56 protein-coding genes and 1 tRNA gene are annotated in these 54,871 nt (G+C 65.5%); 32 read left to right on the top strand and 25 right to left on the bottom strand.

What is annotated here, in order from left to right:
• From plsX to VNQ78_RS05130, 3 genes are all read right to left on the bottom strand, one after another.
• On the bottom strand, positions 1–1,066 hold a 1,066-nt coding region (gene plsX / locus VNQ78_RS05120), incomplete at its 3' end, for a phosphate acyltransferase PlsX (protein ID WP_325687274.1).
• A gap of 17 nt (positions 1,067–1,083) precedes the next feature.
• Positions 1,084–1,290 (bottom strand): 50S ribosomal protein L32, encoded by a 207-nt coding sequence (gene rpmF / locus VNQ78_RS05125; RefSeq protein WP_311760788.1) that lies wholly within the window; start codon positions 1,288–1,290, stop codon positions 1,084–1,086.
• Between the two features lie 228 nt (positions 1,291–1,518).
• On the bottom strand, positions 1,519–2,337 hold the full coding sequence (locus VNQ78_RS05130; protein ID WP_325687279.1) for a sulfotransferase family protein: 819 nt from the start codon (positions 2,335–2,337) through the stop codon (positions 1,519–1,521).
• 136 nt (positions 2,338–2,473) lie between these two features.
• Here VNQ78_RS05130 and VNQ78_RS05135 point away from each other — a divergent pair, with 136 nt between their 5' ends.
• The gene (locus tag VNQ78_RS05135) at positions 2,474–4,051 is read left to right on the top strand and encodes a DUF5928 domain-containing protein (RefSeq protein WP_325687281.1); all 1,578 of its coding nucleotides are present in this window, start codon (positions 2,474–2,476) and stop codon (positions 4,049–4,051) included.
• Between the two features lie 16 nt (positions 4,052–4,067).
• Positions 4,068–4,442 carry an HIT domain-containing protein gene (locus VNQ78_RS05140; protein ID WP_325687283.1) on the top strand — a complete coding sequence of 125 codons (375 nt, stop codon included), beginning with the start codon at positions 4,068–4,070 and terminating at the stop codon, positions 4,440–4,442.
• A 7-nt stretch (positions 4,443–4,449) separates the two neighbouring features.
• Here VNQ78_RS05140 and VNQ78_RS05145 read toward each other — a convergent pair whose 3' ends face one another.
• Positions 4,450–5,403: an ABC transporter ATP-binding protein gene (locus VNQ78_RS05145; protein WP_325687285.1), complete on the bottom strand. Its 954-nt coding sequence runs from the start codon at positions 5,401–5,403 to the stop codon at positions 4,450–4,452.
• A gap of 69 nt (positions 5,404–5,472) precedes the next feature.
• On the opposite strand from VNQ78_RS05145, the gene VNQ78_RS05150 reads away from it, so the two are divergent.
• The 3 genes from VNQ78_RS05150 (at position 5,473) to VNQ78_RS05160 (ending at position 9,507) form a co-directional block, all read left to right on the top strand.
• The gene (locus tag VNQ78_RS05150) at positions 5,473–5,661 is read left to right on the top strand and encodes a zinc-finger domain-containing protein (RefSeq protein WP_325687287.1); all 189 of its coding nucleotides are present in this window, start codon (positions 5,473–5,475) and stop codon (positions 5,659–5,661) included.
• Positions 5,662–5,749: 88 nt separating this feature from the next.
• Positions 5,750–8,551: a DNA polymerase I gene (gene polA, locus VNQ78_RS05155; protein WP_325687289.1), complete on the top strand. Its 2,802-nt coding sequence runs from the start codon at positions 5,750–5,752 to the stop codon at positions 8,549–8,551.
• A 17-nt stretch (positions 8,552–8,568) separates the two neighbouring features.
• Positions 8,569–9,507: a cation diffusion facilitator family transporter gene (locus VNQ78_RS05160; protein ID WP_325687291.1), complete on the top strand. Its 939-nt coding sequence runs from the start codon at positions 8,569–8,571 to the stop codon at positions 9,505–9,507.
• Here the strand turns inward: VNQ78_RS05160 and hemN are convergent.
• A complete protein-coding gene (gene hemN / locus VNQ78_RS05165) occupies positions 9,504–10,859 on the bottom strand; it encodes an oxygen-independent coproporphyrinogen III oxidase (RefSeq protein ID WP_325687293.1) in 1,356 nt (451 codons plus the stop codon). The genes VNQ78_RS05160 and hemN overlap by 4 nt on opposite strands.
• Positions 10,860–10,907: 48 nt before the next feature.
• Here hemN and fnrL point away from each other — a divergent pair, with 48 nt between their 5' ends.
• Positions 10,908–11,651, top strand: coding sequence for a transcriptional regulator FnrL (gene fnrL / locus VNQ78_RS05170; protein ID WP_325687384.1), 744 nt, complete (start codon positions 10,908–10,910; stop codon positions 11,649–11,651).
• Here fnrL and VNQ78_RS05175 read toward each other — a convergent pair.
• The 3 genes from VNQ78_RS05175 to VNQ78_RS05185 form a co-directional block, all read right to left on the bottom strand.
• Positions 11,648–12,481: a universal stress protein gene (locus VNQ78_RS05175; RefSeq protein ID WP_325687295.1), complete on the bottom strand. Its 834-nt coding sequence runs from the start codon at positions 12,479–12,481 to the stop codon at positions 11,648–11,650. The genes fnrL and VNQ78_RS05175 overlap by 4 nt on opposite strands.
• Before the next feature lie 225 nt (positions 12,482–12,706).
• The gene (gene chrA, locus VNQ78_RS05180; RefSeq protein ID WP_325687296.1) at positions 12,707–13,921 is read right to left on the bottom strand and encodes a chromate efflux transporter; all 1,215 of its coding nucleotides are present in this window, start codon (positions 13,919–13,921) and stop codon (positions 12,707–12,709) included.
• A gap of 178 nt (positions 13,922–14,099) precedes the next feature.
• Positions 14,100–15,704: a D-alanyl-D-alanine carboxypeptidase family protein gene (locus tag VNQ78_RS05185; RefSeq protein ID WP_325687298.1), complete on the bottom strand. Its 1,605-nt coding sequence runs from the start codon at positions 15,702–15,704 to the stop codon at positions 14,100–14,102.
• Positions 15,705–16,000: 296 nt separating this feature from the next.
• Here VNQ78_RS05185 and clpS point away from each other — a divergent pair, with 296 nt between their 5' ends.
• From clpS to VNQ78_RS05200, 3 genes are read left to right on the top strand one after another with little or no spacing between them, the layout of a single operon-like run.
• Positions 16,001–16,318, top strand: a complete 318-nt coding sequence (gene clpS / locus VNQ78_RS05190; RefSeq protein WP_325687300.1) for an ATP-dependent Clp protease adapter ClpS — start codon at positions 16,001–16,003, stop codon at positions 16,316–16,318.
• A gap of 5 nt (positions 16,319–16,323) precedes the next feature.
• Positions 16,324–17,343 carry a class I SAM-dependent methyltransferase gene (locus VNQ78_RS05195; RefSeq protein WP_414694044.1) on the top strand — a complete coding sequence of 340 codons (1,020 nt, stop codon included), beginning with the start codon at positions 16,324–16,326 and terminating at the stop codon, positions 17,341–17,343.
• A complete protein-coding gene (locus VNQ78_RS05200) occupies positions 17,340–18,158 on the top strand; it encodes an SDR family NAD(P)-dependent oxidoreductase (protein WP_325687304.1) in 819 nt (272 codons plus the stop codon). Before VNQ78_RS05195 ends, VNQ78_RS05200 begins: the two co-directional genes overlap by 4 nt.
• Here the strand turns inward: VNQ78_RS05200 and VNQ78_RS05205 are convergent.
• Complete coding sequence (locus VNQ78_RS05205; RefSeq protein WP_325687306.1) at positions 18,155–18,571, bottom strand: hypothetical protein; 417 nt, start codon at positions 18,569–18,571, stop codon at positions 18,155–18,157. The two genes, VNQ78_RS05200 and VNQ78_RS05205, sit on opposite strands and share 4 nt — an antisense overlap.
• An 80-nt stretch (positions 18,572–18,651) precedes the next feature.
• Here VNQ78_RS05205 and hemF point away from each other — a divergent pair, with 80 nt between their 5' ends.
• Together hemF and VNQ78_RS05215 are read left to right on the top strand one after the other, a co-directional pair.
• Positions 18,652–19,512 (top strand): oxygen-dependent coproporphyrinogen oxidase, encoded by an 861-nt coding sequence (gene hemF / locus VNQ78_RS05210; protein WP_325687308.1) that lies wholly within the window; start codon positions 18,652–18,654, stop codon positions 19,510–19,512.
• Entirely contained in the window at positions 19,503–20,072 is a 570-nt protein-coding gene (locus tag VNQ78_RS05215) for a histidine phosphatase family protein (RefSeq protein ID WP_325687310.1), read from the top strand. Before hemF ends, VNQ78_RS05215 begins: the two co-directional genes overlap by 10 nt.
• Here VNQ78_RS05215 and VNQ78_RS05220 read toward each other — a convergent pair.
• The 4 genes from VNQ78_RS05220 to VNQ78_RS05235 all read right to left on the bottom strand — a co-directional run bounded on the left by VNQ78_RS05220 (position 20,066) and on the right by VNQ78_RS05235 (position 23,743).
• The gene (locus VNQ78_RS05220) at positions 20,066–20,614 is read right to left on the bottom strand and encodes a sugar O-acetyltransferase (protein WP_325687312.1); all 549 of its coding nucleotides are present in this window, start codon (positions 20,612–20,614) and stop codon (positions 20,066–20,068) included. The two genes, VNQ78_RS05215 and VNQ78_RS05220, sit on opposite strands and share 7 nt — an antisense overlap.
• Positions 20,611–20,970, bottom strand: a complete 360-nt coding sequence (locus VNQ78_RS05225; RefSeq protein ID WP_325687314.1) for an SUF system Fe-S cluster assembly protein — start codon at positions 20,968–20,970, stop codon at positions 20,611–20,613. Before VNQ78_RS05225 ends, VNQ78_RS05220 begins: the two co-directional genes overlap by 4 nt.
• A 75-nt stretch (positions 20,971–21,045) precedes the next feature.
• Positions 21,046–21,792 (bottom strand): MipA/OmpV family protein, encoded by a 747-nt coding sequence (locus VNQ78_RS05230; RefSeq protein ID WP_325687316.1) that lies wholly within the window; start codon positions 21,790–21,792, stop codon positions 21,046–21,048.
• Between the two features lie 103 nt (positions 21,793–21,895).
• Positions 21,896–23,743 carry an ABC-F family ATP-binding cassette domain-containing protein gene (locus VNQ78_RS05235; protein WP_325687318.1) on the bottom strand — a complete coding sequence of 616 codons (1,848 nt, stop codon included), beginning with the start codon at positions 23,741–23,743 and terminating at the stop codon, positions 21,896–21,898.
• Positions 23,744–23,872: 129 nt separating this feature from the next.
• Here VNQ78_RS05235 and ndk point away from each other — a divergent pair, with 129 nt between their 5' ends.
• The gene (gene ndk, locus VNQ78_RS05240) at positions 23,873–24,295 is read left to right on the top strand and encodes a nucleoside-diphosphate kinase (RefSeq protein ID WP_325687320.1); all 423 of its coding nucleotides are present in this window, start codon (positions 23,873–23,875) and stop codon (positions 24,293–24,295) included.
• Between the two features lie 77 nt (positions 24,296–24,372).
• On the opposite strand, the gene VNQ78_RS05245 is transcribed toward ndk, so the two are convergent.
• The 5 genes from VNQ78_RS05245 to VNQ78_RS05265 all read right to left on the bottom strand — a co-directional run bounded on the left by VNQ78_RS05245 (position 24,373) and on the right by VNQ78_RS05265 (position 28,557).
• The gene (locus tag VNQ78_RS05245) at positions 24,373–25,569 is read right to left on the bottom strand and encodes a cytochrome b/b6 domain-containing protein (protein ID WP_325687322.1); all 1,197 of its coding nucleotides are present in this window, start codon (positions 25,567–25,569) and stop codon (positions 24,373–24,375) included.
• A complete protein-coding gene (locus VNQ78_RS05250) occupies positions 25,553–26,143 on the bottom strand; it encodes a thymidine kinase (protein WP_325687324.1) in 591 nt (196 codons plus the stop codon). The genes VNQ78_RS05245 and VNQ78_RS05250 overlap by 17 nt, the downstream gene beginning before the upstream one ends.
• A gap of 73 nt (positions 26,144–26,216) precedes the next feature.
• Positions 26,217–27,692, bottom strand: a complete 1,476-nt coding sequence (locus VNQ78_RS05255) for a DEAD/DEAH box helicase (RefSeq protein ID WP_414694045.1) — start codon at positions 27,690–27,692, stop codon at positions 26,217–26,219.
• 189 nt (positions 27,693–27,881) lie between these two features.
• The gene (gene dtd, locus VNQ78_RS05260) at positions 27,882–28,331 is read right to left on the bottom strand and encodes a D-aminoacyl-tRNA deacylase (protein ID WP_325687327.1); all 450 of its coding nucleotides are present in this window, start codon (positions 28,329–28,331) and stop codon (positions 27,882–27,884) included.
• A 1-nt stretch (position 28,332) separates the two neighbouring features.
• Positions 28,333–28,557: a hypothetical protein gene (locus VNQ78_RS05265; protein ID WP_325687329.1), complete on the bottom strand. Its 225-nt coding sequence runs from the start codon at positions 28,555–28,557 to the stop codon at positions 28,333–28,335.
• Positions 28,558–28,652: 95 nt separating this feature from the next.
• Between VNQ78_RS05265 and VNQ78_RS05270 the strand changes: the two genes are divergently transcribed.
• Positions 28,653–28,904 carry a DUF2312 domain-containing protein gene (locus VNQ78_RS05270; protein WP_325687331.1) on the top strand — a complete coding sequence of 84 codons (252 nt, stop codon included), beginning with the start codon at positions 28,653–28,655 and terminating at the stop codon, positions 28,902–28,904.
• Between the two features lie 28 nt (positions 28,905–28,932).
• Here VNQ78_RS05270 and VNQ78_RS05275 read toward each other — a convergent pair whose 3' ends face one another.
• The gene (locus tag VNQ78_RS05275) at positions 28,933–29,808 is read right to left on the bottom strand and encodes a hypothetical protein (protein ID WP_325687333.1); all 876 of its coding nucleotides are present in this window, start codon (positions 29,806–29,808) and stop codon (positions 28,933–28,935) included.
• Positions 29,809–30,350: 542 nt separating this feature from the next.
• On the opposite strand from VNQ78_RS05275, the gene VNQ78_RS05280 reads away from it, so the two are divergent.
• Positions 30,351–30,983 (top strand): TetR-like C-terminal domain-containing protein, encoded by a 633-nt coding sequence (locus VNQ78_RS05280; protein WP_325687335.1) that lies wholly within the window; start codon positions 30,351–30,353, stop codon positions 30,981–30,983.
• A gap of 17 nt (positions 30,984–31,000) precedes the next feature.
• On the opposite strand, the gene VNQ78_RS05285 is transcribed toward VNQ78_RS05280, so the two are convergent.
• Positions 31,001–31,075: transfer RNA gene (locus VNQ78_RS05285), tRNA-Thr, on the bottom strand.
• Positions 31,076–31,375: 300 nt separating this feature from the next.
• Here VNQ78_RS05285 and rpsB point away from each other — a divergent pair.
• The 10 genes from rpsB (at position 31,376) to trpB (ending at position 40,130) form a co-directional block, all read left to right on the top strand.
• On the top strand, positions 31,376–32,164 hold the full coding sequence (gene rpsB, locus VNQ78_RS05290; RefSeq protein WP_325687337.1) for a 30S ribosomal protein S2: 789 nt from the start codon (positions 31,376–31,378) through the stop codon (positions 32,162–32,164).
• 121 nt (positions 32,165–32,285) lie between these two features.
• Positions 32,286–33,197, top strand: coding sequence for a translation elongation factor Ts (gene tsf / locus VNQ78_RS05295; protein ID WP_325687339.1), 912 nt, complete (start codon positions 32,286–32,288; stop codon positions 33,195–33,197).
• Between the two features lie 141 nt (positions 33,198–33,338).
• Positions 33,339–33,923 (top strand): d(CMP) kinase, encoded by a 585-nt coding sequence (locus tag VNQ78_RS05300; protein ID WP_325687341.1) that lies wholly within the window; start codon positions 33,339–33,341, stop codon positions 33,921–33,923.
• Positions 33,920–34,963, top strand: coding sequence for a nitronate monooxygenase (locus VNQ78_RS05305; protein WP_325687343.1), 1,044 nt, complete (start codon positions 33,920–33,922; stop codon positions 34,961–34,963). Before VNQ78_RS05300 ends, VNQ78_RS05305 begins: the two co-directional genes overlap by 4 nt.
• Before the next feature lie 190 nt (positions 34,964–35,153).
• Positions 35,154–36,833, top strand: coding sequence for a 30S ribosomal protein S1 (rpsA, locus tag VNQ78_RS05310; protein WP_325687345.1), 1,680 nt, complete (start codon positions 35,154–35,156; stop codon positions 36,831–36,833).
• Positions 36,834–37,037: 204 nt separating this feature from the next.
• The gene (gene ihfB / locus VNQ78_RS05315) at positions 37,038–37,325 is read left to right on the top strand and encodes an integration host factor subunit beta (protein WP_325687347.1); all 288 of its coding nucleotides are present in this window, start codon (positions 37,038–37,040) and stop codon (positions 37,323–37,325) included.
• 35 nt (positions 37,326–37,360) lie between these two features.
• Positions 37,361–37,750, top strand: coding sequence for a LapA family protein (locus tag VNQ78_RS05320; protein ID WP_325687349.1), 390 nt, complete (start codon positions 37,361–37,363; stop codon positions 37,748–37,750).
• Positions 37,751–37,754: 4 nt separating this feature from the next.
• Positions 37,755–38,402, top strand: coding sequence for a phosphoribosylanthranilate isomerase (locus VNQ78_RS05325; RefSeq protein WP_325687351.1), 648 nt, complete (start codon positions 37,755–37,757; stop codon positions 38,400–38,402).
• Positions 38,399–38,845, top strand: a complete 447-nt coding sequence (locus VNQ78_RS05330; RefSeq protein ID WP_325687353.1) for a GNAT family N-acetyltransferase — start codon at positions 38,399–38,401, stop codon at positions 38,843–38,845. The genes VNQ78_RS05325 and VNQ78_RS05330 overlap by 4 nt, the downstream gene beginning before the upstream one ends.
• A 52-nt stretch (positions 38,846–38,897) precedes the next feature.
• Positions 38,898–40,130 (top strand): tryptophan synthase subunit beta, encoded by a 1,233-nt coding sequence (gene trpB, locus VNQ78_RS05335; protein ID WP_325687355.1) that lies wholly within the window; start codon positions 38,898–38,900, stop codon positions 40,128–40,130.
• A gap of 103 nt (positions 40,131–40,233) precedes the next feature.
• Here trpB and VNQ78_RS05340 read toward each other — a convergent pair whose 3' ends face one another.
• Entirely contained in the window at positions 40,234–40,851 is a 618-nt protein-coding gene (locus tag VNQ78_RS05340) for a DsbA family protein (RefSeq protein ID WP_325687356.1), read from the bottom strand.
• A gap of 89 nt (positions 40,852–40,940) precedes the next feature.
• Here VNQ78_RS05340 and alkB point away from each other — a divergent pair, with 89 nt between their 5' ends.
• A complete protein-coding gene (gene alkB / locus VNQ78_RS05345) occupies positions 40,941–41,585 on the top strand; it encodes a DNA oxidative demethylase AlkB (protein WP_325687358.1) in 645 nt (214 codons plus the stop codon).
• Here alkB and VNQ78_RS05350 read toward each other — a convergent pair.
• The 3 genes from VNQ78_RS05350 to puuE all read right to left on the bottom strand — a co-directional run bounded on the left by VNQ78_RS05350 (position 41,576) and on the right by puuE (position 44,303).
• Positions 41,576–41,971, bottom strand: coding sequence for a VOC family protein (locus tag VNQ78_RS05350; protein WP_325687360.1), 396 nt, complete (start codon positions 41,969–41,971; stop codon positions 41,576–41,578). The two genes, alkB and VNQ78_RS05350, sit on opposite strands and share 10 nt — an antisense overlap.
• Before the next feature lie 77 nt (positions 41,972–42,048).
• On the bottom strand, positions 42,049–42,888 hold the full coding sequence (locus VNQ78_RS05355; protein ID WP_325687362.1) for a bifunctional allantoicase/(S)-ureidoglycine aminohydrolase: 840 nt from the start codon (positions 42,886–42,888) through the stop codon (positions 42,049–42,051).
• A gap of 5 nt (positions 42,889–42,893) precedes the next feature.
• Positions 42,894–44,303 carry an allantoinase PuuE gene (gene puuE / locus VNQ78_RS05360; protein WP_325687364.1) on the bottom strand — a complete coding sequence of 470 codons (1,410 nt, stop codon included), beginning with the start codon at positions 44,301–44,303 and terminating at the stop codon, positions 42,894–42,896.
• 217 nt (positions 44,304–44,520) lie between these two features.
• Here puuE and VNQ78_RS05365 point away from each other — a divergent pair, with 217 nt between their 5' ends.
• The 3 genes from VNQ78_RS05365 (at position 44,521) to VNQ78_RS05375 (ending at position 48,049) form a co-directional block, all read left to right on the top strand.
• Positions 44,521–45,822, top strand: coding sequence for an NCS2 family permease (locus VNQ78_RS05365; protein WP_325687366.1), 1,302 nt, complete (start codon positions 44,521–44,523; stop codon positions 45,820–45,822).
• Between the two features lie 202 nt (positions 45,823–46,024).
• Positions 46,025–47,272, top strand: coding sequence for a urate hydroxylase PuuD (locus VNQ78_RS05370; RefSeq protein WP_325687368.1), 1,248 nt, complete (start codon positions 46,025–46,027; stop codon positions 47,270–47,272).
• 60 nt (positions 47,273–47,332) lie between these two features.
• The gene (locus tag VNQ78_RS05375) at positions 47,333–48,049 is read left to right on the top strand and encodes a class I SAM-dependent methyltransferase (RefSeq protein WP_325687370.1); all 717 of its coding nucleotides are present in this window, start codon (positions 47,333–47,335) and stop codon (positions 48,047–48,049) included.
• On the opposite strand, the gene VNQ78_RS05380 is transcribed toward VNQ78_RS05375, so the two are convergent.
• On the bottom strand, positions 48,034–48,933 hold the full coding sequence (locus VNQ78_RS05380; RefSeq protein ID WP_325687372.1) for a LysR family transcriptional regulator: 900 nt from the start codon (positions 48,931–48,933) through the stop codon (positions 48,034–48,036). The two genes, VNQ78_RS05375 and VNQ78_RS05380, sit on opposite strands and share 16 nt — an antisense overlap.
• A gap of 114 nt (positions 48,934–49,047) precedes the next feature.
• Here VNQ78_RS05380 and xdhA point away from each other — a divergent pair, with 114 nt between their 5' ends.
• The 4 genes from xdhA to guaD are packed head-to-tail and all read left to right on the top strand — an operon-like array spanning position 49,048 to position 54,804.
• Positions 49,048–50,493: a xanthine dehydrogenase small subunit gene (gene xdhA / locus VNQ78_RS05385; RefSeq protein ID WP_325687374.1), complete on the top strand. Its 1,446-nt coding sequence runs from the start codon at positions 49,048–49,050 to the stop codon at positions 50,491–50,493.
• On the top strand, positions 50,490–52,787 hold the full coding sequence (gene xdhB / locus VNQ78_RS05390; protein WP_325687376.1) for a xanthine dehydrogenase molybdopterin binding subunit: 2,298 nt from the start codon (positions 50,490–50,492) through the stop codon (positions 52,785–52,787). The genes xdhA and xdhB overlap by 4 nt, the downstream gene beginning before the upstream one ends.
• Positions 52,784–53,527: a xanthine dehydrogenase accessory protein XdhC gene (xdhC, locus tag VNQ78_RS05395; protein ID WP_325687378.1), complete on the top strand. Its 744-nt coding sequence runs from the start codon at positions 52,784–52,786 to the stop codon at positions 53,525–53,527. The genes xdhB and xdhC overlap by 4 nt, the downstream gene beginning before the upstream one ends.
• Entirely contained in the window at positions 53,515–54,804 is a 1,290-nt protein-coding gene (gene guaD, locus VNQ78_RS05400) for a guanine deaminase (RefSeq protein ID WP_325687380.1), read from the top strand. Before xdhC ends, guaD begins: the two co-directional genes overlap by 13 nt.
• Positions 54,805–54,871: the final 67 nt, after the last annotated feature.

Here is a 54,871-nt window from a genome sequence, read left to right on the forward strand (position 1 = left end):
AAAGCGACTGGGCCACGCGCGCGGCGAGGCGGTTGTGAAAACCCGATTGCGCCAGTTGAAAGGCCAGCTTGATCGCTGCCGATACCCCGGTCGCATCCGCCGAGCCATGCGACTTGACCACCGTGCCGTTGAGACCCAGAAAAACGCCGCCATTGACCCGGCGGGGATCGATCCGTTTCTGAAGGCGCTTCAGCGAGGTCATGGCGAGGAGAGCGGCGAATTTCGACAGGATCGAATTGCCAAACGCTTCCTTGAGAAAATCGCCGACCAGCTTGGCAGTGCCTTCGCCGGTCTTCAATGCCACATTGCCGGTGAAACCGTCGGTGACGATCACGTCCACGCGCGCTGAGGGCAGATCGCCCCCCTCGACAAAGCCGATATAGTCGAAATTGCCGGATTCTGCTGCGGAAGCGATGAGCTCATGCGCCTGCTTGAGTTCCGCGCGGCCCTTATGCTCTTCGGTCCCGACATTCAGCAGGCCGATCCGGGGACGGGCAAGGCCGAGGCCGTTTCGGGCATAGGATGCGCCCATCAGCGCATAGGCCAGCAGGTCCTGCGCATCGGCGCGGATATCGGCGCCGACATCGAGCATGACGTTGAAGCCCTGCGGATTGCGCGAGGGCCAGAGGCAGGCGATCGCCGGCCGGTTGACGCCGGGCAGCTTGCGCAGCCGCAGCATCGAAAGCGCCATCAGGGCGCCGGTATTGCCGCAGGAGACAGCCACCGTCGCCTCGCCCAGACGGACGGATTCGATGGTGGACCACATCGAGGTGCCTTCGCCTTTGCGAAGCACCTGGCTGGGCTTTTCCCCCATCGTCACGACGCCACTCGCATCGCGAATGTCGCAGCGCTCGGCAAGGCCGGTCCGGCGGGAAATCATCCGTTCGAGTTCCGCCTTCGGTCCGTGGACGATGAAGCGGATGTCGGGATTCTTCTCGGCGCTTTGCGCGATCCCGGCCACGACAGTGGCCGGACCGCGATCGCCGCCCATAGCGTCAACAGATATCACCACGCTGCCCTCTTGCGCCGGGCCGCGCGGGATCGTCGAGGTCTCCGCCGGATTCATGTCCTGGCTGGGTCCGCTTAGGCCGCGTCGTCGTCCAGATCGACTTCGTTGGCCTGAGCCACGACTTCGCGGTTGTCATAGTGACCGCAGGACGGGCAGACGTGATGCGGGCGCTTCAGCTCGCCGCAATTGGTGCATTCGTTCGGGTTACCCGCGACCAATGCGTCATGCGAACGACGCATGTTGCGGCGGGACCGGGTAACTCGGTTCTGAGGGACGGCCATGTCTCAACCTCAAGTGGTTCGGGGGGCGGTCATGGACGGCCCCGGATTCTAATATCGGGTCTGGGCGGGGCATAGGCCAATGACGCGACGGCCGCAAGGCTCGAAACGAGGTCTCGCGCACGGGGGCCACGGTCCGGGTTATCCCCCGCCGGTCGGATGAACGCGCGAAAATAGCGTAATCCGCGCGTTCCGCAAGGCAAATATCACCCTGTAGTCAAAAAAGCGGCGCTAGCGGCCCAGCTTCGCATGAACCTCGGCGATGTCGACCTCGGCCTTGGGGAACTTGTTGTCGGGATTGTCGAAGTCGTATTTGAAGAGCTGGAAGTCCTTCTTGTAGATTTCCCAGACCAGATGGCGCGAGAGGTCGTCGAAATATTCGCTGACCTTGTGGGCCCGCTTCGGTCCGTGCCCTTCGGATTCGTTGAATTTCGGCACATCGTTCACGTCGAGCTTCACGCGGGTCGGGGCTGCGTCCAGCACCTTCTGCATGCCTTCGTTGAACTTCTCGGTGAAGAAGATCTGGTCGTAGCGCCCGCCATTGACGATGAAGGTCGAGATATGGCCCGCCATCGACGACCAGTGGATGTCCGGCTCCATCGGGCGGCGCCAGCGGATCGTGTCCCGCGCGAAAAGCAGGAAGCGGCGAAAGCTGGCGATCTGGTCGAAGTCGAAATCGTTCTCGGGGCTGCCGACATCGACGCCATAGCGCTGCATCAGCTGCGGCACCAGATTGCCGCGGTAGCGCTTGCCGTTGCGCTGGATCCCGGCAATCTTGTCGAAGAACGACGACAGGATGCGGGCATAGGGGTTACGGACACAGGTGAAGGTCAGCGAGCTGTGAGACTTGACGCTGTCCTCGATCGGCTTGTGGCTGACATCCTGGTTCCATTTGTGCAGTCCGCCGGTCGAATCATGGATATCGCCGTCGAAATATCTGCCGTGATCGGAATAGAACATGATCTGACCGATGGACGAGCAGGCGCATTTCGGGACGACGCGATAGAGCATGCTTTCGCTTTCGGTCATCCAGGTTCCGGGGAAACCCATTAGCCACTTTCCTTTCTCGAGGCTGCGGTCGGGTTGCCGACCTTGCCAAAATCGCTAGACACAGAAAGCAAATCACCGAAAGAGATTCAACCGCGTGCAGAGCCCTGCCACCGAGATGAACGGATTGATTACATAAATGGCGCGGATTGCCTTCATTCTGCTTTGCCACAAGGATCCCAAGGGCGTCATCGCCCAGGCCAAGCGCCTCGCGGCTTCGGGAGACTACGTGTCCATACATTTCGACGGGCGCGCCAGCCAGCGCGATTTCGACGAGATCCGGGCTGCGCTGGCGGACGATCCGGCGGTGGTCTTCGCGGCCCGGCGCCGCAAATGCGGCTGGGGGGCATGGTCGCTGGTCGGTGCCACGCTCGACGCCGTGCGCGCGGCGGTCGATGCCTTTCCGCTGGCCACGCATTTCTACATGCTCTCAGGCGATTGCATGCCGATCAAGTCGGCGGAATATGCCCATGCCTTCCTCGACGCCGAGGATTGCGACTACATCGAATCCTTCGATTTCTTCAAGTCGAACTGGATCAAGACCGGCATGCGCGAAGAGCGGCTGATCTATCGCCACTGGTTCAATGAGCGCACCCAGCCCAAGCGGTTTTATGCCAGCCTGAGGCTTCAGCAGCGCTTCAAGCTGGCCCGGCCGATCCCCGCCGACATTCAGGTGATGATCGGATCGCAATGGTGGTGCCTGCGCCGCCAGACGATCGAGCGGGTGCTGGAGTTCTGCGACAGCCGGGCCGACGTGATGCGCTTCTTCGCGACGACCTGGATCCCGGACGAGACCTTCTTCCAGACCATCGTGCGCCATGTCGTCCCGAGGAAGGAGATCCGCACCCGGACGCTGACCTATCTCGTCTTTACCGATTACGGGATGCCGGTCACCTTCTATAATGACCATTACGACCTCTTGATGGGGCAAAACTATCTGTTCGCCCGCAAGATCAGCCCCGAAGCGCTGCGCCTGCGCGAAAGGCTGGGCGCGCTTTGGGCCGCGAAGGGCGTGCATTTCCCGATCTCGAACGAGGCGACGGGGCTTTTCAAGTTCCTGACCGGGCGCGGCCGGATCGGGCGCCGCTTCGCCCCCCGCTTCTGGGAGACCGAGGGAAGCCTCGGGCGCGACAACTCGCTGCGGTTGATCGTCGCGAAGAAATGGCATGTCGCCAAGCGGATCACCGAGGCGGTCCGGGGCCATACCGACATTCCCGCGGTCGATTATCTTTTCAACGAGACCGAGGCCGGGCTGCCCGATCTTGGCGGGGTCGAGACGACCGTGGCCAAGCGCGAACGCCACAGGCGGGCCTTGCTGCGCCTGCTGTTCGAGGAGTTCGAGTCGAAAAGCCTGGTGATCTGTCTGGACCCTTCGGCCATGCACCTGATCCAGGATCTGATGACGGACAAGGCGGATACGCGCGTGCTGCTGGTCGATTCGGAATTCGACGACGACTATATCCGCGGCCATATCGGCCGGGTGGGCCTTGCCGGGCCGGAGACGCCTTCCGATGTGATCGACCGGCTGGTGCCCACCGTGCGCGCCGATCTGGAGCATGAGACCGAACGCCTGCGCGATCTGGAACTGACCGGCTTCTATTCCATCGCACCCTGGCGCAGCGCCGAGGAGAATGCGGTGCAGCTTTCCCGTTTCCTCGACGTGCTGCCCGATACGGCGCAGCGGATCGCGGGAATCCACTATCTTTTCAAAGACTGACCCGGCGGAGAGAACCATGCCTGCCTATGACGACAAGAACATATTCGCCCGTATCCTGCGCGGCGAGATCCCGAGCCAGAAGGTGCTGGAGACCGAGCACTCCTTCGCCTTCCGCGACATCGCGCCCAAGGCTCCGGTCCATGTGCTGCTGATCCCGAAGGGAGCCTATGTCAGCTATGACGATTTCGCGGCCAATGCCTCGGATGCCGAGATCCTCGACTTCACGCGGGCGCTGGCGCGGCTGACGCAGGAACTCGGGGTCGATCTGGGTCAGGGGCAGGGCTTCCGCGCCATCACCAATGCAGGCCCAGACGGCGTGCAGGAGGTGCCGCATTTCCACCTGCATATCCTCGGCGGGCGCCATATGGGCCGGATGGTCGATCCGGCCTGATCGGTCCTCAGCCGCGCGAGGTGAGCTGGATGAACGCATCCTCGAGGTCGGGCGTCTCGACCGCGACATCGAGGATGGGCAGCCCCGCGCCGCGCAGCGCGTCGATCAGCGCATCCGCCGGCAGCCGCGACGGCGCATAGCTGAGCGCGAGGCGGCCATCCGCGCGCCGCTCGGCCCGCACCCCGGCGGGCAAGGGAGGCAGGGCATGGGCCTCGCCCGTGTCGACCACCAGCGTCTTGGAATCGGCGCGGCCGAGGATCGTCTCGGTATCCTCGCACAAGATCAGCTCGCCGCGGTCGATGATGGCGATGCGGTCGCACATCTCCTGCGCCTCCTCGAGGTAGTGGGTGGTCAGGATGATCGTCATGCCCTGTTCGTTCAGCCTCCTGACATTGCGCCACAGCATCTCGCGCAACTGGATGTCGACGCCTGCCGTCGGCTCGTCCAGCACCAGGATCTGCGGGCGATGGACCAGCGCCTTGGCCAGCAGCAGCCGCCGCTTCATCCCGCCCGAGAGGTGGCGGGTATAGCTTTCGGCCTGCTCGGTCAGCCCGACCAACTCCAGCAACTCATCCGTCCAGCGCTCGCGCTTCGGCACGCCGTAAAGCCCGGCCTGCACCTCGAGACTGGCGCGCGGACTGAGGAACGGGTCGATGTTCAACTCCTGCGGCATGACCCCGATTGCGGCGCGGGACTGGCGCGGATTGACGTCCTGATCGAAGCCCCAGATCAGCACCTTGCCCGCGGTCTTGCGCACCAGACCGGCCAGAATGTTGATCGTGGTGGACTTGCCCGCGCCATTCGGGCCAAGCAGGCCAAAGATCGACCCCGCGGGCACCGCAAGGTCGAGCGATTTCAGCGCCTGCTTGGGCGCGGCACCGCCCGAGGCGGCATAGGTCTTGGTCAGGCCACTGATTTCGATTGCGTTCGCTGCGGCAATGCGGTCTTGGGGGGCTGGCATCGCGTCTTTCCCGTCATTATGATGCGTGCCGGTTTAAACCCGTTTGTCGTCAGAGCTCAAGGAAACGCCATGACCATTCCGGCCCCCGAGATCCAGATCGTCACCTCGTGGAAGGTCTGTTGTGATGGAGATGAATCGCGCGGGCTGGGCCATCCGCGCGTCTGGCTGCTGATTCCGCATGACTCGGGCTGGGTCGATTGCGGCTATTGCGACAAGCGCTTCCAGATCGACCGCGCCCACGCCCACGACGATCACTGAGGTCTGCCGCGCCCTCCGTCGCATGGTCTTGGCCCCCGGTCGCCTTCGTGGCAGAAGGGGGCACTGATTGCGCAAGACGGGGGCGAACATGACTGAGGCATTCGGCAAGGGCCACCATCTGCATCTGATCGATGGCTCGGCCTTCATCTTCCGCGCCTATCACGCCCTGCCGCCGCTGACCCGCCGCTCGGACGGGCTGCCCATCGGCGCGGTCGCGGGCTTCTGCAACATGCTCTGGAAATATATCCAGGACGGGTCCGGCCCGCAGCAGGCGACGCATGTGGCGGTGATCTTCGACCATTCGGCGCAGACCTTCAGGAACGAGATCTATCCGCTCTACAAGGCGAACCGCCCCGAACTGCCCGAGGATCTGCGCCCGCAATTCCCGCTGACGCGCGAGGCGACGCGGGCCTTCAACATCGCCTGCATCGAGATCGAGGGTTTCGAGGCCGATGACATCATCGCCTCGCTGTCCTGTCAGGCGCGCGATGCCGGGGGGCGGGTCACGATCATCAGCTCGGACAAGGATCTGATGCAGCTTGTCGGCGGCGGGGTCGAGATGATGGACCCGATCAAGAACAAGCCCATCGGCCCGGACGAGGTGCGCGAGAAATTCGGCGTCGGACCCGACCGCGTGGTCGACGTGCAGGCGCTCGCCGGCGATTCCATCGACAACGTGCCCGGCGCGCCCGGCATTGGCATCAAGACGGCCGCGCAACTGATCGAGGAATACGGCGATCTCGAAACGCTTCTGGCGCGCGCAGGCGAGATCAAGCAACCCAAGCGCCGCCAGACCCTGATCGACTTTGCTGACCAGATCCGCATCTCGAAGCGGCTCGTGGAACTCGATTGCGGGATGGAGCTGGACTTTACCCTCGACACGCTGGAGATGCGTGAGCCCGAGGCGGATGCCTTGCTGGAATTCCTGACCCGGATGGAGTTCCGCACCCTGACGACCCGCGTGGCCGGGCGCTTCGGCGCCGAGGTTCCGCCGCCGATCGAAACGCCCGCCGCGGCGCTGATCAAGGCCGAACTGCCGGCGATCGACCGCAGCCTCTATCAGACGATCCGGGACGAGGCGGTGCTGGCCGCATGGGTGGCCGAAATCGCGGAAAAGGGCGTGGTTGCCATCGACACCGAGACCACTGGCCTTGACGACATGCAGGCGCAGCTGGTCGGCGTCTCGCTGTCGACCGGGCCGGGCCGGGCGGCCTATCTGCCGCTGGGACATGTGAATCCGGGCGCGGCGGGCGATCTTTTCGGCGCGCCGACGCTGGCCGAAGGACAGATGCCGCTGGAACGCGCGCTGGAGATGCTGAAGCCCGTCCTTGCCGATGATGCGGTGCTGAAGATCGGTCAGAACATCAAGTATGACTGCAAGGTTCTGGCGCGCTATGGCCTGCGCATGGCGCCGATCGACGACACCATGCTGATGTCCTATTCCCTGAATGCGGGCGCGCATAACCACGGCATGGACGAGTTGGCGGAACGCTATCTTGGCCATTCCTGCGTCCCGATCAAGGATCTGATCGGCTCGGGCAAGGCGCAGATCGGCTTTGCCGAGGTGGCGATCGACAAGGCCGCCGAATATGCCGCCGAGGATGCCGAGGTGACGTGGCGGCTCTGGCATCGCCTGCGGCCCGAACTTTCGCGCGCGCATGTGGCGACGGCCTATGAGGTGCTCGAACGCCCGATGGTCGGCGTCCTTGCCGAGATGGAGATGGCGGGCATCCGCATCGACGCGGACCATCTCAAGCGCATGTCGAACGCCTTCGCGCAGAAGATGGCCCAGCTGGAGGACGAGATCCACGGCCTTGCCGGAGACCGGTTCAACATCGGCAGCCCGAAGCAGCTGGGCGAGATCCTGTTCGACCGCATGGGGCTTTCCGGCGGCAAGCAGGGCAAGACCGGCGCCTATTCGACCAGCGCCGACGTGCTGGAGGATCTGGCGGCGGAGGGCCATGACCTGCCGTCCCGCGTGCTGGACTGGCGCGCGATCTCGAAGCTGAAATCGACCTATACCGACGCGCTGCCCCAGCACGTGAACCCGGAGACGGGGCGCGTCCATACCAGCTATTCGATCACCGGGGCGCAGACCGGGCGGCTCGCCTCGACCGAGCCGAACCTGCAGAACATCCCGGTCAGGACCGACGAGGGCCGCCGCATCCGCGAGGCTTTCGTCGCCGGTCCGGGCATGCGGATCGTCAGCCTCGACTACAGCCAGATCGAACTGCGCATCCTTGCCCATGTCGCCCGGATCCCGGCGCTGAAACAGGCCTTCCGCGACGGGCTCGACATCCATGCCATGACCGCGAGCCAGATGTTCGGTGTCCCGATCGAAGGCATGGACCCGATGATCCGCCGCCGCGCCAAAGCGATCAATTTCGGGGTGATCTACGGCATCTCGGGCTTTGGCCTTGCCCGCAACTTGCGCATCCCGCGGGCGGAGGCGCAAAGCTTCATCGACACCTATTTCGAGCGTTTCCCCGAGATCCGGGCCTATATGGACCGCACCGTCGCCGAGGCGAAGCAGGACGGTTTCGTGCGCACCCTGTTCGGGCGGCGGATCAACACGCCCGGCATCAACCAGAGCGGACCTGCCGCCGGGGGCGCGCGCCGCGCTGCGATCAACGCGCCGATCCAGGGCGCTGCCGCCGACATCATCCGCCGAGCCATGATCCGCATGCCCGAGGCGATCCGCGACATTCCCGCCAAGATGCTCCTGCAGGTGCATGACGAACTGGTCTTCGAGGTCGAGGAAGGCGCGGTCGATGCACTGGTCGCGGCAGCCCGGCGCGTGATGGAGGGCGCGGCCGATCCTGCCGTGAAGCTCGATGTTCCGTTGGTCGTCGATGCGGGACAGGGGGCGAACTGGGCCGAGGCGCATTGAGGCGGGAATAGGCGAAAATGGGTCACGGGCACGATACGCATTCGCACGGGCACGGTGACCACGGCCACAGCCACCTGCCGGCCGGGACCGGCGATCGCGCGATCCTGATCGCGGTGATCGTCAACCTCGGGCTGACCGTCGCCCAGATCGCGGGTGGCTTCGTCGCCGATTCGACCGCGCTGATTGCCGATGGGGTCCACAACCTCTCGGACGCGCTGGCCCTCGTCCTTGCCTTCGGGGCGCGGCGGCTTGCCCGCCGCCCGGCCAGCCCGGACATGAGCTTCGGCTGGGGCCGGGCCGAGATCCTTGCGGCCTTCGTCAATTATCTCGCCCTGATCGCGGTCTCGGTCTGGCTCGCCATCGAGGCGCTGGGGCGGCTCACCTCGCCGCCCGAGGTGCAGGGCGGGCTGGTCATTGCCCTGGCCGGGCTGGCGCTGGTCATCGACCTTGCCACGGCGGCGCTGGTCTGGCGCGCGTCGAGGGACAGCATGAACATGCGCGCGGCCTTCCTCCACAACCTTGCCGATGCGGGCGTGTCGGTTGCGGTGATCGTGGGCGGGCTGCTGATCTGGGCCTTCGGCTGGCAAATCGCCGACCCGATCCTGACCCTCGCCATATCCGCGGTGATCCTGTTCCACGCCGGAACCGAGATCGTTCCGGTCATGCGGATGCTGATGCTGGCCGCGCCCTCGGACGCGGACCATGCGGCGGTTGCGGCATCGCTGCGCGGGGTCGAGGGCGTGGCGGGTGTCCATCACATCCATCTCTGGCAGATCGACGAGCGCCGGACGGCGCTGTCGGCGCATCTGGTCATGGAGGAAGGCGCCGATGCGCCATCAGCCGTGCGTTCGGCCAAGTTGATGCTGGAAACGCTGTTCGGGATCGACCACGCGACGATCGAGACCGAATGGCTGGGCGAAGCCTGCGGCGATCACCGGCATCCTCACGATCACTAGATCGCCGAGGAATGCGCCGTCGCCGCCATCTCATAGGCGTCGAAACGGCCTGCGATGATCCGCGTCAGGGGGCGACCCTCGGGCAGGATGCGCAAGCCCGCCTCATCCACATCCACGAAGCCGCCGAACTCGGTGGCGAGGGAGGCAAGCCGGCTTTCGACCTCGTCGCGGGTCAGGCCGTGGCGCGAGGTGAACTCGCCCATGTCGATGCCGAAATCGCACATCAGCGACTCGATCATCCGGCCGCGCCAGCTGTCCTCGGCGGTAAAGGCATGCCCCCGCGCCGTCGAGAACCGCCCTGCGCGCACCGCCGCGATATGCGTGGGCGTCGCGGCCGCGTTCTGCGCATAGCCCTGCGGAAAGCGCGAGATCGAGGACGCGCCCAGCCCGACCAGAACCTCGGCCCGGTCATCGGTATAGCCTTGGAAGTTCCGCCGCAGGGCACCGCCGCGATGGGCCAATGACAGCCGGTCGCCCGGCAGCGCGAAATGGTCTATGCCGATCTCATCATAGCCCTCGGCACAAAGCAGGCGCCGGGCGGTGTCGAAAAGGGCAAGCCGCGCCTCGGGGTCGGGCAGCGCCTCGGCCGGGATCATCACCTGCCGCTTCGCCATCCACGGGACATGGGCATAGCCGTAAAGCGCGATCCGCTCGGGCGCGAGGGTCAACACCTGCTCGACTGTCCTTGCGATGCGGGCGGGATCCTGATGCGGCAGACCGTAAAGGATGTCGGCATTCACGCTGCCGATGCCATGGGCGCGCAGCAGATCGACGGCATGGCGGGTCAGCGCGAGGCTCTGGTCGCGGCCGATGGTCTTCTGGATCTCGGGGTCGAAATCCTGCACCCCGATCGAGGCGCGGTTCATGCCGGATGCCGCGAGAGCCTCGACCCGCGCCTCGTCGATCTCGTTCGGGTCGATCTCGACCGAGAATTCGGCATCTCCGGCCAGCGGGAAGGCCGCAAAGATCGCATCGGCGATGCGGCGCATCGTCGCAGCCGGAAGCAGGGTCGGGGTGCCGCCGCCCCAATGCAGCCGCGAGAGCCGGATGTCCGCCGGCAGCGCGCGGCGCAGCATCTCGATCTCGATGAGCAGCGTCTCGGCATAGGCAAGGACGGGATCATCGCTTTGCGTGCCCTGCGTCCGGCAGGCGCAGAACCAGCACAGCCTGCGGCAGAAGGGGACATGCAGATAGACCGAGATCTCGCTCTCCGGCGGAATGGCAGCCAGCCATTCGCGGAAGCGGGCGTCGCCCACCTTGGCCGAGAACTGCGTGGCTGGGGGATAGCTGGTGTAGCGCGGGGCACGCGCCTCGAACAGGCCGAGGCGGCGGAGTTGCGATTGCTGGTCCATCCCCCTATCTTGCACCTGTTTCAACGGACGACATTGACCCAGATCAATATGGCGGCCCCCGCACCTCCCCTTGCGCAGCAACCCTGCGAGAATTGCTCGATCCGTGCGCACGCCGTCTGCGCGCGGTGTCAGGACACGCAACTCGCTCAGCTTGAAAGCCTGAAATACTGCCGCAGCTTTGACGCCGGGCAGGTCATCGTCTGGGCCGGCGAGCGGATGGAATTCGTGGGCACCGTGCTTTCGGGTATGGCCGACCTGACGCAGCAGCTAGTGGACGGGCGCCGGCAGATGGTCGGGCTTTTGCTGCCCGGCGACTTCGTCGGCCGACCGGGCCGGGCGGTCGCGCGCTATACCATCACGGCCACGACCGCGACGACGCTTTGCTGCTTCAAGCGCGACCAGTTCGAGGATCTGCTGCAGGAGACGCCCGATCTGGCCGGGCGTCTCCTCGCCATGACGCTGGATGAGCTGGATGCGGCGCGGGACTGGATGATGCTTCTGGGGCGGAAATCGGCGCGCGAGCGGATCGCCTCGCTCCTCGTCATCCTTGCCCGCCGCGAGGCCGCGCTGATCGGGCAGAAACCCGAGGGCAGGATCGGCATCGAACTGCCCCTGACACGCGAGGCCATCGCCGACCGGCTTGGCCTGACGCTGGAGACGGTCAGCCGCCAATTCGGCGCATTGAAGACCGACCGCCTGATCGTGCTGGAGGGCGCGCGCCGCGTGGTCGTGCCCTCCTTTGCCGCGCTGGTCGCGGAATGCGGCGACGATGCCGAGGAGGCGCTGGCCTAGCGCGCCATCAGCACCGGCACCTTTGCCTTTTCCAGCATACTGCGGGTGGCGCCGCCCAGAATCGCCTCGCGGAAGCGCGAATGGCCATAGGCGCCCATCACGATCATGTCGGCCCCGATCTCGGTCGCGCGCCGACTGAGGATGTCGCTGATCAAAGGCATGGTGCGGGCCAGCACCGCGATCTCGGCCTTCACGCCTTGCCGCGTCAACATCTGGCACAAGGCCGCGCCCGGCTCGGAGCGTTCCGGGCCATGGGGCGAAGGATCGACCACGGTGATCTCGACCGATTCGGCGGCCTGCAGCAGCGGCAGGGCGCGGCGGACGGCAACCAGCGATTCGCTCGACTGGTTCCATGCGATCAGGATCTTCTTGCCAAAGGGCTCGGTCAGCCGGTCGGGCACGATCAGGACCGGGGCCGAGCCTTCGAACAGCGCGGCTTCGGTGATCGCCTGCGCATCCTGCGTCGCCCCCTCGCAATAGGGGCGGCTCAGCACCACGAGGTCGGAATAGCGCGCCCGCATCCCGACCAGCGTCGAAAGCCCGCCGACCTGGGCCACGGCGGAATCGACCGACCAGCGGATATCCTCGGCGCTTAGGCGCTTGCGGATCTTCTCCTCCAGCTCGCCCGCGGCGGCGATCGCCTTGTCGATGGATTCCTGGAACACATAGGCCGAGGCGCCGGCATAGTAATAGCCGCTCTGCGTATGATCGACGCCGAGGCAGAAGACATCGAGATGTCCCTCCTCCCGGCGCGTCATCGCGATGGCCGAGTCGAGTTGCTGGTGCTGTCCCTCATCGGTGAGCACGGTCAGGATGGATTTGTATCCCATGGGCCTCGCCTTTCTCCGCGGTTGCGCGGTGCTTCTGTGGCGGGAGGTCCAGATCGACCCATGCCCCGCCCGATCCCTATCCTATCTGCCGGGCCGAGACCCGGATTGACGCAGATCAAACTCTACTATGTCCATGAAGCTCTTGGAAATCTTCTTCTTGGGTCAAGTTGCAGGTCCGCTTCGGGGGAAACGCAGGAAAGGGCAGGCGGGTTGCAGCAAGGCTGCTCAGGCCAAAGCCTCAAGCGCAATGCCACCTGCCGCCGAAACGATGACCACCAGCCAGGGCTGCGATTTCCACGCGGTCAGCAGGACGAAGCAGACCAGCGCCAGCGCGAAGTCGCGGGAATTTCCGATCGCGCTGGTGAAGACCGGCGAATAAAGCGCCGTCGCAAGAATGCCGACGACCGCCGCATTCGCCCCCTGCATCAGCAGGCGGGCCGTCGCCATGGGGCGGAAACGGTCCCAGAAGGGTAATGCCGCGATCAGGACCAGAAATCCGGGCAGGAATATGGCAAGAAGCGCCAGCGTCGCGCCGATCAGTCCGTTCGGCTCCGGTCCCAGCACCGCGCCCAGATAGGCGGCGAAGGTGAAAAGCGGTCCGGGCACCGCCTGAGCGGCGCCGTAACCGGCGAGGAAGTCATCCGCCGTGACCCAGCCCGTCGCGACCGTTTCCGCTTGCAGCAGCGGCAGCACGACATGCCCGCCCCCGAATACCAGCGCGCCCGCGCGGTAGAAGCTGTCGAAGACGGCCAATGCCTGGTTCTGGCCGGCGATCATCGGCAGCAGGACCAGAAGCGCCAGAAAGGCGAACAAGGCTCCAAGAGCGATCCGATGCGGGATCGGAATGGCGACATGGCCGGCGGCGGATGTCAGCGTCCTGCGGTCCAATGTCATTCCCAGCAGGGCACCGACGGCTATTGCGCCGATCATGCCGAAGGCGCCGGGAAGAATGGCCAGGATTGCCACGGCGACCGCCGCGATCGCCGCACGCTGCCTGTCCGGGCAGAGGCTCCGCGCCATGCCAAGCACGGCTTGTGCCACAATCGCCACCGCGACGATCTTCAAGCCATGCAATGCGCCATGTCCCAGCGTCCCGGAGATTCCGGTCGCGGTCATGGCGAAGAGGAAGAGCAGCAGAGCCGAGGGAAGCGTGAAGGCGGTGAATGCCGCCAGCGCGCCCAGCCAGCCCGCGCGCATCATTCCAAGGGCAAAGCCGACCTGGCTCGAGGCCGGGCCGGGCAGGAACTGGCACAGGGCCACGAGATCGGCATAGGCGCTGTCGGTCAGCCATTTGCGCCGTGTCACCAGCTCGTCGCGGAAATAGCCCAGATGCGCGATCGGCCCGCCGAAGCTGGTCAGGCCCAGCTTCAGGAAGGTCGCGAAGACCTCTCCCGGCGTTCCCTGCGCTGGCGCGGCGGTTTCCTCGGTCCGGTCCGTCATCCTCTTGCCCCTCTGCTTCACGCAAGCTTCAGCATAGTCGCGGCAAATCTCGCCCATAAGACATTCGAAACGCTGTCTCGGTCCATTCCCGAAGGGCATGGTGAGCGTGCCGCAAAGGAAAAGGGTCGCGCGGGCGAAGCCGGGCGACCCAGAGATGGACCGGAAAAGATGCCCGTTCTCAGCGGGCGATCACCGTGCAGCTTTGCTGGCGCGCAGTCAGACGGCCGCAGGCCAGCTCGGCCATATCCCGCGACATGCCGACGAAATTCGCCTCATACCCGCGTTTGGTGGTCTCAACCGCGCTGGCGGCGCTGCCAAGCGCATGGCTTTCCTGAAGCGCGGCCTTCAGCAAAAGCTGCTCGGCCTCGCCCTGCGACCGATAAAGGCCAAGGGAGATGCCATAGCCCTGACCGGAGGTGTCGCGGCTGACGACCTGAACCGGCTGGGCCACAGCCATGTCCTCGGGATCGGGGGCGGCGAGGATGATGGTGTCCCCTGCCTCGGCCTCAGGGGCCTTGGCCAGTGTGGGCGCGGCATCGACCTCGCCTTCCTCTTCGGGTGCGACCGCATTCAGCAGGAAAAGCGAGGTGGTCTGCGGAACCGCGAGGCTTGCATGTTCATCTCTGCGCGGTGCCGGGATGGGGCGCTGCGCCGAGGGAACGGCGGCATCCGACGAAACATCGCCCTCGGGGCGGCTGCTGGGACGCGCCGAACTCGGTGCAAGATCGTCATTGCCCTTGGTCGAGGCGGTGGCGACCGGGACGCCCGGCTTGCGCGTGGGCCGCGAGCCGTCCGAGTCGTTTGTCGCCCGCGAGGCGACACGGGCGCGCGAAACGGCCTCGGCGATCGCGGCGGGGGTGACGATCCCCGCGGTCGAGGCGCGTGCCGCCGGACGGTCCGATGATGCCAGTGCCGACGAGGGGGCGGGCGCCTGTTGCACCGGCTCGGCGCGGGCGACCTGAATGCGGCGCGTGACCTTCTTCTCGACCATCAGCATCTCGGGCGGGGCGGATTTGACCTCGCGTCCCCGGCTCGACGCGCTGCCGAAGCCGGCATCCAGCAATTGCGCCATGACCTGATTGCGATGCGCGGTCGAATTGCCGCCCATCACCGTTGCGATGATCCGCTTCGGTCCGCGCTTGGCCGAGGCGGTCAGGTTGAAGCCCGCGGCGCGGGTATAACCGGTCTTGATCCCGTCCGCGCCCTCATAGCTGTCGAGGAAGCGCTTGTTCGTGCTCGACACGGTCGCGATCCCGGCATCGGCCGAACGGCGCGAGAAGATCGAGTAATATTGCGGGAAATCGTAGAGCAGGCGTCGGCCCAGCGTGCTCAGGTCGCGTGCGGTCGAGTAATGCCCCTCGGTCGTGAGGCCGTTCGCGTTGCGGAAATTCGTGTTCCGCATGCCTAGGGCCTTGGCCGTCGCGGTCATCTGGGCGGCGAATTTCGCCTCCGACCCGGCAAGCCCTTCGCCGATGACGGTCGCCGCGTCATTGGCCGATTTCACGGCGGCGGCGCGGATCAGATAGCGCAGCTCGATCCGCTGGCCGGCCTTCAGGCCAAGGCGGGAGGGCGGCTGCGAGGCCGCGTGGCTGGAGACGAGGAATTTCGAATCCAGCCGGACCTGGCCACGCTCGATCGCGTTGAAGGCCAGATACAGCGTCATCATCTTGGTCAGGGAGGCGGGATGGAGCCTGGTATCGGCATTCTGGGCATAGATTTCTTTGCCCGTCCGCGCATCCATCACAAAGGCGGCAAAGGGCGCCGCCGCCACGACCATCGGCATTGAACATGCCAATAGGATCAATAGTCCGAGTCGGACATGTCTGGTGATTCTGCTCACTGTCCCGGTCTCTTCTGCCTTGGGGCCCGTTCAAGGTGCAGGCCCTCGATTAAGAATTAGACAATATCACGCTATCCTTCATTCGAAAACCTTAAGTTTTCACCCATTCGGCGGCATCAATCCGCGACTTTCGCCTCAACCGGGAGTGTGACGATGCAGGGCTTACATCGGATCGGAAAAATCCTATATTCGATCTCTGACATCAACCATCCCCTTTGCAGGACGTGACAGATCCTCTCATGACCAATCGGCCCAGTGACCGCGAGGATGTTGAACTTGCGGTCAAGACAAAGCCGCGCACGCAGCGGCCGCCCATGTATAAGGTGCTGCTGCTGAACGATGACTTCACGCCGATGGAGTTCGTCGTGCATGTGCTTGAGCGGCTGTTCAACATGACCCATGCCCAGGCGATCGAGATCATGCTGACCGTGCATCGCAAGGGGGTGGCAGTGGTGGGCGTGTTCTCGCATGAAATCGCCGAAACCAAGGTGGCGCAGGTCATGGAGCTTGCGCGTCGCCAGCAGCACCCGCTGCAATGCACAATGGAAAAAGAGTAAGAAAATTGGCTAGTTCCCGGCTGGAGCTCGTGTTCGGCGGCTTGCCGCCCGAAGGGCATTTTTTGTTGATAGGGGCCGGCGCGCAAAGCGATCTGGCCAGTTTCGATCCGGCGCGCACGCAGATCGTGCAGCGCATGTTTCCCGATGTGGAGGCCTTGAGGGGGCAGGGCTTCCAGCCCGTGACCGCGGCCGAGGGCGCCTTTGACGGCGCGGTCGTCTTGCTGCCCCGCGCGCGGGCCGAGGCGCGGGCCCGCATCCATGAGGCCGCCTCCCATCTGCGCCCCGGCGCCTCGCTCTGGATCGACGGGCAGAAGACGGATGGCGTCGATTCCATGCTGAAGGAATTGCGCGGCCTTACCTCGGTGGACGAGGTCCAGTCGCGCGCGCATGGCAAGATCTTCCGCATCCCGCTGCCCGAGGCGGGCTGGCTGCCCGACGACTGGGCCGCACGCGATCACGAGGCGGCGCCCGGTTTCGTCACCCGTCCCGGCGTATTCTCGGCCGACGCGCCCGATCCGGCCTCGGAGGCGCTGGCGGCGCTTCTGCCCGAAAAGCTGCCGACCCGCATGGTCGATCTCGGCGCGGGCTGGGGCTGGCTTGCGGCGCAGGTGTTGTCCCGTCCCGGCGTCGAGGTTCTGCATCTGGTCGAGGCCGATGCCGTCGCGCTGGATTGCGCGCGCCGCAACGTGACCGATCCCCGCGCGCGGTTCCATTGGGCCGATGCGCTGGATTTCCGCCTGCCCGAACCGGTGAACGGCGTCGTCATGAACCCGCCCTTCCACGAGGGCCGGGTGGCCGACCCGAAGCTGGGGGCAGGTTTCATCCGGGCGGCGGCCGGCCTGTTGACCGGGGCAGGGCGGCTCTGGATGGTGGCGAACCGGCATCTGCCCTATGAACAGGTGCTGCGCGAGGCCTTCGCCGATGTTGCGGAACTGGGCGGCGACAACCGCTTCAAGATCCTGACCGCGACCGGAGCGCGGCGCCCCGGCGCGCGCAAATCCACCCCGAAGGGACGCAGGAGATGAGCCTTTCCATTCAGGGCAAGACGGCCATCGTCACCGGGGCCGCGCGCGGCCTCGGCCTCGCCATTGCCCGCCATTTCCAGAATGCCGGCGCGCGTGTCATGTTCGCCGATAGCGACGAGGCGGCGCTGGAGGCCGAGCTGGGCGACGCGGCCAAGGGCGACGGCCCGATCCGCGCCTTTGCCGGCGATCTCGGGCAAAAGCTGACGCTCGCCAACCTGGTCTCGGCCACGATCGACGCCTTCGATCGCATCGACATCCTGGTCAATGCGCATCGCGTGGTCCAGCCCTGCGACCCGATGGCGGTGAGCGACGACCTGCTGGGCGAGCTGATGCGCGAGAACATGTCCTCGGGGCTGAGGCTCTCGCAGATGGTCGCCAAGCGCATGGTCGCGCAGGCCGAGGCCGAGGCCGAGGAGGGCAGCATTTCCCTCCAGAATGGCGCGATCGTCAACCTGACCTCGCTTGCGGCCGATCGACCGCAACCGGAAATGCTGGCCTATTCCATCGCCAGTGCGGCGCAGGCGCAGGCCACGCGCTCGCTTGCCATGGCCTTCGCGCCCAAGCGGATCCGGGTGAATGGCATCGCCTTTGCCGCGATCATGTCGAACCAGTTGCAATTGACCCTGCGCGAGGATCCGAAACTGCGCGAGAAGCTGGTCGCGGCGACGCCTCTGGGTCGCATCGCGGGCGCGGATGAGCTGGGCGCGACCGCGCAGTTCCTCGCCAGCGAAGGCGCGGCCTTCATCACCGGGCAAATCCTGCGGGTCGATGGCGGGCTGAGCCTTGGCGATCCCTTGGGCGCGGGGGCCTATTAGGGCTTCTCGGCCTCGGGATAGGCGGTCTTGCAGGCCGCGACCGCGCCTCGTGCCGCCGGGGCCAGCGCCTGCTTGCGGGCGACAAGGTTGTCGCGCTTGCGCGCCTCTGCCGCGGGGTCGATGGGAACGCGGTAGCGCTCGGTATCGGTCACGTCGCGCAGGCAGGGGCGATAGCCGGTATACCAGCCGCCGTCCCGGTTGCGATAGCGATAGTAGCACTGATCCCATTCGGTGCGGACCGTCTGGCGTTCCTCCCATGCATAGCCGCGGGCAAGATTGCCCTCGACCTCGGCCAGCAGACGGGAAACCGCGCGATACTCATTGGTATTGCGGCTGATGCAGCGCTCCTGCGGGGTGCCGCAGGCCGCGATCAGCAGGACGGGCAAAAGGCCAAGCACGATATTGCGGGACATCGTCGGGATCTCTAGTTGTTCTCGACAAGGATATGGCCGGACTTGCTTTCCGGCAATTCACGTTTGCAGGGATGGCACCGATGGAGATGCAGGCAGAGCGCGACCTCGCGGCGGCATGGTTCAGGGAATTGCGCGACCGGATCGTCGCCGCGTTCGAGGCGCTGGAGGATCGCGGTCCCGGCGACGGTCCTGCCGGGCGGTTCGAACTGCGCACGACCCGCCGTGGCGAGGAAGGCGGCGGCGGATTGATGTCCGTCATGCGCAATGGCCGGGTTTTCGAGAAAGTGGGCGTCAACTGGTCGGCGGTGCATGGCGAACTGTCGCCGGCGGCGCAAACGGCCATGGCGGCGCGTGGCGTTCCCGGTATGGAGCGGGACGCGCGCTTCTGGGCCTCGGGGATCAGCCTCGTCGCGCATATGCAGAACCCCCATGCTCCGGCCGTCCACATGAATACGCGCATGTTCTGGACGCCGAATGCCTGGTGGTTCGGGGGTGGATCCGACCTTAACCCTTGCCTCGAATATACTGAAGACACGGAACATTTCCACGCTGTCCTGCGCGCGGCCTGTGCCGCGCATGGCGCGGATTACTATGACCGTTTCAAGGCCTGGGCGGATGAATATTTCTTCATCCCGCATCGCGGCCGCGCGCGGGGCGTGGGTGGGATCTTCTATGACGACCTGAACAGCGGCGACTGGCAGGCAGATTTCGCCTTTACCCGTGCCGTGGGCGAGGCCTTCCTGCCCGCCTTCCTGCCCTTGGTCGAAAAGCGCATGGCCCAGCCGTGGGACGCGGCCGATCGCGACGCGCAACTGATCCATCGCGGGCTCTATGCGGAATATAACCTCGTCTACGACCGGGGGACGAAATTCGGCCTGACCACCGGCCATGACCCGGAGGCGGTGCTGATGAGCCTGCCGCCGCTGGCGAAATGGGTGTGAGCGGGTTTCCCGACCTCTACCTGCTGCGCCACGGCCAGACCGAGTGGAATGCCGAGGGGAGATTGCAGGGCCGGCTGGATTCGCCGCTGACCCCGAAGGGCATCGCGCAGGCCGAGAGGCTGGCCGAGTTGCTGCGTGATCTCGCGCCGGGGCTTCTGCGCTATTCAAGCACGGCGGGCAGGGCGCTCCAGACCGCGCGCATCGTCTTTGGCGACCATGCCTTCACGAAGGACGCGCGGCTGGAGGAAATCGACATCGGCGCATTTGCCGGCGCGCGCGAGGCGGAGCTGCGCCTGTCGCATCCGGCAACTTTCTGCGACGACCCGCTTGGTTGGTATGACCGCACGCCGGGGGGCGAGCATCTGGCGGATCTGGCCTTGCGGGTGCGGGACTTCATGGAGGAGCTGACGGCTCCGGCGATCGTCGTGACGCATGGCATCACGCTCAGGATGATCAGGCAGATCGCGATGGCGGAGCCTTGCGCGGATATAGCACGGCGCCCCGTGCATCAGGGCGCCATACACCTCATTCGCGGAGGCGAGGAGGACGTGATCTATTGAGATGCGGCGAGGGGTCGCGCCGGATTTCCGGCGACGGTCGTTCGCGGCGGCACGTCGCGCGTCACCACCGATCCCGCACCGACGATCGCGCCGTCACCGATGGTGACACCAGGCAGGATGAGGGCACCGCCGCCGATCCAGACATCGTCGCCAATGGTGATCGGGCGGCCATATTCGATGCCCGTCGCCCGCCGCTCGTAGTCGCGGGGATGGTCGGGGGTCAGCAATTGCACCTGCGGACCGATCACGCAGCGCGCGCCGACCCGGATCTCGCACACGTCCAGAAAGACGCAGCCGAAATTCACGAAGCAATCCGGTCCGAAATGGATGTGCTTGCCGTAATCGACGTGGAAAGGCGCGCGGATCACCGCCCCGTTCCATGTGCCCAGCAATTGGGTCAGCGTCCGGGCGCGGGTCTTGTCGCCGACGATGGTGGCATTGTAGTCGCGCATCAAACCTTGTGCGGTCTTGCGCATCGCGACCAGTTCGCCATCGCCCGGCGCATAGGGGCGGCCTGCCAGCATTTCCTGAAGCGCGGTCAAATGAAGCCAAGCTCCAGGCGGGCTTCGTCGGACATCATGTCCATGCCCCATTGCGGCTGGAAGGTCATCTCGACATCGACCTGCTTGACGCCGGGCAGCGGCTCGACCGCATCGGCGACCCAGCCCGGCATCTCGCCGGCGACCGGGCAGCCCGGCGCGGTCAGCGTCATCACGATTCGCACCGCGTTCTCGGGGTTGATGTCGATGGTATAGATCAGCCCGAGGTCAAAGATATTGACCGGAATCTCGGGGTCGTAAACGGTTTTGCAGGCCTCTACCACGCTGTCGTAGAGCGGATGCTCGGTCGTCGAGGGGGCGATGAGCAGATCGCCTTCCTGGAGGTTCTCGGTGGTCATGCGACACGTCCTGTAATGCTTACAGAATATATAGGACCCGCCGAGGCCGGGGTCCAGTCCGTAGCGGGACGTGAATCAGAAGCGGAAATTCAACCGGCGCGCGATGCCAAGATTGATCTCGGACTGGTTGCGGTCCTGCACGATCGGGCTGTCGCCCGCATCGTTCAGCAGCCGGCCATAGGTGATCTTGCCCAGGATCGAGGTCTTGGGCGTCAGGCTGTAGCGCGCCTCGAGGCTGATATTGGCGGCATAGATCCCGCCCGAGGGGTCATAGGCGCGGAAGCTGCTCCGGGCCGATTCGTCGTCGCTGACGCCGAAATAGGTATCCGTGAACTCGTCATCGCCAAGCTGCAGCTCGGCCGTGGTCCAGAGCGTCAGCTTGTCATTGACGGTGAAGCGGTATTTCGTCCCGATCTCGCCGACCAGACCGTCATGGCCGCCGATGCCGATGCGCATGGCGCCATAGCTGGTCGCGTCGCCCGCGACATAGTTCACGCGCAGCCCGACCTCGCCCGTCCAGTCGATATCGTCGAGGCCGCGCAGTTCCTCGTGATCATCGGCCTTGCGCGAGCCGATATAGCCGAAGGAGGGGATCAGCGAGAAACCCTGCTTCTCGCTGCCGTCCTCGACTCCCAGCGTCAGGTTGCGCATGGTGCCCCAAGGGCCAAGCTCGTGATCGTCGTCGCCGAAATAGCCCGGACCATAGGTCACACCTGCGCCGACGTCGAAGGACGCCTCGCTGATATTGTTGATCCATTGCGCATGCGCGGGCATGGCAAGGGTCAGGGTCGTCAATAGGGCTGTTACGAACAGGCGGCGCATCATCGAAATCCGGGGAACAGGGTGCGGGAAGCTATGGTCGATTCCCGGGCCGCACTCAACCCGCGACCTCAGGGGCGCGAGTCAAAGTTCCCGACTGTTGCATTCAGGTTCGTTCGGCCTGCTCCAGCCGCTCCAGCGCCTCCATCCACAGGCTTTCGGCGCGCAGCATGGCTTCGCTTGCCTCGGCATGTTTGCGACCGAAGGATTCGGCGCGCTGGGAATCGTCATAGGTCGCGGGATCGGCCATGATCGCGTCCAGCTTTTCAAGCATTTGGGTCAGCTTCTCGATCCGCTCCTCGGCCTTGCGCGCCTCGGCCCGCAATTCAAGGATCTGGTCGCGCGACAGGCGCTTCTGCGCCGGCTTCGCCTCGGGCTTTGGCTGGGGCTTCTCCTCGCCGGTCAGCAGCATTCTGCGGTAATCGTCCAGATCGCCCTGCCAGGGGCTGACGTCGCCCTGATCCACCAGCCACAGCCGGTCGGCGACAAGGTTCAGCAGGTGCATGTCATGGCTGACCAGCACCACGGCGCCGGTATAATCGTTCAGCGCCTCGGTCAGCGCCTCGCGGCTTTCGATGTCGAGGTGGTTGGTCGGCTCGTCGAGGATCAGCAGATGCGGCGCGTCGATCGTCGCCAGCAGCAGCGACAGCCGGGCCTTCTGCCCGCCTGAAAGCTGGCCAACTTTCGTCGCGGCCTGCGCCTCCATCAACCCGAAGCCGGCCAGACGCGCGCGCAGGCGGGCAGGGGCCTCGTTCGGGCGCAGCCGCCGGACATGGTCAAGCGGCGTCTCGTCCAGTTCCAGCTCATCGACCTGATGCTGGGCGAAATAGCCGATGCGCAGCTTGCCGGAGCGCGCGATGCGGCCCTCCATCGGCTCCAGCCGCCCGGCCAGCAGCTTCGACAGCGTGGACTTGCCCTGACCGTTGCGACCCAGAAGCGCGATGCGGTCGTCCTGGTCGATGCGCAGACTCAGCTTCTTCAGCACCGCGCGCCCGTCATAGCCGATGGTCACACCGTCGAGCGAGACGATGGGCGGCGAAAGCTGGTCGGGCTGCGGGAAGGTGAAGCGGTGGAACTTCGCCTCTTCCGGCGCGGTGATCGGCTCCATCCGGGCCAGCATCTTGATCCGCGCCTGCGCTTGCGCGGCCTTGCTGGCCTTGGCACGGAAGCGGTCGACGAAGCTTTGCAGATGGGCGCGGCGGGCATCCTGTTTCTTCGCCTCGGCCGCCTGAAGGGCGCGCTTCTCGGCCCGCGTCCGCGCGAAGGTGTCATAGCCGCCGGTGTAAAGCGTCAGCTTGCGGTCCTCGACATGCAGGATATGCCCGACGGCCCGGTTCAGCAGGTCGCGATCATGGCTGATGACGATGACGGTATAGGGATAGCGCTGCAGATAGCTTTCGAGCCACAGCGCGCCTTCGAGATCGAGATAGTTCGTCGGCTCGTCCAGCAGCAGCAGGTCGGGCTGCGCGAAAAGGACGCCCGCCAGCGCGACGCGCATCCGCCAGCCGCCGGAATAGTCGCTGGTCGGCCGGGCCTGATCCTCGGTCGAGAAGCCAAGCCCCTTCAGGATGGTCGAGGCCCGCGCCTCGGCCGACCAGGCGTCGATATCGGCAAGGCGGGAATGGATCTCGGCGATGCGGGCGGGGTCGGTGGCATGCTCGGCCTCGTCCATCAGGCTCGCCCGCTCGGTATCGGCGGCCAGCACGGTGTCCAGCACGCTCGTCGCGGTTCCCGGCGCCTCCTGCGCGACGCCGCCGATGCGCGCGCGCGAAGGCAGGCTGATCGAACCGCCGTCCAGCGAAAGCTCGCCCCGGATCAGCCGGAACAGCGTCGTCTTGCCGGCCCCGTTCGGGCCGACAAGGCCGACCTTGTGGCCATCGGGAATGGTGGCCGAGGCCTGCTCGAAAAGCGGCCGTCCGGCAATGGAATAGGAAATGTCATCGATGCGCAGCATGGCGCCCGGCATGGCGCAAGGCGCAGCGGTCGTCAATGCCGCGCCCGCTTTTCATCGCAGGCGCCGCATGGTAACCGGGCGCGGATTTCGGGGCCATCCGGCCTCCCACCGCCTCAAAAGGACATCAGAATGGCCATCGAACGCACCCTTTCGATCATCAAACCCGACGCGACCAAGCGCAACCTGACCGGCAAGATCAACGCCAAGTTCGAGGATGCGGGCCTGCGCATCGTCGCGCAGAAGCGCATCAAGCTGACGCTGGATCAGGCCGGCGCCTTCTATGCCGAGCATAAGGAACGCCCCTTCTACGGCGAACTGACCGAATTCATGACCTCCGAACCGGTGGTGGTTCAGGTTCTGGAAGGCGAAGGCGCCATCCTCAAGAACCGCGAAGTCATGGGCGCGACCAACCCGGCCAATGCCGATGAAGGCACCATCCGCAAGGAGTTCGCCCTCTCGGTCGGCGAGAACTCGGTCCATGGCTCGGACAGCCCCGAAGCCGCCGCGCGCGAGATCGCCTTCTTCTTCTCGGGCCTCGAACTGGTCGGCTGAGCCGAGGGCGCGGCGATCGAATTCACCGTTTCCCAAATACCCAAATGAAAGGGCCGCCCATCGGGCGGCCCTTTCCCTTACTGCCTGACCGCTTCCAGATCGAAGCGGATCACCACCGGAAAGCCTACGGTGCTTTCATCCGCATAATTCGCGCCGATACCGAAATCGCGGCGATCGACCGTCATCTCTCCTTTGGCCCGCGCCGTCTCGCCCTCGATCATCAGATCGAAGGGCAGTTCCGCCGGGACGGTCTTGCCCGCAATGGTCAGGCTGCCCCGCGCCAGAGGCAGCGCGCCCTCATCCGCGGGCGGCAGGATCTCGGCCTCGAAGCGGGCCTTCGGGAACGCCTTGGCGTTCAGGAAATCCGCGCCCTTGGCGGCATCGCCGACCGCACCCAGCGTCAGCGAGGCAATGTCGATATCGACCGCCACATTCCCGGCCCGCGTTTCCGGGTCATAGCTGATCGCGGCCTGCCAGGTCGCGAACTGGCCCTGAATGGGGCTGCCGCCCTGTATCGCCTCGATCCCGAGGCTGCCCTGCTGCACCGTCCAGCCCGAGGCGGGTTCAGCCGCCACCGGCGCACCACTGCCCTCCGCCGCGGGCGATTGTGTATAGATCACGGTCGCCCCCCAGATCAGCAGGGCGCCGATCACGGCGGCGACATGGAACAGGGCAGGGGCAGGGGCAACGGGCGGCTCGGGCACCCGGTCCGCGCGACCCGCCATGCGCGACAGCGTCGCATCGCGGTCGATCAGCGCATGTTTCAGCGCCCCGGCGACATGGAGGACGATCAGCCCGGCCAGCACCCACCAGCCGAATTCGTGGAAATGCGCGAAACGTTCCGACAGCGCCGCGTCCTGCGGCACGAAGGGCAGGCGCTGGCCGAAAGGCCAGAGGATGCGTGCGAACTTGCCCGGCGCGGAGGAGTGCAGCAGCCAGCCGGTCAGCGGCATGATGACCATGCCGATCCAGAGCGCCCAATGGACCAACTCGGCCACGAAGGTCTCGACCCGGCGATCCGGGTGCAGGGGGCGCGGCTTTTCCTGCGTCAGGGTCCAGAGGATCCGCAGTACCGCCAGCACCAGCACCGCGATGCCGACCGTCTTGTGGAACGAGAAGGCGGCGAAGATCGCCTGCAGCTCGGCCTCGCCCCCCAGCGGCAGGCTTGCGGCGTAAAGCCCAAGGCCGATGGCGGCGAGGATCAGGACCGCGACGCTCCAGTGGAACAGGCGGGCGACCCAGCCATAGCTGCGCGTGTCATTTGCTGCTTTCATCGGCCTCTCCAATGGCTTCGCGCCAGTGACGGCGGCAGAGCGAGACATAGGTTTCATTGCCGCCGATCTGGACCTGCGCGCCCTCATGCAGGATCCGGCCCTCGGCGTCCTGGCGCACGACCATGGTGGCCTTGCGGCCGCAATGGCAGATGGTGCGCACCTCGCGCAGATCGTCCGCCCATGCGAGCAGCGCGGCCGATCCGGGGAAAAGCTGGCCGCGGAAATCGACGCGCAGGCCGTAGCACATGACCGGCTGGCCAAGGTCGTCGGCCACGCGGGCAAGCTGCCAGACCTGAGCCTCGGTCAGGAACTGCGCCTCGTCGACAAAGATGCAGGCGGCATCGCGGCCCTCGGACCGGATCAGATTGTAAAGGTCGGTTTCGGGGGCAAAGGCCGTCGCGGGCTCGGAAATGCCGATGCGGCTCGCGATGATGCCCGGACCGGCGCGCTGATCCAGCGCGGCGATCAGCAGCAGCGTCTGCATCCCGCGTTCGCGATAGTTGTAGGACGCTTGCAGCAAAAGCGTGCTCTTGCCGGCATTCATCGTCGAGTAATGGAAGTAAAGCTTGGCCATGGCGGCAGTTAGCCTTGGCCCGGATGGGGTCGCAAGCCGCCGCGCGCTGTTCGCGCGGCGGCTCACGCATTGTTCAGTCGCGCTGTGCCGATTTCGGCGCGCGCGAGGGGCGGCGCGCCGGGCGTTTGCGCTGGGGCTGACCGGCGGAGGAACGACCGGCTGGGCCGCCGCGCTCGCGGATCTTGCTGGCCTCGAAGGGCACCTCGCCGCCGACGACGGGGATCTGGGCCTTCATCGCCTTTTCGATCGCGCGCAGCTCGCCCATCTCGGCGGGGGCGCAGAAGGCGATGGCGCGGCCGTCACGCCCGGCGCGCGCGGTGCGGCCGATGCGGTGGACGTAGTTCTCCGGCACGTTCGGCAAGTCATAGTTGTAGACATGCGCCACCTCGGGAATGTCGATCCCGCGCGCGGCCACGTCGGTCGCGACCAGAACCTTGGTCTCGCCGGCGCGGAAGCCGGCAAGGGCGCGCTCGCGCTGGCCCTGCGATTTGTTGCCGTGGATCGCCGCGACCTTGAAGCCCCATTTTTCAAGGAGTTTCGACAGCTTCTCGGAGCCATGCTTGGTGCGGCCGAAGACGATGGCCAGTTCCTCGCGGTGCTTGGCCAGATATTCGGCCAGCAGGGCGGCCTTGTCGCCCTGGTTCACGAAATGCACGCCCTGCTCGATCTTGGCGGCGGCCTGACCCGGCGGGTTCACGGCGACCTTCAGCGGATCGGTCAGGTAGCTGTCGGCCAGCTCTTCCATCAGCTTCGGCATGGTGGCCGAGAAGAGCAGCGTCTGACGCTCGCGCGGCAGAAGCTTCGCGATCCGGCGCAGTGCGTGGATGAAGCCGATGTCGAGCATCTGGTCGGCCTCGTCCAGCACCAGATACTTGGTCTGCGACAGGTCCAGCGCGCCGCGCTCCAGCAGGTCGATCAGGCGGCCGGGGGTTGCGATCAGCACGTCGATCCCGCGCTCGAGCCGCTGGATCTGCACGTTGATCGAGGCGCCGCCGACGACGCGGAACTGCCGGATGGCGGTGCCCGCGGCATAGGCGTCGATATTCTCGGCGATCTGGGTCGCAAGCTCGCGCGTCGGCGCAAGGATCAGCGCGCGGCAGGTCCGCGGCTCGGGCTTGCGGCCGATGTTCAAAAGGCGGGTCAGCATCGGCAGGCCGAAGGCCGCCGTCTTGCCGGTGCCGGTCTGGGCAAGGCCCAGAAGGTCGCGGCCGGCAACGATGCCGGGAATGGATTTTTCCTGAATGGGCGAGGGGGTGTCGATCCCCATCGGCGGCAGGTTGACCGCGACGCGGGCGTCGATTCCCATCTGCGTGAAAGGCGTGTCGATATCGGGGATCGCGCGGCGGATGAATTTCTCCTCCGGCTCTTCGCGATGGCGGCGATGGTTGGTGGTGGGCTTGGCGTTGCCGCCGCGGAACTGGGGCTTGGCGCCACGCTCGCCGCGCGGCTTGCCGTTACCCTGAAAACGGGGTTTGCCCGAATGGTTCGGGCGCGAAGTTTCGTTGGTCATGTCGTCTTTCAGCCATGCTGCCCGCGTATCGGCGCACATGGCACGGGGCCGCGTGCCGGTTCATCGGCGTGCGGCGGTTGCGAGGTGCGGGCGCGATACGGTGCCCGCATGCCTCCCCGCGTGAATGGGAAACTGGAAATATGGGGCCGGCCTGACACGAAACGCGTCGGCTGCTCACGCGGCAGCGCCCGGCAACAGGCTGTCACATGAGGCCGGACGCGCCAAAAGTCAAGCGCGGTCTGCGGTATCCATCCAGATCGTCACCGGCCCGTCATTGACCAGCGACACCTTCATGTCGGCCCCGAAGCGGCCTGTTTCGACCGGCAGGCCAAGGGTTCTGAGCGCCTCGGCAAAGCGCAAATACAGTGCCTCGCCCCGCGCCGGGGCCTCGGCGGTCGAGAAGCCGGGGCGGTTGCCGGAGCGGATATCGGCAGCCAGGGTGAACTGGCTCACGACCAGTACCGCGCCGCCGATATCGGTGACCGAGCGGTTCATCTTGTCGGCCTCGTCGCGGAAGATGCGCAGTTTCGCCACGCGCGCGGCCAGCTTTTCGGGCGCATCCTCGGGGTCGCCCTGCATCGCGCAGACGAGGGCCAGAAGCCCCGGCCCGATCCGGCCGATGCTTTCGCCCGCGACCTTGACCTCGGCCTCGCTGACGCGCTGGATCAGGACGCGCATCTCATTTGCCCAGCATGATGCCGAGGATGACGAACATCAGGCCAAAGACCGATGCCGCCAGCGCCGCCATGTTCACCGCGACGACCTTGCGCATGATCTGGCGCATGGCGTCCTCGCTTCCCGCCCGCTTGGCCCGTATCGCGGTCAGGATGCACCAGCAAAGCGCCGCCAGCCCCGCCGCCGTCAGTGCGGTGCCGCCCCAGATCAGCCCGTCCCAGATCGTCATTGCCGCACTCCCGTCTTGGTTCGCGCCGGGACTAGCGACGATTGCACAAGCCCGCAAGACCGCCTAGACCGCTCGGCAAAGTCAAAGGAGCGGATATGCAGGACGACAACGCCTATGGCATCGCAGCCGGCGAGCTTCGCCAGTTCATCGAGCAGTTCGAGCAGCTCGAGTCCGAGAAGAAGGACGTGGCCGAGCGCCAGAAGGAGCTGATGGCCGAGGCCAAGGCGCGGGGCTATGACACCAAGGTGATGCGCAAGGTCATCGCGCTGCGCAAGCGCGACAAGGACGACATCGCCGAAGAGGAAGCGATCCTCGAGATGTATAAGGCCGCCCTCGGGATGGTATGAGAAAGGGGGCCGGCGGCCCCCTTCTTCGTCAGGGGGCGATGAATTCGACCCCCGGCATGGCCGCGATCTCGGCGACGTCTTCGTCATAAAGGTCGCTGATATGATCGACCAGATCCTGATTCCAGCCGGGCAGGGTCACTTCCATCTCGATCTGGTCGGGAAGGGCGTGCTGCGAAAGCGCAGCGGCAAAGATCGCCCGCCGCTTCTCGACCGTCAGGCGTTTCTCCTTGGACATCTCCTCGCGGATCATCTCGATCCCCTCGGGTTTCATGATGTCGCCCAGCACCTGCAATCCTGCCTTCAGCGGCACGTCGCTCGGCATAGTGGCGATGCTGCGCACGACCTCGGGCCAGATCAGGGAGGTGTCCTCATGGCACCACAGGACCAGCCGGTGTCCGGGCAGCGCCGCCTGCATGTGCCGGATCGCCGGCGCCCAGCGAAGCGATTCCGGCGGGATGGCGCCCATCACCTGATCATAGCTGCGCGTCCCGTCCTGCGAGAAGACATAGGGGAGCAGCGTCGCGGGGTTCTTCAGCGCCATGAAGATCTCGATCTCGGCGCTGGGGAACAGATTGGCCAGCGCGGCAAGCTTTTCCCCCGCATTCGCATAGAGCCCGTCGGAGGAAATCGCGCGTTCGGCCTTGCCGAGGAAGGTCGGCGTGCTGAAGATGATGCGCTGCGGCTCGTCGGATTCGAGGATCGCGTCCAGCAGCACCTCCTCCATCTCCGGGCTGGCGGGCTGGCCATTCAATGAGTTCAGTGCGTCGGCGAAGGCCTCGCGATGCCGGGAGGGCGTCAGGGCTTCGACTCCGTTCGCAAGCAGCCATTCCTGGTTCTGCATCAGCGTCTTGACCATGCGGTACAGATCGGTGCCGTGAGCCCCGCAATGAAAGACAACCTGCATGCGTCGTAATCTCCTGACTTGTCGCGTCGGCGCACAGTAGCGGGCAATGCTGGTCAGGAAAACCACCAGCCGGAGGCTTCCCGCCGGTGCAGTCGCGGATGCAGGCGGACATGCGCGCATGTCCGCCCCATTTCGACACAACAGATCACCAAAACAATTACGCGGAAACAGATCCGAACCGACTAACTGCCCGCGAGTTTGCACCGCCCGGCGATAATCCGTAAGTTGACTATTTCGTCATGTAACAACCGATGATTGAGCCGCAGGGCGGCGGCAGACGGTTTTGGGCAGACAGCCGCATGATCCGACGAATTTTCAGGGAGTTGTTGCGGGGCGTGTCATGAAATTGTCACATATGAGAGAGCCATGCTTGGCCGGGGATTCTATCGACCCGTTCAAGAGTTGCTCGTGGTGATGGTTTCGAGTTGGTTTGTGTCATCGGATGAGCGATATGGCGATGGTTGCGCGATCGTTCACATCGCCACCGCAAATTGTAGTTCTGCCAGACGCTCCGGCGTCGGAAGGCGGCAGAGGAGCCAGGAATGCAGTATCAAGGTCGCCCGGGTGGCAATCTTTATGTCGACGCAGTCGAGACATTCACCGCGCTGCTGGGGGAAACGGGTGCGATTCCCTCCGTCGGCCGGGTCGAGGAGAAGTTGGGTTTGAAGCCCGGCGCTCTCTCCGCCGTCTTCCGCGACGAGTCGCAGCTTGTCTGCGCCATGGCGCAGAACGCCTGGATGCGGCTCCATGACCAATGCGTCCGTGTCCTGGCCGGCGCGACCGAGAGCGATCCCGTCACCCAGTTCGAGTTGCTGGCCGAGGTTTATATCGACTGGGCCCACCAGCATCCCCGCGAATTTACGCTGATCGGCTCGATGCCCGCCGACGAATTCCAGGGCAACGAGGAACTGATGCGCTATGAGACAGCGATCCATGAGCTGATGCTGCGGATGCTGGCCCGCGCCCGGGACGAGCGGATGCTGGACCGGGACGAGAACCTGCCGCTGCTGGTCTCGACCGCGCATACCTTTGCCTATGGCGCGATCAGCAAGATGATGCTGGGCGATCTGTCGCGCTGGGTGCCCGGATGGACCGACCGCGAAGTCGCGCGCGACATGCTGCACCTCTTCATCCGCAAGATGCTGCGGCCGACCCCCGAGCTTGTCGAGGCATAGGCACTAATGGGGTGATTTGGTGCCCGCGGAGGGATTTGAACCCCCGACCCCCTGCTTACAAGGCAGACGCTCTACCACTGAGCTACACGGGCACGATGCCGTCACATACCCATCCGAACGGGGACGCGCAATCTAGAACGATGATGAAAACTTCGCGAAGCGGCAAGCCGGATCGCGTGCCGTTTCGCGCCCGCATGCCCGTGATCCGCAAGGCGCGCTTCCATCCGTTTTTCGCCATCTTGCGATCTGGACTTGCAATCCGGCGGGAAAACGCCTAGATCGCGCGCACTTCACAGGTGGGGTCGGGCCTTCGAAGGGGAGAAATCCTTCGCAGGTCCACCGGTTGGGGCGCATGCCCTGAATACCCCGCCCAGGCGCAAACCGGAAAGGACATGGACATGGCGCTTCCCGAATTCTCCATGCGTCAGCTGCTTGAAGCTGGCGTTCACTACGGCCACCAGACTCAGCGCTGGAACCCTCGTATGGCCGAGTTCATCTATGGTGAACGTAACGGCATCCACATTTTCGACCTGACGCAGACCGTCCCGATGCTGGACGCTGCCCTTCAGGCCGTTCGCGACACCGTCGCCAAGGGCGGCCGCGTTCTCTTCGTCGGCACCAAGCGTCAGGCCCAGAAAGCCATCGCCGAAGCCGCCGAGAAATCGGCCCAGTACTACATGAACCACCGCTGGCTGGGCGGCACGCTGACCAACTGGAAAACCGTTTCCCAGTCGATCCAGCGTCTGAAGGCGCTTGACGAGACGCTGGGTTCGGGCGCCGAGGGCCTGACCAAGAAAGAGCGTCTCCAGATGGAACGCGAGCAGGCCAAACTGCAGGCTTCGCTGGGCGGTATCCGCGAGATGGGCGGCCTGCCGGACCTGCTGTTCGTCATCGACGTGAACAAGGAAGACCTCGCGATCCTCGAAGCCAAGAAGCTTGGCATCCCGGTCGTCGCCGTGGTCGACACCAACTGCTCGCCCAAGGGCGTTGACTATATCATCCCGGGCAACGACGACGCCGCCCGCGCCATCGCGCTTTACTGCGATCTGGCCTCGCGCGCCGCGCTGGACGGTATGACCGCCCAGATGGGTGCTGCCGGCGTCGACCTGGGCGCGCTGGAAGCCAGCATCGAGGAAGAGCTGGAAGCCAACACCGCCGACGAAGCGACCGCCGAGGCCTGATCGGACGTGTCCCGCGACCCGCATTCCCTGGGGGATGCGGGGGCGGATAAGGCTTCACCGAACATTCATCAGGCGGGGATAAGCCCCGCCTGAACGCATTCAGACAACAAGGAGACATCGGATGGCTATCACCGCTGCGATGGTGAAAGAGCTGCGCGAATCGACCGGCGCAGGCATGATGGACGCCAAGAAGGCGCTGACCGAAACCGACGGCGACATGGAAGCCGCGGTTGACTGGCTGCGCACCAAGGGTCTGGCCAAAGCCGCCAAGAAGGCCGACCGCGTCGCGGCTGAGGGCCTTGTCGGCGTCTCCGTTGCCGCTGGCCGGGGTGTCGCCGTCGAAGTGAACTCCGAAACCGATTTCGTCGCCAAGAACGCCGACTTCCAGGCGCTCGTCCGCGAGATCACCAATGTCGCGCTGGAAACCGCGACCGATGTCGAAGTGCTGAAGGCCACGCATCTGAACGGCAAGCCCGTCTCGGAAGTCGTGACCGACGCCATCGCCCGCATCGGCGAGAACCTGACCCTGCGCCGCCTGCACGTTCTGGAAGGCGACACCGTCGTCTCCTATGTCCATAACGCCGCGACCGAAGGCATGGGCAAGATCGGCGTGCTGGTCGCGCTGAAGGGCGATGCCGAGAAGGCGCAGGCCATCGGCAAGCAATTCGCCATGCATATCGCTGCGACCAACCCGGTCTCGCTGTCGGAAGCGACCCTCGATCAGGCGCTGCTGGCGCGTGAGCTGGAAGTCCAGACCGCCAAGGCCCTGGAAGAGAACGCCTCCTCGGCCAAGCCGAAGCCCGAGGCCGTGATCCAGAACAACATCATCCCGGGCCGGATGAAGAAGTTCATCGCGGAAAACACGCTGCTGGGCCAGCCCTTCGTCGTGAACCCCGACCTGACCGTCGAGCAGGCCGCGAAAGAGGCCGGAGTCGAGATCACGGGCTATGCCCGCGTCATGGTCGGCGAAGGCATCGAGAAGAAGGAAGAGGACTTCGCAGCCGAGGTCGCCAAGACCCTCGGCAGCAACTGAGCCTCGCCTGAGAATTGACGGATGCCGGTCCCTCGGGGCCGGCATTTGCATGTCCGGGGGACCGCTCTTTCTCTGGACGCTCCCGGTCGGAAATGGCATGGATGGCCGACCCACGAGGAATGTGAGATCGGGACGCCTGCCATGCCCTTCACCATCGCCATCGACGGCCCCGCGGCCTCGGGCAAGGGCACCATCGCCCGTGCCCTCGCGCGGCATTTCGGCTTTTCCCATCTCGATACGGGCCTGCTTTATCGCGCCGTGGGCGCGCTTGGCGGCGATCCGGTCGCGGCTGCGCAGGCTCTTGTGCCGCGGGATCTGGCGCGCGACGATCTGCGCACCGCCGCGGCCGGGCAGGCGGCGAGCCGCGTCGCCGCTATCCCCGAGGTGCGCGCCGCTTTGGTCGATTTCCAGCGCCGTTTCGCGCTGACCGAACCGGGCGCGGTGCTGGACGGCCGCGACATCGGCACGGTGATCTGCCCCGCAGCCGATCTCAAGCTCTACGTCACCGCCTCGGACGAGGTGCGGGCCCGCCGCCGCGCGCTTGAACTGGGCGCGGACGCTACGGCGACGCTTTCGGAGTTGCGCGAGCGCGATGCCCGCGACGCGGCGCGCGACGTGGCGCCCATGCGTCCGGCGGATGACGCGCTGCTTCTGGACACCAGCGACATGACCATCGACGATGCCGTGGCACGCGCCATCGAGGCCGCAAGGAGGGCAGGGGCATGAGCATTTTGACCGATCTGGAGATCCCGGTGCTGCAAGCCCCGATGGCAGGCGTGGCCACCCCGGCCCTCGCGGCCGAGGTTAGCCGCGCGGGTGCGCTTGGCGGCTTGGGTCTGGCGACGTCCGGGGCCGCGCAGGCCGCAGCGATGATGGCCGAGGTGCAGGATCGGCTCGGCTCGAACCGCTATCACGTCAACCTCTTCTGCCACCGCCCCGCCACTGCCGATCCGGCGCGCGAGGCCGCATGGCTCGACTATCTCGCGCCCGAGTTCCGCCGCGCCGGGGCCGAACCGCCCGCGTCCCTGCGCGAGATCTTCGCGAGCTTCCTTGTCAGCGACGACATGCTGGCGGCGGTCGTTGAGGCCCGTCCGGCCATGGTCAGCTTTCATTTCGGCCTGCCGCGCGGCGACCAGCTTGCGGCGCTGCGCAAGACGGGGGCGCTGCTTGCCGGTTCCGCCACCTCGCTGGCCGAGGGGCAGGCGATCCGCGATGCCGGGCTGGATGCGATCATCGCCCAGGGCTACGAGGCCGGCGGCCATCGCGGCATCTTCCGCCCCGAGGGCGATGACGCCCAGCTGCCGACGATGGAATTGCTCAGGGTGCTGGCGCCGCTGGGCCTGCCGCTGGTTGCGGCCGGCGGCATCATGGACGGGCAGGACGCGGCGCGTTTCCTGGATGCGGGGGCGGTCGCGGTGCAGATGGGCACGGCCTTCGTCGCCTGCCCGGAATCGGCCGCAAATGCCGCCTATCGCGCCCGGCTGGGCCAGCCGGGGCAGGAGACGGTGATGACCCGCGCAATCTCGGGCCGTCCGGCGCGCGGTTTCCGCAATCGGCTGACCGATCTGGGCGCCGCGCCCCAGGCGCCGCCGCTGCCCGACTATCCGATCACCTATGACGCGGGCAAGGCGCTGGCCGCTGCGGCCGGCACCGACTATGCTGCGCAATGGGCCGGCACCGGCGCGGCCGGCGCCCGCAATTTTCCGGCGGCTGAACTGGTCGAAATCCTGGGGCGCGAGATCGCCGAGACCCGGAAAACCGCCTGAAAGCCTTGCTTCGCAGGGTAATCACGGCTATATCGCGCGCGTCAGGACAAGCGATGGGGCCACCACAGGCCGCTTCAAACAGGGTCGGGCCCACGCCGCGACCCTTTGCGCTTTCTCCCGGCGGCTACAAAAAGACCGGCGGAGCCAACCGCAAGGCCAGAAAAAACCACGCAAAGGAAACTGAATTTATATGTGCGCTAAAGCGACCATGGAGGAATTCGAGGCCCTCCTTAACGAAAGCCTCAGCATCGACACCCCCGAAGAGGGCTCGGTTGTCAAAGGCAAGGTCATCGCCATCGAGGCGGGCCAGGCCATCATCGACGTCGGCTACAAGATGGAAGGCCGCGTTGATCTGAAAGAATTCGCAAATCCCGGCGAAGCTCCCTCGATCGCGGTTGGCGACGAAGTCGAAGTCTATCTCGACCGCGTCGAAAACGCCCGCGGCGAAGCCTCGATCTCGCGCGAGAAAGCTCGCCGCGAAGAGGCATGGGACCGTCTGGAAAAAGCCTATGCCGCTGAAGAGCGCGTCGAAGGCGCCATCTTCGGTCGCGTCAAGGGCGGTTTCACCGTCGATCTGGGCGGCGCTGTCGCCTTCCTTCCGGGTTCGCAAGTCGATGTCCGCCCCGTGCGCGACGCCGGCCCGCTGATGGGTCTGAAGCAGCCGTTCCAGATCCTGAAAATGGACCGCCGCCGCGGCAACATCGTTGTCTCGCGCCGCGCGATCCTGGAAGAAAGCCGCGCCGAACAGCGCGCCGAAGTCATCGCCAACCTGACCGAAGGTCAGACGGTCGAGGGCGTGGTCAAGAACATCACCGAATACGGTGCCTTCGTTGATCTGGGCGGCGTCGACGGTCTGCTGCACGTCACCGACATGGCCTGGCGCCGCGTCAACCACCCGTCCGAGATCCTGTCGATCGGCGAGACCGTCAAGGTCCAGGTCGTCAAGATCAACAAGGACACCCACCGCATCAGCCTGGGCATGAAGCAGCTTCAGGCCGATCCGTGGGATACGGTTGCCGACAAGTTCCCGATCGGCTCGGTTCATTCCGGCCGCGTGACCAACATCACCGATTACGGCGCGTTCGTCGAACTGGAAGCCGGTGTCGAGGGTCTGGTCCACGTTTCGGAAATGTCCTGGACCAAGAAGAACGTCCATCCCGGCAAGATCGTCTCGACTTCGCAAGAGGTTGACGTCATGGTCCTGGAAATCGACGAAGCCAAGCGCCGCGTGTCGCTGGGTCTCAAGCAGACCATGCGCAACCCGTGGGAAGTCTTCGCCGAGACCCACCCGGTCGGCACCGTCATCGAGGGCGAAGTCAAGAACATCACCGAGTTCGGTCTGTTCGTCGGCCTCGAAGGCGATATCGACGGCATGGTTCACCTCTCGGATATCTCGTGGGATACCCGTGGCGAGGACGCCATCCAGGACTTCCGCAAGGGCGACGTGGTGAAAGCCGTCGTTCAGGAAGTCGACGTCGACAAAGAGCGCATCTCGCTCTCGATCAAGGCGCTGGAAAACGAAGCCATGGCCGAAGCCGTCGAAGGCGTGAAGCGTGGTTCGGTCATCACCGTCACCGTCACCGCGATCGAGGATGGCGGCATCGAGGTCGAATACAACGGCATGAAATCCTTCATCCGTCGTTCGGACCTGGCCCGCGACCGTCAGGACCAGCGCCCCGAGCGCTTCCAGATCGGCGACCATGTCGATGTCCGCGTCACCAATATCGACACCAAGACCCGTCGTCTGGGCCTGTCGATCAAGGCGCGCGAAATCGCCGAAGAGCGTGAAGCGGTCGAGCAGTTCGGTTCGTCGGATTCCGGCGCTTCGCTGGGCGACATCCTGGGCGCCGCGCTGAAGAACAAGGGCTGATCGGCTTTTGTGACAGTCTTGACGCCTCCGGCCACCCCGGCCGGAGGCGTTTTTTATGCGGGAATCTGCCGAAGTTGGTGATCTCTCATAAAATTCCGGCAACCTTTTCCGACGCGCCACGTTCTGCCATTGAAAGAAATTGGCGCTGTTCTAAGATTGACGGCGCAGGTAGTTGTTGGGCCCTTACCAAATTCGGGAACCGAGATGATCCGATCCGAACTGATCCAGAAGATCTCTGAAGAAAATCCACACCTGTTCCAGCGCGACGTCGAGCGGATCGTAAACACCGTGTTCGAGGAGATCATCGGTGCCATGGCGCGCGGTGACCGGGTCGAACTTCGCGGCTTCGGGGCCTTCTCGGTCAAGAAGCGCGACTCGCGTCAGGGTCGCAATCCCCGCACGGGCGAGGCGGTCAGCGTCGACGAAAAGCATGTTCCCTTCTTCAAGACCGGAAAGCTGCTGCGCGACCGGTTGAACGGCGAGGACGAATAGTCCAGATTGGCGGCGAATTTTCCGCAGGGGTAGAAATGCGCGCGATCCGGCTGTTCCTCATCTTTCTTCTGGCCGCAGTGCTGATCCTCGTGGCGCTGGCCAATCACGGCTCGATCACCGTGAACCTGCTGCCCGAGACGCTGGCGCGCTTTGCCGGCGGGCAATGGTCGCTGACCATGCCGGCCTTCCTTGCGCTTTTCCTCGCCATGGCCTTCGGCCTGATCGTCGGGCTGGTCTGGGAATGGCTGCGCGAATCCCGCCAGCGTGGCGAGGCCAAGGCCCATGCCCGCGAACTCGCCCGGCTCGAGCGTGAGGTGGGCGACCTGCGCCGCACCCATTCCGCCCCCAAGGACGATGTCCTGGCCATTCTCGACGAGGCGTCGAGCCGTCCCGCGCCCGCGACCGGCGTTCCGGCACTGCGCTAGAGCCGTGACCGTCTCCGTCAAGATCTGCGGGCTGAACGAAGCCCAGGGCGTCGATACGGCGATCAAGGCCGGTGCCCGCTATCTGGGCTTCGTCTTCTTCCCGAAATCCCCCCGCTTCGTCACCCATGCCGAGGCCGCGGGCCTCGTGGCCGAGGTGCCGCTCGGCATCGCAAGGGTCGGCCTTTTCGTCGACCCGGACGACGCCACGCTCGAGACGACGCTGGCCTCCGTCCCCCTCGACGTAATCCAGCTCCACGGCGCCGAGACGCCCGAGCGCGTGAGCGCGGTGAAGGCGCTGACCGGCCTGCCGGTGATGAAGGCGGTCGGCGTGGCCGAGCCGGGCGATCTGGACCGGCTCTGGGACTATGGCCTTATCGCCGACATGCTGCTTATCGACGCGAAGCCCCCGAAAGACGCGGTCCTGCCGGGTGGCAACGGCCTCGCCTTCGACTGGCGGCTGCTCGCCGGGCGGCAGATCCTCAAGCCCTGGCTCCTCGCCGGTGGCCTCACGCCCGAAAACGTGAACGAGGCGATCCGCCTCACCCGCGCGCAGGGCGTAGATGTCTCTTCGGGCGTCGAAAGCGCGCCGGGCGTCAAGGATCCCGAGAAGATCCGCCGCTTCATTGCGCGGGCGACCGCACCGATCCTGTGACGGTGACCTTCCGGGCGGCCAGCCGCGACGATGTTCCGGCGGTCGTGGCGCTGCTTTCCGACGACGCATTGGGCCGCAGCCGCGAAACCGACGATCCCGCCCCCTATCTCGCCGCTTTCGACGCCATGCAGGCCGAGGGCGCGAACCATCTGATCATCGGGACGACCGGGGACGAGGTCGTCGCCTGCTACCAGATCACCTTCATCTCCGGCCTCTCCCTCACCGCCTCTCGCCGCGCCCAGATCGAGGGGGTGCGCGTCGCAGGCCACCTGCGCGGCCAGCGCATCGGCGAGGCGCTGATTGGGGATGCCGAGGCCCGCGCCCGCGCCGCCGGTTGCACGCTTTTGCAGTTCACCACCAACAAGAGCCGCGCCGATGCGCATCGCTTCTATGACCGGCTCGGCTTTACCCCCTCCCATATCGGTTATAAGAAATCCCTCTGACGGGCTTTCACCGTTTCCCAAATACCCATCAGCAGCGCCCGCGAGGAGAGCCATGGCCGAAGATCTCATCAACAGCTTCATGAACGGCCCGGACGAGCAGGGGCGCTTCGGCATCTTCGGCGGACGCTTCGTCTCCGAGACGCTGATGCCGCTCATCCTCGCGCTCGAGGCGGAATATGACCGCGCCAAGACCGACCCGAGTTTCTGGGCCGAGATGGACGACCTGTGGAAACATTATGTCGGCCGGCCGAGTCCGCTCTATTTCGCGCCCCGCCTGACCGAGGAGCTTGGCGGCGCCAAGATCTATCTGAAGCGCGAGGAGCTGAACCATACTGGCAGCCACAAGATCAACAACGTGCTGGGCCAGATCCTGCTCGCGCGCCGCATGGGCAAGACCCGGATCATCGCCGAGACCGGCGCGGGCCAGCATGGCGTCGCCACCGCCACGGTCTGCGCGCGCTTCGGGCTGAAATGCATCGTCTATATGGGCGCCCATGACGTCGAGCGTCAGGCCCCGAACGTCTTCCGCATGCGGCTCCTCGGGGCCGAGGTGGTGCCCGTGACCTCGGGCCGCGGCACGCTCAAGGACGCGATGAACGACGCGCTGCGCGACTGGGTGACCAATGTGCGCGACACCTTCTACTGCATCGGCACGGTCGCGGGCCCGCACCCCTATCCGGCGATGGTGCGCGAGTTCCAATGCATCATCGGCCGCGAGACGCGCTGGCAGCTTGAGGAGCAGGAGGGCGCCGGACGGCTTCCCGACAGCCTCATCGCCGCGATCGGCGGCGGCTCGAACGCCATGGGCCTCTTCCATCCCTTCCTCGACGACGCTTCGGTCCGCATCATCGGGGTCGAGGCCGGCGGCAAGGGCGTGGACGAGCGGATGGAGCATTGCGCCAGCCTGACCGGCGGCCGTCCGGGCGTGCTGCACGGGAACCGCACCTATCTTCTGCAGGATGCGGAGGGGCAGATCCTCGAAGGGCATTCGATCAGCGCCGGCCTCGACTATCCGGGCATCGGCCCCGAACATGCCTGGCTGAAGGAACAGGGCCGCGCCGAATATGTCAGCGTGACCGATAGCGAGGCGCTTGGCGCGTTCCAGACCCTCTGCCGTCTCGAAGGGATCATCCCGGCGCTGGAGCCCAGCCATGCGCTGGCCCATGTGATCAAGATCGCCCCCGACCTGCCCAAGGATCACATCATGGTGGTGAACCTGTCGGGGCGTGGAGACAAGGACATCTTCGCGGTCGCGAAACATCTGGGCTTCGACATTCGGACCTGAGGCGAAGCCCGACTGATTTTGCAGAGACAAGCAAGGCGCGACCGGCATGAGCAGCCGGTCGCGCCTTTTTGCTGGGCGGAGGGGGCGAGCTTGCCCCCGCGCCCTATTTCGCGGCGCGCGCCTCGGCCACCAACTCGGCCAGATCCTCGGCGGGCAGGGCACCAAAGACGGCGCGGTCTCCGGCGACGAAGCTCGGCGTGCCCGCCAGCCCGATCTGGTCGGCGAGGTTCAGCGATTTCTCGATCCGGGCGGTGATCTCGGGGGCTTCCATGTCACGCTCCAGCCGCGCTACATCGAGGCCGAGGTCGCGCGCCACGCGCAGGACCGAGGCCTTTTCGGCCTTGCCCTTCATCCCCATCAGCGCCGCATGAAACTCGGGGTAGCGGCCCTGTTTCGCGGCGGCGAGCGCCGCTTTCGCAGCATAGCGCGACCCCTCGCCGAAGATCGGGATTTCATGGATGACAAGCTTCACGCCAGGATCGGAGGTGAGAAGCCCCCGGACCGTCGGGGCGGCCTGCCGGCAATAGCCGCAATTATAGTCGGAAAACTCCACCAGCGTCACATCGCCCTGCGGATTGCCCATGACCGGCGAGGTCGGATCGTCGAAGACGGCCCGCTTGATCTCGGCGATCTCGGCCTCGGACCAGTCCTGCGCACCCACCGGGCCAAGGGCGAATGTGCAGAAAAGGGCGGTGGCGATTGCGGCCAGGCAGGAGCGCATGTGATGTTTCCTTCGGATGATGCTATCTGAAAGCCAGCTTGCCTGCATTTGGTCAAGCATCGGAAAATGACATTCGCGTGCGAGGCAGCATGGAAGGCGATCTGTTCGGGGAAAGGCGGGACGAGGAAATCGCGCCCGGTGCGATGATCCTGCGCGGCTTTGCCCTTGATCACGACCACGAGGTGCTGGCCGCGATCGAGGGTGTGGCGCGCGCCGCGCCCTTTCGCCGCATGATCACCCGCGGCGGGCATCTGATCGGGGTCGAGATGACGAATTGCGGCGCGCTGGGCTGGGTCAGCGACCGGCGCGGCTATCGCTATCAGCCGCAGGATCCCGAAACGGGCAGGCCGTGGCCCGCGATGCCACCCACCCTCGGCCAGCTTGCGACCGGGGCGGCGGCGCGTGCGGGCTTCGCGGATTTCCGTCCCGACGTCTGCCTGATCAACCGCTATCGACCCGGCGTGAAGATGGGCCTGCATCAGGACCGGGACGAGGCGGGGTTCGATGCGCCCATCGTCTCGGTCTCGCTGGGCCTTCCTGCGACATTCCAGTTCGGCGGCACCAATCGCAAGGATCCCATCCGCCGCCACGACTTGCGGCATGGCGACGTGGTGGTCTGGGGCGGGCCGGCGCGTCTGGCATGGCACGGCATCCTGACCCTGAAGCCGGGCGAGCATTCCGCGACCGGCGCGACCCGGCTGAACCTGACCTTCCGCCGTGCCGCTCAGAGATAGCGCCCGCCGCGCTGCAAGACCTCGATCTGGTAGCCGTCGGGATCGGCGATGAAGAAGAAGCGCGCGATGACCTCGCCTCCGGGGGCAAAATCGACCAGCTTGCGCGGGGCAAGGCCCGCCTCGGTCAGGCGGGCATGTTCCGCCGCGACATCCGCGACCGAAACGGCGAGATGGCCGTAGCCGTCGCCAAGGGCATAGGGCTCGGTCCGGTCCTTGTTCACGGTCAGCTCAAGCTCGAACTCGGTTTCCGGGTTCGAGAGATAGATCAACGTGAAACTGTCGAAATCCAATCGCTCGGCCACTTTCAGACCGAAGGCGGTCTCGTAGAACGAAAGCGAGCGCGCCTCGTCCAGCACGCGGATCATCGAATGGATTGCCTTGGCCATGTTTTCCCCTCGTCTGGCGGTCTGGCGGCAATCTACGCAAGGCCGGGGAAATGAAAAGGGGCCCGAAGGCCCCGATCCTAGCGCCAGAGCGCGGCGTGGCGGTTCACGTCCTTGTAGAGCAGATAGCGGAAATTCCCCGGTCCGCCCGCATAGCAGCATTGCGGGCAGAAGGCGCGCAGCCACATGAAATCGCCCGGTCCGACCTCGACCCAGTCGCGGTTCAGGCGATAGACCGCCTTGCCCTCGATCACGAAAAGGCCGTGCTCCATCACATGGGTTTCGGCGAAGGGGATCGAGCCGCCGGGGGTCAGCGTCACGATGGTGATATGCATGTCGTGGCGCATGTCCGTCGGGTCGATGAAGCGGGTCGTGGCCCAGCTTCCGCCGGTGTCGGGCATCGGGACCGGGGCGATGTCGCGCTCATTCGCGATGATGACATCGGGTTTCTCCAGCCCCTCGACCGCCTGCCAGCGCTTGCGCCACCAGTGAAAGCGCGAGAGTTCGGCGCCATTTCTGACCGACCAGTCCATGCCGGCGGGGATATAGGCGAAGCCGCCCGGCTCCAACTCATGGGTCTCGCCGCCGATGGTCAGGGTCAGGCCGCCATCGGTGACGAAGATCGCGGATTGCACGCCCTCATCGACCTCGGGGCGGGTTGAGCCGCCGCCGGGCTGCAATTCGACCACATATTGGCTGAAGGTCTCGGCAAAGCCCGAGAGGGGGCGCGCGATCACCCACATCCGCATCCCGGTCCAGCCGGGCAGGAAGCTGGTCACGATGTCGCGCATCGTGCTGGCCGGGATCACCGCATAGGCTTCGGTAAAGACGGCGGTGTCGGTCGACAGGTCCGTCTGGGGCGGCAGGCCCGCGAAGGGTCCGGCATAGCTCGGCTTCGGCTTGCGCGAGTGGTGGTTCATATCGGTCATCCTTTCAACGCGTCGTTCAGCCGCAACTGGGCAATCCGCATCACCTGGCGCTCGGCTGTGTCACGCTCGGTCGGGGTGTCATTGGCAAGGCGGGCCTTCATCGCGGCCATGATCCCGGCCTTGTCGTGGTCACGCACGGCGATGATGAACGGAAAGCCGTGCTTCGCGACATATTCGGTATTCACGCGCTGGAACTCGGCGCGCTCGGCATCGGTCAGGGCATCGAGACCGGCCGAGGCCTGCTCGGAGGTGCTTTCCGCCGTCAGCCGCTTGGCTTCGGCCAGCTTGCCCGCAAGGTCGGGGTGGGCGATCAGGACGCCAAGGCGCTCCTCGTCGCTGGCCGAGCGGAAGATCTGGGCCATGCGCGCCGCAAGGCCGCCGGGCGTGTCGTGGACGCTGCCCATTTCGCCGTCCCAGACCCGTTCGGCGATGAAGGGCGAATGCTCGTAGATGCCGCCGAATTTCCGCACGAAATCCTCGCGTTGCATCTGCGAGGGGCGCAGCCGGGGCTGATAGGGATGTTCGCGCGTCCAGTGCCGCGCGATGTCGAGGCGCGAGGCGAACCACACCCCCTCATGCGCGCGGGCATGTTCAAGGAATTTTTGCACGGCAATGGCCCGGCCGGGACGGCCGGCAAGGCGGCAATGCAGGCCAATCGACATCATCTTGGGCGCGCCGGCCTGACCCTCGGCATAAAGCACGTCGAAGCTGTCGCGCAGATAGTCGAAGAACTCGACCCCCGTGCCGAAGCCCTGACCCGAGGAAAAGCGCATGTCATTGGCGTCCATCGTATAGGGCACCATGAGCTGTGGTCGGCCATTGTGGACATGCCAATAGGGCAAGTCGTCGGCGATGGTGTCGGCGAGGTATTCGAAGCCGCCTTCCTCGCAGCCCAGCTCGACCGTGTTCATCGAGGTGCGGCCCTGATAGAAGCCGCGCGGACGCTCGCCCGTGACGCGGGTGTGAAGCTCGACCGCCTTGGCGATATGCTCGGCCTCGACCTCGCGCGGGACGTCGCGATAGTCGATCCATTTCAGACCGTGGGTCGCGATCTCCCACCCGGCCGATTGCATGGCCGCGACCTGCTCGGGCGCGCGCTCCAATGCGGTCGCGACGCCATAGACGGTGACGGGCACGTCCTTCAGCAGCCGATAGAGCCGCCAGAAGCCCGCGCGCGCGCCATAGTCATAGATCGATTCCATGTTCCAATGCCGCTTGCCGGGCCAGGGCTGGGCGCCGATGATCTCGGACAGGAACGCCTCGGAGGCGGCGTCGCCATGCTCGATGCTGTTCTCGCCGCCTTCCTCGTAGTTGAGGACGATCTGGACGGCGATCTTCGCCCCGCCCGGCCAGCGCGGGTCGGGGGTGTGTTCGCCATATCCGATCATGTCGCGGCTATATCGCATCGCCTTGCTCCTTCTGGCGTTTCGGACTTGCCGCAGTCATCACCTTGAAGCACCATCCGGCAAGACCGGATTTCATATAAACAAACCCGAGATCCGGTTGAAAATGGCGGCTTTGTAAAATTTGCGTTGAAACTCTGTCGTCAGAGCCTGCATTCACGATGGCGGCCTCTGAACCTAGTGTGCCCGCATGGCGGGTGAACCGCCAAAGGGAGGATTCATGCTGGAACACAAGTTCGGCCTTGCGGCCAAGGGAACCAATGTCAGGACCGAGGTGATCGCAGGGATCACCACCTTCCTGACCATGGCCTATATCATTTTCGTAAACCCCGACATCCTGTCAACCACCGGCATGGATCGGAACGCGGTCTTTGTCGCGACCTGCCTTGCCGCCGCACTCGGTTCGGCGATCATGGCGCTCTGGGCCAACTGGCCGATCGGCATGGCGCCGGGCATGGGGCTGAACGCCTTCTTCGCCTTCACGGTGGTGGGCGCGCTGGGGTTCACCTGGCAGCAGGCGCTGGGGGCGGTCTTCATCTCGGGCCTCGTGTTCCTGTTCCTGTCGGTGACGGGCATCCGGCGCTGGCTGATCGCGGGCATCCCGACCTCCATGCGCAGTGCCATCGCCGCCGGGATCGGGATGTTCCTTGGCCTGATCGCGCTGAAGAACGCGGGCCTTGTGGTCGAGAATCCGGCGACGCTGGTGGGTCTGGGCGACCTGACGCAGACACCCACGCTGCTGGCCGCGGCGGGCTTTTTCATCATCGCCGCGCTCGATGCACTGAAGGTCCGAGGCTCGATCCTGATCGGCATCCTTGTGGTCACGATCGTCTCCATCCTGATCGGGGCAAGCGAGTTCGCCGGCGTGGTGTCGATGCCGCCCTCGATCATGCCGACCTTCATGCAGCTCGACGTGGCAGGCGCGCTGACCGTCGGGATCTTCCACGTCATCCTCGTCATGGTGCTCGTCGAGGTCTTTGATGCGACCGGGACGCTTCTGGGTGTCGCCAAGCGCGCCGGGCTGCTGACCGAGGGGCCGACCCATCACAACCCCAATCTTGGCCGCGCGCTGATGGCCGATTCGACCGCGATCCTCGCGGGTTCGATCCTCGGGACCAGTTCGACCACCGCCTATGTCGAAAGCGCCTCGGGCGTGCAGGCGGGCGGAAGGACGGGCCTGACCGCGCTTGTCGTCGCGGTGCTTTTCCTGCTCGCGGTGTTCTTCGCCCCGCTCGCGGGATCGGTCCCGGCCTATGCCACCGCGCCGGCGCTGCTTTACGTCGCCTGCCTGATGGTGCGCGAGTTCGAGGAGATCGACTGGCGCGACGTGACCGAATCCGCGCCTGCCGTGCTGACGGCGCTGATGATGCCCTTCACCTATTCGATCGCGAACGGGCTTGCCTTCGGCTTCGTCTCCTACGCGCTGATCAAGCTGCTGACCGGCCGCGCGCGCGAGGTGCATCTGGCGACCTGGACTGTGGCGGCATTGTTCGTGATCCGGTTCGCCTTCTTCATGGAATAAGGGGGCGGGGGCCTTGCGCTCCCGCGCTGCATCCCTGCTTGCCCGCGCATCCCGGCAGAGCGCGGGCAAGACTGCTGGCCAAAGCGGCAGTTAGCCCGGAATGATTTTCAACGCAGACTTGAGACAGCCACGGCACTCGTGCCGATTTTCCGCAAAGCGTGATCTGCGCTAGTCTCCGACCCAACAAGACAGGGAGCACCGCATGTCCGATTTCGCCGTGATCTGGGACTGGCTGGCCTTCGCGATCCGGTGGACGCATGTCGTCACCGCCATCGCCTGGATCGGCTCGTCCTTCTATTTCGTCGCCCTTGACCTGGGCCTTCAGAAAGCCCCCGGCCTGCCGAAAGGCGCGCATGGCGAGGAATGGCAGGTTCATGGCGGCGGCTTCTACCATATCCAGAAATATCTGGTCGCGCCCGAGCGGATGCCCGAGCATCTGACCTGGTTCAAATGGGAAAGCTACATGACCTGGATCTCGGGGGCGGCGCTCCTGATGGTCACCTATTGGGTCGGGTCCGAGCTGTTCCTGATCGACCCCGCCAAGATGGAGCTTGCGCCATGGCAGGCAATCCTGATCTCGGCCGCGTCGCTCTCGATCGGTTGGCTCGTCTATGACTTTCTGTGCAAGTCGAAGCTGGGCGATACGCCGACGCTGCTGATGCTCTTGCTTTTCGTCATGCTGCTGGTCATGGGCTGGGGCTATAACCAGATCTTTACCGGCCGCGCGACCATGCTGCATCTGGGCGCCTTCACCGCGACGATCATGACGGCGAACGTCTTCTTCATCATCATGCCGAATCAGCGCATCGTCGTCGCCGACCTGAAGGCCGGGCGTCCCGCCGATCCGAAATACGGCAAGATCGCCAAGCTGCGTTCGACCCATAACAACTATCTGACGCTGCCCGTCGTCTTCCTGATGCTGTCGAACCATTATCCGCTGGCCTTCGCGTCCGAGCTGAACTGGGTCATCGCTGGGCTGATCTTCCTGATGGGCGTGACGATCCGGCATTTCTTCAACACCATGCACGCCCGCAAGGGGAAGCTCTGGTGGACCTGGGCGGTGACGGTGATCCTGTTCATCATCGTGATGTGGATCTCGACCGCGCCGATGTTCCGCCAGACGCTGGAGGAGGCCGAGGCCCGCGTCCTGACCCCCACCCAGCAGGCCATGGTCGACGCCCCCGGCTGGGACGCGGCCTATGGCGCGGTCATGGGCCGCTGCAGCATGTGCCATTCAAGGGAGCCCTCCTATGAGGGCATCCACACCGCGCCGAAGGGCGTCCTGCTGGAGACCCCCGACGACATCACCCGCGCCGCGCGCGAGATATTCATTCAGGCCGGCGTGACCAATGCCATGCCGCCCGCCAATGTCAGCTTCATGGAACCGGCCGAGCGGCAGGCGATCATGGACTGGTATCGCGGCTTGCCGAAGGCCTTCGCCGCGAATTGAAGGATTTGCCCGGCGCGCCCGATCGCGCTAAACCGGCCTTCCGGTCAGCGGAGGAACGGCATGGACAGCGGCAATGGATGGGACGCCTCGGCCGAGGCCTGGATCGCCGACATGGGCGAGAGCGGCGATTTCTCCCGCAGGAACGTGCTGGACGCCCCGATGCTGGACCGCATCCGGGGCCGCGGCTTTCAGAGCGCGCTGGATGTCGGCTGCGGCGAGGGGCGCTTTTGCCGGATGATGGCCGAGCTTGGCATTGCGACCACCGGCATCGACCCCACCGCCCGGCTGATCGAGGTCGCGCGCAGCCGTGATGCACGGGGCAGCTATATCGAGGGTCAGGCGGAGGCCCTGCCGTTCGCCGATGCCAGCTTTGATCTGGTCGTCAGCTACCTCACCCTCATCGATATCGACGATGTGAACGCGGCCATTGCGGAAATGGCCCGCGTGCTCAGTCCGGGCGGAACGCTGTTGATCGCGAACCTCAACTCCTTCAGCACCGCCGGAACATGGCAGGGCGAGGGCGAGAGCGCACGCGGCTATCTGATCGACAACTACCTTGAGCCGCGCGCCGAATGGGTCGGCTGGCGCGGCATATTGATCCGCAACTGGCACCGGCCGCTTGCCGCCTATATGCAGCCATTGCTGGGGCAAGGGCTGCGGCTGGTGCATTTCGACGAGCCTGCAGCACGGGACGGCGAACCCGCGCGGGTCGCGCGATACAACCGCGCGCCCTATCATCTCATCATGGAATGGACGAAAGCCTACGCGCCCAGATAGCGCTTGGATTCCCGCGCGATGTAATCGGCGAAGAGCCGCACCTTCGGGTCTTGCAACCGTCGATGCGGGGTCAGGACGCCGAATTGCGCGGGCGAGGGCGGGCAGTCGGGCAGGACCAGCACCAGCCGACCGGCCTCGATATGCTCGGCCACCTCGTAGAAGGGGCGGTTGGCGATGCCGCAGCCATCCAGCGCCCAATCGGTCAGGACGTCGCCGTCATCGGCGTCGAAATGCCCGTTGACCAGCATCTTCTGCGGCCCCTCGGGCGTCTTCAGCACCCAGTAATATTCCGGGCTGCGCGGATAGCGCAGCAGCAGGCAATTGTGCTTGACCAGATCGTCCGGCTTCTCGGGCGTGCCATGCCGTGCCAGATATTCCGGCGTCGCGACCAGGACGCGGCGGCATTCGGCGATGCGCCGCCATTTCAGCGCCGAATCCTGCGGCTCGCCCAGGAAGAAGGCCAGGTCGATCCCGTCGGCGATGATGTCGACATTGCGGTCCGAAAGCCGCAACCGGATCTCGACCCCCGGATATTCGTCGCAGAAACGCGGGACCAGCGGCGAGATCAGCCGCCGGCCCAGCCCCAGCGGCGCCGTCACCCTCAACGCGCCATGCGGATTGCCCGAAAAGCCCGAGACGACCGCCTCGGCCTCGTCCAGCGTCTCGATCACCCGGCGGGCGCTTTCATAGAAGGCGCGGCCAACTTCGGTCGGGACCAGCTTGCGTGTGGTGCGGTTGAGCAGCCTGACGCCGAAGCGGGTCTCCAGATCCTTGATGCGATTGGAGGCAACTGCCGGCGACATGCGCATGTCGCGCCCCCCGGCGGTGATCGAACCGAGTTCGACGACACGCACGAAAACCCGAAGACTTTCAAGATATGGCACGGTTCCGCCCTGCTTCTTTCAATGAACGGCTGAAAGTCTTATGCTCATTCGGTGATTTCGAAAAGCTCAAATCGCGACTAGGCTTTCCCTGACAGCGACCCGAGCGAGGACCTGATGGGCAGCGAGCTCTGCTTCTTACTGAACGATACCGAGATCCGCCTGAGCGAAGCCGGATCGCGCGACACGTTACTGGATTTCCTGCGGTTGAACCGTCGCCTGACCGGCACCAAGGAAGGCTGTGCCGAGGGGGATTGCGGCGCCTGCACCGTTCTGGTTGGCCGGTTGCATCACGGGCATCTGCATTACGAACCGATCAATGCCTGCATCCGCTTCCTCGCCTCGTGCCACGGTTGCCACATCGTCACGATCGAGCATCTGCGGGGCGCGAATGGCGGGCTGCACCCCGTTCAGGCCGCCATGGTCGAGCATCACGGCAGCCAATGTGGCTTCTGCACGCCGGGCTTCGTCATGGCGCTTTACGGCCTCTGGATGCAGAACCCGCGTCCCGACATGCTGGCGATTGAAACTGCGCTGCAAGGGAACCTCTGCCGCTGCACCGGGTATGAGCCGATCATCAAGGCCGCCTTCGCCGCCAGCGAGGCGGGCGGGCAGCACATGGACGCGCTGTCGGTCGAACGCGACCGCATCAGCGCCGCGCTGGCCGCGATCCCGCAAGACCGGGTCGAGGTCGCGCGGGGCGGGGATCGCGCCATCCTGCCGCGCGACGCTGCCGATCTGGCCGAGGTGCTGGCCCAGAACCCCAAGGCCACCATCGTCGCCGGGGCAACCGATGTCGGCCTCTGGGTCACGAAATTCCTCAAGGACATCTCTCCGGCGGTGTTCATCGGCCATCTCGCCGACCTGAAACGGATCGAGATCACGCCGGGCCGCATCAATATCGGCGCGGGCGTCACCTATTCCGAGTTCGAGCCCTTCGTGCTGGCGCATTTCCCCGAGGCGCTGGACTATTGGCGGCGCATCGGGGGCTGGCAGGTCAGGAACGCCGGCACCATCGGCGGTAATGTCGCCAATGGCTCGCCCATCGGCGAGACGCCGCCCCTGCTGATCGCGCTTGGCGCGACGATGACGCTGCGCAGCACCGAGGGCAGGCGGGAATTGCCGGTCGAGGATTACTTCATCGCCTATGGAAAGCAGGACCGCCGCCCCGGCGAGTTCGTCGAGGCGATCCATGTGCCGCTGAAGGGTGATGCCCTTATCGCCGCCTACAAGGTCTCGAAGCGCCACCATGCCGACATTACCGCCTCGGCCGCGGCCTTCCGGGTCGAGACCGACGGCGCGACGATCATCGACGCCCGCGTGGCCTTCGGCGGCATGGCCGCGACGCCGAAGCGCGCGGCAGAGGCCGAGGCGGCGCTGAACGGCCAGCCCTTCACCGCCGAGACCTTCGAGGCCGCCGCCCGTGCCGTCGCGAACGATTTCCAGCCGCTCAGCGACTGGCGCGCCAGCGCCGAATATCGCCAGCAGCTTGCCGCCAACTTCTTCCGCCGCTTCTGGCTGGAACAATCGGGCGCCGAACACCGCCTGAGGAGGGCCGAATGAAACAGGACGTCTCCGTCAAGGGCGCTGCCCACAGTTCGATCATCCACGACTCGGCCGAAAAGCATGTGACCGGCCGCGCCGATTACACCGACGACCTGATGGAGCCTGTCGGCACGCTGCACGCCTATCTCGGCCTCTCGACCGTGGCGCATGGCCGCATCATCGCGATGGACCTCGACGCGGTCAGGAATGCCCCCGGCGTCCATCTGGTCCTGACCGCAGGTGACATTCCCGGCGTCAACGACATCAGCCCGAACGGTTTGCATGACGATCCGGTCTTTGCCTTCCCCGAGGTGCAGTTCCTCGGCCAGCCGATCTTTGCCGTCATCGCCGAGACCCGCGATCAGGCCCGACGTGCCTGCCAATTGGCTAAAGTGGAATACGAGGTTCTGCCGCACGTCCTCGACGCCATCGCCGCCCGCGATGCCGGCATGGGCTATGTGACGAAACCCCTGAAGCTTGCCCGCGGCGACATGGCCGAAATGGGCCGCGCGCCGCGCCGCCTCTCCGGTCGCCTGACCGTGGGCGGGCAGGAGCATTTCTACCTCGAAAGCCAGATCGCCTTCGCCATTCCCGGCGAGGATGACGAGGTCGTCATCCACACCTCGACCCAGCACCCGACCGAGGTGCAACATATGGTCGCCCATGTCCTCGGCACCGCGGCGAATGCCGTCGTCGTCAATGTGCGCCGCATGGGCGGGGGATTCGGCGGCAAGGAAACGCAGATGAACATCTTCTGCGTCATCGCCGCGCTGGCCGCGAAGAAACTGGGCCGCGCCGTCAAGCTGCGCCCCGACCGGGACGACGACTTCCAGATCACCGGCAAGCGGCACGATTTCGTCATCGACTATGAGGTCGGCTTTGACGAGACCGGCAGGATCCACGCGGTCGAGGGCGATTTCTACGCCCGCTGCGGCTTCTCGGCAGACCTCTCCGGCCCGGTGACGGACCGCGCGCTCTTCCATGCCGACAATGCCTATTACTACCCGGCGGTCGAACTGCGCAGCCATCCGATGAAGACCAATACCTGCTCGAACACCGCCTTTCGCGGCTTCGGCGGCCCGCAAGGCGTCATCATGGCCGAGCGCGTGGTCGAGGATATCGCCTATGCGCTGGGCCGCGATCCGCTGGAGATCCGCAAGCTGAACCTCTACCGGAACGGCCAGCTCACCCCCTATCATCAGGAGGTCGAGGACCAGATCCTGCCGCGCATCTTCGAGGAGCTGGAGGCGTCCTCTGACTATCACGCGCGGCGTCAGGCGGTGCTGGACTGGAACGCGCGGGGCGGCACCATCCGCAAGGGCATCGCGCTCACCCCGGTCAAGTTCGGCATCAGCTTCACCGCGACATGGTTCAACCAGGCGGGGGCGTTGATCCACCTCTATTCCGACGGCTCGATCCACCTGAACCACGGCGGGACCGAGATGGGGCAGGGCCTGAACACCAAGGTGGCGCAGGTCGTGGCCGAGGCGCTGGGTGTCGACATCGACCGCATCCGCATCACGAAAACCACGACCGAGAAGGTGCCGAACACCTCGGCCACCGCCGCAAGCTCGGGCTCGGACCTGAACGGGATGGCGGCGCTCGACGCCTGCCGGCAGCTCATCGACCGCCTGACCGCCTTTGCCGCCGAGGCGAAGAAGGTCGCCCCCGAACTCGTCACCATCGGCGAGACGGTCCGTATCGGCGACGAGGAAATGTCGTTTCAGGACTTCATCAAGACCGCCTATATGGCGCGGATCCAGCTTTCGGCGGCGGGCTTCTACAAGACGCCCAAGATCCACTGGAACCGCGACACCGGGCAGGGGCGGCCGTTCTATTACTACGCCTATGGGGCGGCCTGTTCCGAGGTCGCGGTCGATACCCTGACCGGCGAATATGTGATCGAGCGTGCCGACGTGCTCCATGACGTTGGCCGCAGCCTGAACCCGGCGCTCGACAAGGGGCAGGTCGAGGGCGCCTTCGTCCAGGGCACCGGCTGGCTGACCTCCGAGGAACTCTGGTGGGACCAGAAGGGCCAGCTCAAGACCCATGCGCCCTCGACCTACAAGATCCCGCTGGCCTCGGACCGGCCCAAGGTCTTCAACGTCAGGCTCGCCGACTGGTCGGTCAACCGCGAGAACACCATCAAGCGCTCGAAAGCCGTGGGCGAGCCGCCCTTCATGCTGGGGATCTCGGTCTTCCAGGCGCTGAACATGGCCGTCGCCAGCTTCAACGGCTATGCGGGAAACCCCCGCATCGACGCGCCCGCCACGCCCGAACGCGTGCTGATGGCGATCGAGAGGCTCAGATGATCCGGGTCGAGATCACGCGCACGCGCGGATCCGCCCCGCGCGAGGCCGGCGCCATCATGATCGTGACGCCAGCGGCCACCGAGGGCACGATCGGCGGCGGCCAGCTCGAATACATGGCGATCGACCGCGCGCGGCAGATGCTCGCCCGGGGCGAGGCCGAGGCGCGGATGGACGTCCCCCTCGGCCCCGAGATCGGCCAATGCTGCGGCGGCCGGGTCGAACTGCACCTGACCCGCATCAGCGAGGCCCCGAAACCGCCACAGAAACCGCAGGTGCTGATCTTCGGCGCGGGCCATGTCGGGCGCGCGCTCTCCCGCGCGCTGGCGCTCCTGCCGCTGCGCCCGGTCCTCATCGACCAGCGCGCCGACGAACTTGCCCTCGCAAGGGGGGAAACCATCCTCACCCCGCTCCCCGAGGCCGAGATCCGGCAGGCGCCCTTCGGCACCTCCTTCGTCGTCGTGACCCATGACCACGCGCTCGATTTCCTGCTGGCCTCCGAGGCGCTGCGGCGCATGGACGCGCCCTATATCGGCATGATCGGCAGCTCGACCAAGCTCGCGCAATTCCGCCGCTTCGCCCGGGCGCAGGGCCTCGACACCGACCGGCTGACCTGCCCGATCGGCGCCGGCCAATCCCGCGACAAGCGCCCCGAGGTCATCGCCGCCTTCACCGCGGCCGAGATCATCGGCCGCCTGACCCAAACCGTTTCACCGTTTGAAAAATACCCATGCGACAGCTGATCCGGGGGCGCACGCTCTCCTTCCATGCCGACCCGGTCGAGGTCGAGAATGCCTATACCTATCACGAGGACGGCGCGATCCTGATCGAGGACGGCAAGATCGTCGCCATCGGCGACCACGCCGACCTGCGCGCCGATGGCCTGCCCGAGGTCGACCACCGCCCGAACCTGATCCTGCCGGGTTTCATCGACACCCATATCCATTTCCCGCAGGTGCAGGTGGTGGCAAGCTGGGGGGCGCAACTCCTCGACTGGCTGAACACCTATACCTTCCCCGAGGAGGCGCGGTTTTCCCAGCAGGGCCACGCCCCCGCGATGGCCGAGAAATTCCTCGACCTGCTGGTTCAGCATGGCACGACCACGGCGGTCGCCTTCTGCTCGGTCCATCCGCAATCCGCCGAGGCGCTCTTCTCGGCGGCCGAGGCGCGCAACATGGCCATGATCGCAGGCAAGGTGATGATGGACAGGAACGCGCCCGAGGCCGTGCTGGACACGCCGCAGCAGGGTTACGATGACAGTAAGGCGCTGATCGCCAAATGGCACGGCCGCGGGCGGCAACGCTATGCCATCACACCCCGGTTCGCCATCACCTCGACGCCAGAGCAGATGGAGATGACGGGCCAACTCGCCCGCGAGTATCCCGACTGCCACATCCAGACCCATCTGAGCGAGAACCTCGACGAGATCGCCTTCACCCTCAGCCTCTATCCCAAGGCCCGCGACTATCTCGACATCTACGAGAGCTACGGCCTGCTCGGTGACAAGATCCTGCTTGGCCACTCGATCCATCTGGAAGAACGCGAGATCGCCCGCATGGCCGAGACCGGCAGCCACCCGGTCTTCTGCCCGACCTCGAACCTCTTCCTCGGCTCGGGTCTTTTCGACGAAGGGGGCCTCAGGGCGCGCGGCATCAGCTCTGGCATCGCCACCGATATCGGCGGCGGCACCAGCTATTCGATGCTCCAGACCCTGAACGAGGGCTACAAGATCCTCCAGCTTCGCGGCCAGAAGCTGCATCCCTTCTCCGCCTTCCACTGGGCGACGCGCGGAAATGCGCGGGTCCTCGGGATGGAGGACCAGATCGGCACGCTCGCCCCCGGTTCGGCTGCCGATCTCGTCGTCCTCGACAGCCGCGCGACGCCTGCCATGGCCCTGCGCATGGACCGCGCCGAAACGCTGGCCGAGGAATTGTTCATCCTCCAGATCATGGGCGACGACCGCAGCATCGCGCAAACCTATGTCGCCGGACAGGCGATGCTTGGCGGTGAAGCGGGGTAGGGGCGTTGCGCAGGCTCCATCTGACCGGCGATGTTCCTGGGCGAGGCTCGCTATTAGGACACTGGCG

Origin of the sequence: Paracoccus sp. (in: a-proteobacteria), assembly GCF_035556475.1 — a bacterium.
GTDB lineage: Bacteria > Pseudomonadota > Alphaproteobacteria > Rhodobacterales > Rhodobacteraceae > Paracoccus.

Bases quoted from the DNA above. Each gene is read 5' to 3' on its own strand.
- rpsA (WP_325687345.1), top strand. From the start codon at position 35,154: ATGTGCGCTAAAGCGACCATGGAGGAATTCGAGGCCCTCCTTAACGAA.
- VNQ78_RS05135 (WP_325687281.1), top strand. From the start codon at position 2,474: ATGGCGCGGATTGCCTTCATTCTGCTTTGCCACAAGGATCCCAAGGGC.
- VNQ78_RS05130 (WP_325687279.1), bottom strand. From the start codon at position 2,337: ATGGGTTTCCCCGGAACCTGGATGACCGAAAGCGAAAGCATGCTCTAT.
- VNQ78_RS05205 (WP_325687306.1), bottom strand. From the start codon at position 18,571: ATGTCCCGCAATATCGTGCTTGGCCTTTTGCCCGTCCTGCTGATCGCG.
- VNQ78_RS05350 (WP_325687360.1), bottom strand. From the start codon at position 41,971: ATGGCCAAGGCAATCCATTCGATGATCCGCGTGCTGGACGAGGCGCGC.
- VNQ78_RS05375 (WP_325687370.1), top strand. From the start codon at position 47,333: ATGGACAGCGGCAATGGATGGGACGCCTCGGCCGAGGCCTGGATCGCC.
- xdhC (WP_325687378.1), top strand. From the start codon at position 52,784: ATGATCCGGGTCGAGATCACGCGCACGCGCGGATCCGCCCCGCGCGAG.
- hemF (WP_325687308.1), top strand. From the start codon at position 18,652: ATGGAGATGCAGGCAGAGCGCGACCTCGCGGCGGCATGGTTCAGGGAA.
- VNQ78_RS05355 (WP_325687362.1), bottom strand. From the start codon at position 42,888: ATGAACCACCACTCGCGCAAGCCGAAGCCGAGCTATGCCGGACCCTTC.
- VNQ78_RS05300 (WP_325687341.1), top strand. From the start codon at position 33,339: ATGCCCTTCACCATCGCCATCGACGGCCCCGCGGCCTCGGGCAAGGGC.
- trpB (WP_325687355.1), top strand. From the start codon at position 38,898: ATGGCCGAAGATCTCATCAACAGCTTCATGAACGGCCCGGACGAGCAG.
- VNQ78_RS05280 (WP_325687335.1), top strand. From the start codon at position 30,351: ATGCAGTATCAAGGTCGCCCGGGTGGCAATCTTTATGTCGACGCAGTC.
- VNQ78_RS05370 (WP_325687368.1), top strand. From the start codon at position 46,025: ATGTCCGATTTCGCCGTGATCTGGGACTGGCTGGCCTTCGCGATCCGG.
- rpmF (WP_311760788.1), bottom strand. From the start codon at position 1,290: ATGGCCGTCCCTCAGAACCGAGTTACCCGGTCCCGCCGCAACATGCGT.
- xdhB (WP_325687376.1), top strand. From the start codon at position 50,490: ATGAAACAGGACGTCTCCGTCAAGGGCGCTGCCCACAGTTCGATCATC.
- dtd (WP_325687327.1), bottom strand. From the start codon at position 28,331: ATGCGCGTCCTGATCCAGCGCGTCAGCGAGGCCGAGGTCAAGGTCGCG.
- VNQ78_RS05265 (WP_325687329.1), bottom strand. From the start codon at position 28,557: ATGACGATCTGGGACGGGCTGATCTGGGGCGGCACCGCACTGACGGCG.
- puuE (WP_325687364.1), bottom strand. From the start codon at position 44,303: ATGCGATATAGCCGCGACATGATCGGATATGGCGAACACACCCCCGAC.
- VNQ78_RS05250 (WP_325687324.1), bottom strand. From the start codon at position 26,143: ATGGCCAAGCTTTACTTCCATTACTCGACGATGAATGCCGGCAAGAGC.
- VNQ78_RS05160 (WP_325687291.1), top strand. From the start codon at position 8,569: ATGGGTCACGGGCACGATACGCATTCGCACGGGCACGGTGACCACGGC.
- VNQ78_RS05185 (WP_325687298.1), bottom strand. From the start codon at position 15,704: ATGCCGATGGTCGTGGCGGCGGCGCCCTTTGCCGCCTTTGTGATGGAT.
- VNQ78_RS05225 (WP_325687314.1), bottom strand. From the start codon at position 20,970: ATGACCACCGAGAACCTCCAGGAAGGCGATCTGCTCATCGCCCCCTCG.
- VNQ78_RS05200 (WP_325687304.1), top strand. From the start codon at position 17,340: ATGAGCCTTTCCATTCAGGGCAAGACGGCCATCGTCACCGGGGCCGCG.
- VNQ78_RS05320 (WP_325687349.1), top strand. From the start codon at position 37,361: ATGCGCGCGATCCGGCTGTTCCTCATCTTTCTTCTGGCCGCAGTGCTG.
- VNQ78_RS05175 (WP_325687295.1), bottom strand. From the start codon at position 12,481: ATGGGATACAAATCCATCCTGACCGTGCTCACCGATGAGGGACAGCAC.
- VNQ78_RS05305 (WP_325687343.1), top strand. From the start codon at position 33,920: ATGAGCATTTTGACCGATCTGGAGATCCCGGTGCTGCAAGCCCCGATG.
- VNQ78_RS05340 (WP_325687356.1), bottom strand. From the start codon at position 40,851: ATGCGCTCCTGCCTGGCCGCAATCGCCACCGCCCTTTTCTGCACATTC.
- VNQ78_RS05365 (WP_325687366.1), top strand. From the start codon at position 44,521: ATGCTGGAACACAAGTTCGGCCTTGCGGCCAAGGGAACCAATGTCAGG.
- chrA (WP_325687296.1), bottom strand. From the start codon at position 13,921: ATGACGGACCGGACCGAGGAAACCGCCGCGCCAGCGCAGGGAACGCCG.
- VNQ78_RS05145 (WP_325687285.1), bottom strand. From the start codon at position 5,403: ATGCCAGCCCCCCAAGACCGCATTGCCGCAGCGAACGCAATCGAAATC.
- fnrL (WP_325687384.1), top strand. From the start codon at position 10,908: ATGGCGGCCCCCGCACCTCCCCTTGCGCAGCAACCCTGCGAGAATTGC.
- xdhA (WP_325687374.1), top strand. From the start codon at position 49,048: ATGGGCAGCGAGCTCTGCTTCTTACTGAACGATACCGAGATCCGCCTG.
- rpsB (WP_325687337.1), top strand. From the start codon at position 31,376: ATGGACATGGCGCTTCCCGAATTCTCCATGCGTCAGCTGCTTGAAGCT.
- VNQ78_RS05235 (WP_325687318.1), bottom strand. From the start codon at position 23,743: ATGCTGCGCATCGATGACATTTCCTATTCCATTGCCGGACGGCCGCTT.
- VNQ78_RS05140 (WP_325687283.1), top strand. From the start codon at position 4,068: ATGCCTGCCTATGACGACAAGAACATATTCGCCCGTATCCTGCGCGGC.
- VNQ78_RS05270 (WP_325687331.1), top strand. From the start codon at position 28,653: ATGCAGGACGACAACGCCTATGGCATCGCAGCCGGCGAGCTTCGCCAG.
- VNQ78_RS05230 (WP_325687316.1), bottom strand. From the start codon at position 21,792: ATGCGCCGCCTGTTCGTAACAGCCCTATTGACGACCCTGACCCTTGCC.
- guaD (WP_325687380.1), top strand. From the start codon at position 53,515: ATGCGACAGCTGATCCGGGGGCGCACGCTCTCCTTCCATGCCGACCCG.
- VNQ78_RS05245 (WP_325687322.1), bottom strand. From the start codon at position 25,569: ATGAAAGCAGCAAATGACACGCGCAGCTATGGCTGGGTCGCCCGCCTG.
- VNQ78_RS05150 (WP_325687287.1), top strand. From the start codon at position 5,473: ATGACCATTCCGGCCCCCGAGATCCAGATCGTCACCTCGTGGAAGGTC.
- VNQ78_RS05275 (WP_325687333.1), bottom strand. From the start codon at position 29,808: ATGCAGGTTGTCTTTCATTGCGGGGCTCACGGCACCGATCTGTACCGC.
- polA (WP_325687289.1), top strand. From the start codon at position 5,750: ATGACTGAGGCATTCGGCAAGGGCCACCATCTGCATCTGATCGATGGC.
- hemN (WP_325687293.1), bottom strand. From the start codon at position 10,859: ATGGACCAGCAATCGCAACTCCGCCGCCTCGGCCTGTTCGAGGCGCGT.
- VNQ78_RS05215 (WP_325687310.1), top strand. From the start codon at position 19,503: ATGGGTGTGAGCGGGTTTCCCGACCTCTACCTGCTGCGCCACGGCCAG.
- alkB (WP_325687358.1), top strand. From the start codon at position 40,941: ATGGAAGGCGATCTGTTCGGGGAAAGGCGGGACGAGGAAATCGCGCCC.
- clpS (WP_325687300.1), top strand. From the start codon at position 16,001: ATGACCAATCGGCCCAGTGACCGCGAGGATGTTGAACTTGCGGTCAAG.
- tsf (WP_325687339.1), top strand. From the start codon at position 32,286: ATGGCTATCACCGCTGCGATGGTGAAAGAGCTGCGCGAATCGACCGGC.
- VNQ78_RS05255 (WP_414694045.1), bottom strand. From the start codon at position 27,692: ATGTGCGCCGATACGCGGGCAGCATGGCTGAAAGACGACATGACCAAC.
- ihfB (WP_325687347.1), top strand. From the start codon at position 37,038: ATGATCCGATCCGAACTGATCCAGAAGATCTCTGAAGAAAATCCACAC.
- ndk (WP_325687320.1), top strand. From the start codon at position 23,873: ATGGCCATCGAACGCACCCTTTCGATCATCAAACCCGACGCGACCAAG.